The organism is Streptomyces litmocidini (genome assembly GCF_014649755.1).
In the GTDB taxonomy this organism is placed as follows: Bacteria; Actinomycetota; Actinomycetes; order Streptomycetales; family Streptomycetaceae; genus Streptomyces; species Streptomyces litmocidini.
In genome coordinates this window covers 279,941-337,611 of the sequence record NZ_BMTQ01000004.1, presented here as the reverse complement: position 1 = coordinate 337,611, position 57,671 = coordinate 279,941, and the positions used below count along the sequence as shown (strand labels likewise).

The window sequence follows — 57,671 nt, the reverse complement described above, 5'->3', positions numbered from 1 at the left end:
GCGGTCACCCTCCGCCGCCGCACCGGCGGAAGCGACGCCGGCTGGCACGTGAAGTTCCCCGTCACCGCCGGAGTCCGCGACGAGATCAGGGCCCCGCTGAGCGACACCCCGCCGGGTGAGCTCGCGGGGCTCCTGCGCTCCCGCGTCCGCGACGCCGAGATCGTCCCGGCCGTCCGCCTCCGCTCGTCGCGCGACGTCCGCCACCTCCTCGACGCCGGCGGCGCCCTCCTCGCCGAACTCTCCGTCGACACCGTCCACGCCGAACGCCTGCCCGAAGGCACGGTGGCCACCTGGACCGAGATCGAGGTCGAACTCGCGGACGACATCGACCCGGCCCTCCTCGACGCCGTCGAGAAACGCCTCCGCAAGGCCGGCGTCCACCCCTCCGCGTCACCGTCCAAGCTCGCCCGGGCCCTCGCGGAGACCGGCGCGGAGCCCCGGACGGCCCCCGCCGCAGGGAAGCCCGGCACCGCCGGCGCCGCCGTCCTCGCCTACGTGCGCGAACAGGCCGACGCGATCGTCGCGCTCGACCCCGCCGTACGCCGCGACCTGCCCGACGCCGTCCACCAGATGCGCGTCGCCTGCCGCCGGATGCGCAGCGCCTTCAAGACCTACCGCAAGGTCCTCGACCGGCATGTCACCGACCCCGTCGGCGACGAGCTGAAATGGCTCGCCGGGGAGCTCGGCGTCGCCCGCGACCAGGAGGTCCTCGACGCACGCCTGCGCGCCCGCGTCGCCGACCTGCCCCCCACCCTCGTCCTCGGCCCCGTCGAGGCCCGGCTGCGCCGCCGGGACGCCGCCCTCGCCAGGAACGCCCGGCACCAGGTCCTCACCGCCCTCGACTCCGCCCGCTACCTCACCCTCCTCGACACCCTCGACGCGCTCCTCGCCGGCCCGCCGCTGCGCAAGGCCGCCCGCCGCGACGCCCGCCCGGTCCTCTCCCGCGCCGTCCGCAAGGACCACGACCGCCTCGGCGGCCGGATCGAGCACGCCCTCTCCCTCAGCCCCGGCCACGAGCGCGACCTCGCCCTCCACGAGGCCCGCAAGGCAGCCAAACGCGCCCGCTACGCCGCCGACGCCGCCCGCCCCGCTCTCGGCAAACCCGCCAAGCGGCTCTCGAAACGCGTCAAGGCCGTCCAGTCCCTCCTCGGCGAACACCAGGACGCCGTGGTCGCCCGGGCCGCCCTGAGGGAGTTCGGGATCATGGCCCACGGCGTCGGCGAATCGGCCTTCACCTGGGGACTCCTGTACGGCCGGGAGGAGGCGGCGGCCGACGCGACCGAGCGGGAACTGCCCGGGGCCTGGGCCCGCGCCTCGGCCCCGGAGCTCACGGCGGCTCTGACCCGCTGAGCACCGGGGTACGCTTGAGAGTCGCCCCCCTGCCAGCTCACGAAGGTTCGAGATGTCTGCTGCCGAGTCTGTCTTCCCGCAGCTCGAAGCTCTGCTCCCGCACGTGCAGAAGCCGATCCAGTACGTCGGTGGAGAGCTGAACTCCACGGTCAAGCCCTGGGAGAGCGCTGACGTCCGCTGGGCGCTGATGTACCCGGACGCGTACGAGGTCGGCCTGCCCAACCAGGGCGTCATGATCCTCTACGAGGTGCTGAACGAGCGCGAGGGCGTCCTCGCCGAGCGCACCTACAGCGTGTGGCCGGACCTCGAAGAGCTGATGCGCGAGCACGGCGTGCCGCAGTTCACCGTGGACAGCCACCGCCCCGTCGGCGCGTTCGACGTCTTCGGCCTGAGCTTCTCCACGGAACTCGGCTACACGAACATGCTCACGGCCCTGGACCTGGCGGGCATCCCGCTGGAGTCGAAGGACCGGACCGTCGACCACCCGATCGTGCTCGCCGGCGGCCACGCCGCCTTCAACCCCGAGCCGATCGCGGACTTCATCGACGCGGCGATCATCGGCGACGGCGAGCAGGCCGTCCTCGACATGACCGAGATCATCCGGCAGTGGAAGGCCGAGGGCCGCCCCGGCGGCCGCGAGGAGGTCCTCCTCCGCCTCGCGAAGACCGGCGCGGTGTACATCCCCGCGTTCTACGACGTGGAGTACCTGCCGGACGGCCGCATCGGCCGCGTCGTGCCGAACCGCTCCGGCGTGCCGTGGCGCGTCTCCAAGCACACCGTCATGGACCTCGACGAGTGGCCCTACCCCAAGCAGCCCCTCGTCCCGCTCGCGGAGACCGTCCACGAGCGCATGTCCGTCGAGATCTTCCGCGGCTGCACCCGCGGCTGCCGCTTCTGCCAGGCCGGCATGATCACGCGCCCCGTGCGGGAGCGAAGCATCACCGGCATCGGCGAGATGGTCGAGAAGGGCCTCAAGGCGACGGGCTTCGAGGAGGTCGGCCTCCTCTCCCTCTCCTCCGCGGACCACACCGAGATCGCCGACATCGCGAAGGGCCTGGCGGACCGGTACGAGGACGACAAGGTCGGCCTGTCCCTCCCCTCGACCCGCGTCGACGCGTTCAACGTCGACCTGGCGAACGAGCTCACGAGGAACGGCCGCCGCTCCGGCCTCACCTTCGCCCCCGAGGGCGGCTCCGAGCGCATGCGCAAGGTCATCAACAAGATGGTCTCGGAAGAGGACCTCATCCGCACGGTCTCCACGGCCTACGGCAACGGCTGGCGCCAGGTGAAGCTGTACTTCATGTGCGGCCTGCCGACGGAGACCGACGAGGACGTGCTGCAGATCGCCGACATGGCGATGAACGTGATCGCCGAGGGCCGCAAGGTCTCCGGCCAGAACGACATCCGCTGCACCGTCTCCATCGGCGGTTTCGTGCCCAAGCCGCACACCCCCTTCCAGTGGGCCCCGCAGCTGTCGGCCGAGGAGACGGACGAGCGCCTGCGCAAGCTCCGCGACAAGATCCGCGGCGACAAGAAGTACGGCCGCTCGATCGGCTTCCGCTACCACGACGGCAAGCCCGGCATCGTCGAGGGACTCCTCTCCCGCGGCGACCGCCGCCTCGGCGCGGTCATCCGCGCGGTGTACGAGGACGGGGGCCGCTTCGACGGCTGGCGCGAGCACTTCTCGTACGACCGCTGGATGGCCTGCGCCGAGAAGACGCTCCCCGACTTCGGCGTGGACGTCGCCTGGTACACCACCCGCGAGCGCACCTACGAGGAGGTCCTGCCCTGGGACCACCTGGACTCGGGACTCGACAAGGACTGGCTCTGGGAGGACTGGCAGGACGCCCTCGACGAGACCGAGGTCGAGGACTGCCGCTGGACCCCGTGCTTCGACTGCGGCGTCTGCCCGCAGATGGACACGCACATCCAGATCGGCCCGACCGGCAAGAAGCTGCTGCCGCTGACGGTCGTCAACCAGTAACGCTTGGGTGACGGCCCGGCGAAGGGGAAACCCTTTGCCGGGCCGTCGCGTCATTTCCGGCATGAACACGGAGAACACCAGGTCGCAGCCCCCGAACGAGCCCGCGGGCTGTCTCACGGGAGTGGCGCGGGCCATCGCCCTGGTGATCGTCCTGCCCGTCCGGCTGGTCTGGGACGTCCTGGCCCACTGTCTGAAGCAGCTGTGGCGCTGGGTGCTCGCCCCGCTCGGGCGGGCCCTCGGCCGGCTGATCCACCACCTCGTCGTCGTCCCGCTGCGGTTCCTGTGGGAGTGGGTCCTCGCCCCGGTCGGCCGGGCCCTCTGGTGGGTGGTCGACCTGCTAGTCGTCACGCCCCTCAAGTGGCTCGGACGCTGGGTCCTCCTGCCCGTCGCCAAAGCCGTTCGGTGGGTCGTCGACCTGCTGCTCGTCACCCCGCTGACCTGGCTCTGGCGGTACGTGCTCGCCCCCGTCGGCCGGGGGGTCGGCGCCGCGATCGCCTGGGCCTGGCGGATCGGGGGCCTGATCTCCCGGGCCCTCGGACGCGCCGTCGGCTGGGTGCTGTGGAACGCGATCGGACGCCCCCTCGCCTGGACGTACCGGGTGGTCCTCACGCCCGTCGGCCACTGGCTGCGGACCTGGGTGTGGGCGCCCCTCGCCTCCGTCGGGCGCGCCGTCCGCGCCGCCGCCCGTGAGGTGCGCCTCGCCCTCTTCGGCGGGCCCCGCTGACCGAGTCCGGAGAACCGGAGGCGGCGGGGGCGCGTACCCTGGGCAGTACGACGAACGTCCCCGGCGCCGCGCCCGCCCCGAGATCTCCCCGCAGGACGCGGGGGTGATCCGGGCGGGCCGCCCAGGGGGCGTCCCCCGAGCTTCCGGGCGGAGCGCCACCCGCGTCCGCCCCGCACCGAGGAGAAGAACCACTGGGCAAGCGACAGCCCGAAGGCCCGCCGCCCGCACCGGCGGTGCAGCGCATCCGACTGCGCTACACCAAGCGCGGCCGCCTCCGGTTCACCAGCCACCGTGACTTCCAGCGCGCCTTCGAGCGTGCGCTGCGCCGTGCCGAGGTGCCCATGGCGTACTCGGCGGGCTTCACCCCGCACCCCAAGGTGTCGTACGCCAACGCCGCCCCGACGGGCACGGGCTCCGAGGCCGAGTACCTGGAGATCGCGCTCACCGAGCCGCGTGACCCGGAGACCCTGCGGGCCCTGCTCGACGAGTCCCTCCCGGCCGGCCTCGACATCACCGACGCCGTGGAGGCCCGGACCTCGGGCCTCGCCGACCGGCTCACCGCCTCCGTGTGGGAGCTGCGCCTGGAGGGCGTCGCCGTCGAGGACGCCGAGAAGGCCGTCGAGGCGTTTCTCGCGGCCGAGACCGTGGAAGTACAGCGCAAGACCAAGAACGGAGTCCGCACCTTCGACGCCCGTTCCGCCGTCACCGAGCTGACGGCAGCCCGTCACCAGGGCGATCCCCAGGGTGATAGGCCGCTGGACAGCGCCTGTGCGATACTGCGCCTGGTTGTTCGGCACGTGACACCTGCCGTTCGACCCGACGACGTCCTGTCCGGTCTCCGAGCTGTGGCCGACCTGGCGCCGCCGGTCCCCGCTGCGGTGACCAGGCTGGCGCAGGGGCTCTTCGACGAGGAGTCCGGCACGGTGACCGACCCGCTCGCGCCCGACCGCGAGGCAGTCACGGCCGCTTCACCCACGGCCGCCGCGACCGCCCCGGCGACGGCGCCGGGTGCCGGTACCGCGTAGGGAGCGGTCGTCGTAGCGCCGCCCTGGCACTCGGGAGCCACCTGGGTCGGGCAGCGCACTGACCAGAAGACTTTCGCCAGGCCGTCCGCACAGGGCGTACGGAACCGGCGAGCCAGACACAGAGCTCCCGTGCGGCGCCCGCGCCCCGGACGGCGGCACCGCGCCACAGGCGCGATCGTGCCGCCGGACCGGAACCAGGCGCGGCGCCCGGGAGCGTGACGGGAGAACCCCGCATGCTCGAGTCCAACGAAGACACCAACGCCCCCGGTGACAAGCTGCCGCCGCGCCGCAGGCGCCGCGCCGCTTCCCGCCCCGCCGGTCCGCCGGTGACGGGCGCGACCGCCGACGCCGAGACCACGGCGCCCGCCGAGGCCCCGGCCGTCGAGACCCCCGCCGTGGAGGCCGCCCCCGCCGAGGCCGAGGCCGCCCCCGCGCCGCGCACGCGCCGCCGGGCCACCCGCAAGGCCACCGCGCCCGCCGTGGAGACCGCGGCCGAGCCGGCCGCCGAGCCGGCCGGGACCCCCGCGGCCGAGGCCGTCGAGGAGGCCCCCGAGGCCGCCCCCGCCCGCCCGCGCCGCCGGGCCACCCGCAAGGCCACCGCGCCGGTGACCTCTCCGGCCGCCGCCGAGCCGGCCGCCGAGCCGGTCGCCGAGGCCGCCGCTCCGGTCGCCGAGGCCGTGGAGGAGGCGCCCGAGGCCGCGCCGCCGGCCCGCACCCGCCGCCGGGCCACCCGCAAGGCCACCGCTCCGGCCGGCCCCCCGGCCGCCGCCGAGGAGACCGTGGCCGCGCCCCCGGTCGCCGAGCCGGTCGCCGAGGCCGCCGCTCCGGTCGCCGAGGCCGTGGAGGAGGCGCCCGAGGCCGCGCCGCCGGCCCGCACCCGCCGCCGCGCCACCCGCAAGGCCACCTCGCCCGAGCCGGCCGCCGAGCCGGCCGCCACCGGTGAGTCGCTGCCCCAGTCCACCGTCGAGCAGATCGCCGCCGACGAGGCCGAGGTCGCCGCCGCCGAGACCGCCGCCACCCGTGGCCGCGGCCGCCGCCGCGCCACCTCGCCGCAGTTCACCTCCGAGCCGGCCCCGGCCCGCGAGCCGCGCCGCGCCGCGCGCCCCGCCGTTCCCGTCTTCCAGGCCCCGGTCTTCGCCGAGCCCATGTTCCAGACGCCGGAGACCGCCGCCGCGGCGGCCGCCGTCCACACGGAGGAGCCGGAGGAGGACGAGGCCGTCGAGACCGCTGCGACGGCCGAGGTCGCGGAGGCCGTCGAGCCCGCCGAGCGCGCCGAGACCGGTTCCCGCCGTCGCCGTCGCCGCCGCGGCGAGCCCGTCGCCGTCGAGCCCGTCCCGGCCACCGTCGCCGACGAGCCCGAGGTCGAGGCCGCCGCCGACGAGATCGAGGAGGCCGAGGAGGCCGAGGAGACGGACGAGTACGAGGACCGTCCGTCCCGCCGTCGCCGCCGTGGCGGCCGTCGCCGCCGCCGCGGCGAGCTCACCGAGGTCGAGGAGACCGAGGAGGGCGAGGAGCCGCACGCCGAGGACGAGACCGAGGAGGCCGAAGAGGGCGAGGAGGAGTCGGAGGAGGCCGAGGGCTACGCCGGCGGCTCCAGCAGCTCCCGTCGCCGTCGCCGTCGCCGCCGTCGCAGCGGGGACGCCTCCGCCGACGTCGAGCCGGCCGAGGAGGACGGCGTCCGCACGGTCGTCAAGGTCCGTGAGCCCCGCCCGGCCCGCGAGAAGGCCGAGCCGTCCGACGAGGTCCAGTCCATCAAGGGCTCGACCCGTCTGGAGGCCAAGAAGCAGCGCCGCCGCGAAGGCCGCGAGCAGGGCCGCCGCCGCGTCCCGATCATCACCGAGGCCGAGTTCCTCGCCCGCCGCGAGGCCGTCGAGCGCGTCATGGTCGTCCGCCAGAACGGCGAGCGCACCCAGATCGGCGTCCTGGAAGACAACGTGCTCGTGGAGCACTACGTCAACAAGGAGCAGGCCACCTCGTACGTCGGCAACGTCTACCTGGGCAAGGTCCAGAACGTGCTGCCGTCCATGGAGGCCGCCTTCGTCGACATCGGCAAGGGCCGCAACGCCGTCCTGTACGCCGGTGAGGTCAACTTCGAGGCGCTCGGCATGGCCAACGGGCCGCGCCGCATCGAGTCCGCCCTCAAGTCCGGCCAGTCGGTCCTCGTGCAGGTCACGAAGGACCCGATCGGTCACAAGGGCGCGCGTCTGACCAGCCAGGTCTCCCTGCCGGGCCGCTACCTCGTGTATGTCCCCGAGGGCTCGATGACCGGCATCAGCCGCAAGCTCCCGGACACCGAGCGCGCCCGTCTGAAGACCATCCTCAAGAAGATCGTCCCCGAGGACGCGGGCGTCATCGTGCGCACCGCCGCCGAGGGCGCGAGCGAGGACGAGCTGCGCCGCGACGTCGAGCGCCTGCAGGCGCAGTGGGCCGACATCCAGAAGAAGGCCGCCCAGCTCTCGACGTCCGCGCCGAGCCTGCTCTACGGCGAGCCGGACATGACCGTCCGGGTCGTCCGCGACATCTTCAACGAGGACTTCTCGAAGGTCATCGTCAGCGGCGACGACGCGTGGGAGACCATCCACGGGTACGTCTCGCACGTCGCGCCCGACCTGGCCGACCGCCTGTCCAAGTGGACCAGCGAGGTCGACGTCTTCGCGACGTACCGGATCGACGAGCAGCTGATGAAGGCGCTCGACCGCAAGGTCTGGCTGCCGAGCGGCGGCTCGCTGGTGATCGACAAGACCGAGGCGATGGTCGTCGTCGACGTCAACACCGGCAAGTTCACCGGCCAGGGCGGCAACCTCGAGGAGACCGTGACGAGGAACAACCTCGAAGCGGCCGAGGAGATCGTGCGCCAGCTGCGCCTGCGCGACCTGGGCGGCATCGTCGTCATCGACTTCATCGACATGGTCCTGGAGTCCAACCGCGACCTGGTGCTGCGCCGCCTCCTGGAGTGCCTGGGCCGGGACCGGACCAAGCACCAGGTGGCCGAGGTCACCTCGCTCGGCCTGGTCCAGATGACCCGCAAGCGGGTCGGCCAGGGCCTCCTGGAGTCCTTCTCCGAGACCTGCGTCCACTGCAACGGCCGCGGCGTCATCGTGCACATGGAGCAGCCGGCCACCGCCGGTGGCGGTGGCGGCGGCAAGCGCTCGAAGAAGCGCGGCCGCGGAGCCGAGCACGTCCACGAGCACGAGCACGCCGAGGCCGTGGAGCCGGAGACGGCGGAGGCCGAGGGCGAGACCGAGGCCGAGGTCGCCGCGGAGCTGGCCGCCCCGGTGGCCGTGCCGGTCCCGATCGCCCCGGACGAGGAGCTGTACGGCTCCGCCGCCGAGGCGGAGGCCGCCGCCACGCGCGGCCGTGGCCGCCGTCGCGCCACCCGCAGGGTGTCCGCCCCGGTCGTCTCGACGCCGGCACCGGTCGTGGAGACCGACGCCGTGGACTTCGAGCCGGCGCCCGCCGCCGAGCCCGTCGCCCCGGTCGCCGGGCCCGAGCCGGTCGTGGAGCCCGAGCCGGTGGTCGAGGAGACCGCCGCCCCGGCGCCGCGCGGCCGTCGCCGTGCCACTCGCCGGGTGACGTCCCCGGTCGTCTCGACCACGGACGCGCCCGCCGAGATCGTCGCCGAGCCCGTGGCCGCCGAGCCCGCTCCGGAGCCGGAGCCCGTCGTGGCGCCGGAGCCGGTGGCCGAGCCGGCCGCCGAGGCCGTCGCCGAGCCCGCCGTCGAGGAGGCCCCCGTGGCCGCCCCGCCGCGCGCCCGGCGCCGGGTGGTCCGCAAGGCCACCGCTCCCGCGGGTTCGCCCGCGGGCGCCGAGGAGGCGGCCGTCGTCGTGGTGACCACGGCTCCGGCCGAGCCCGCCGAGGCGCCGGCCGAGCCCGGGGCGGAGGCCGCGCCGGCCAAGAAGACGGCCGCGCGCAAGACCGCGAAGAAGGCCACGGCCAAGAAGGCCGCCACCAAGAAGACGGCGGCGACCAAGAAGACCGCGGCGAAGAAGACCACCGCCAAGAAGGCCACGGCCAAGAAGGCGGCGGAGAAGACCGCCGCCCCGGCCCAGGACTGACCGGCCGGTGCGGGCCGCCTCCCCCCTCCGCGGGGGGAGGCGGCCCGCACCGCACGGGCGAATTTGACCCCCTGTGGCAGCCGCCCGTAACCTAGACCGTCGGCGTGTCTGACGACGCGCCGCACCTCTGAGCACCTCCCTCCCGCCCGTCGGGAGAGGCCGCTCGTCCGATTCCGGAACGCCACGGGCCCCCGGGCCCGTGTGAGCGGCTGGCTTCAGAGGTTTCGATCCCGAGTGAGAGAGAGATCCGCGTGTACGCCATCGTGCGCAGCGGTGGTCGCCAGCACAAGGTTGCTGTCGGCGACATCGTTGAGGTTGACAAGATTTCCACCGCCAAGGTTGGCGACACGGTCGAGCTCTCGACCCTGCTCGTTGTCGACGGCGACGCCGTGACCAGCGACCCGTGGGTCCTGGCCGGCATCAAGGTCACGGCCGAGGTCGTGGACCACCACAAGGGCGCCAAGATCGACATCCTGCGCTACAAGAACAAGACCGGCTACCGCCGTCGCCAGGGTCACCGTCAGCAGTACACGGCGATCAAGGTCACCGGTATCCCCGCGGCTGCGAAGTAAGAGGGACTGAGACATGGCACACAAGAAGGGCGCATCGTCCACCCGGAACGGGCGCGACTCCAATGCCCAGCGGCTCGGCGTGAAGCGCTTCGGCGGTCAGGTCGTCAACGCGGGTGAGATCCTGGTCCGCCAGCGCGGCACCCACTTCCACCCGGGCGCGGGCGTCGGCCGTGGCGGCGACGACACGCTGTTCGCCCTGCAGGCCGGTTCGGTGCAGTTCGGCACCCACCGTGGCCGCAAGGTCGTGAACATCGTTCCGGTCGCCTGATCGGAACTCTTTGCGGAGGCGGACCTCACTTCCCGGAAGGGAAGAAGGTCCGCCTTTCGCGCGTTACCAGATAGACATTCCACCCGTAATTCTCTGGAGGCACAGAACCATGACCACCTTCGTGGACCGCGTCGAGCTGCACGTCGCCGCGGGTAACGGAGGCCACGGCTGCGCCTCCGTACACCGGGAGAAGTTCAAGCCGCTCGGCGGCCCCGACGGCGGCAACGGCGGCCGTGGCGGCGATGTGACCCTGGTCGTCGACCAGTCCGTCACCACCCTCCTCGAGTACCACCACTCCCCGCACCGCAAGGCCACCAACGGGCAGCCCGGCGCCGGCGACAACCGCTCCGGCAAGGACGGCCAGGACCTGGTCCTGACCGTTCCCGACGGCACCGTCGTCCTCGACAAGAAGGGCAACGTCCTCGCCGACCTGGTCGGCCAGGGCACCACCTTCGTCGCCGGACAGGGCGGCCGCGGCGGCCTCGGCAACGCCGCGCTGGCCTCGGCCCGCCGCAAGGCCCCCGGCTTCGCCCTCCTCGGCGAGCCCGGCGAGGCGCGGGACATCGTCCTGGAGCTCAAGACCGTCGCCGACGTGGCCCTCGTGGGTTACCCGAGCGCCGGCAAGTCCTCGCTCATCTCCGTCCTGTCGGCCGCCAAGCCGAAGATCGCGGACTACCCCTTCACCACGCTCGTCCCGAACCTCGGCGTGGTCACGGCCGGCTCGACCGTCTACACGATCGCCGACGTGCCGGGCCTGATCCCGGGCGCCAGCCAGGGCCGCGGCCTCGGCCTGGAGTTCCTCCGCCACGTGGAGCGCTGCTCCGTCCTCGTCCACGTCCTCGACACGGCGACGCTGGAGTCCGAGCGCGACCCGGTCACCGACCTCGACGTCATCGAGGAGGAGCTCAAGCAGTACGGCGGCCTGGAGGACCGGCCCCGGATCGTCGTCCTCAACAAGATCGACATCCCGGACGGCCAGGACCTCGCGGACATGATCCGCCCGGACCTGGAGGAGCGCGGTTACCAGGTCTTCGAGGTCTCCGCCGTGGCCCGTACGGGTCTGAAGGAGCTCTCCTTCGCCCTCGCCGGCATCGTCGCCGAGGCGCGCGCGGCCAAGCCGAAGGAGGAGGCGACCCGGATCGTCATCCGCCCGAAGGCCGTCGACGACACGGGCTTCACCGTCACGTACGACGAGCACGAAGAGGTCTACCGGGTGCGCGGCGAGAAGCCGGAGCGCTGGGTCCGCCAGACCGACTTCAACAACGACGAGGCCGTGGGCTACCTGGCCGACCGCCTCAACCGCCTCGGCGTCGAGGACGCGCTGATGAAGGCCGGTGCCCGCGCGGGCGACGGCGTCGCGATCGGCTCCGAGGACAACGCGGTCGTCTTCGACTGGGAGCCCACCATGATGGCGGGTGCCGAGATGCTCGGCCGCCGCGGTGAGGACCACCGCCTGGAGGCCCCGCGTCCGGCCGCGCAGCGCCGCCGCGACAAGCAGGCGGAGCACGACGACGCGCAGCGCGAGTACGACGAGTTCGACCCGTTCTAAGCGAGTTCGGCCCAGCGGGTCCGACCCGTTCCGGAGAGCGGGCCGACGCGGGGTCTCCCGCGCCGGCCCGTCCCTTCCGAGGGCGCGGGCCGGCCGTCCGTCGGCGGTCACCGGCCGGGCACCCCAGGGGTGCCCGGCCGGTCCCGTCCGGGTGCGGGCCCCCTGGGGTCGTCCGGGGGCCACGTAGGATTCACGGGTGAGTGAGACCCCCCGGCCGCAGGCCGCCGCGCGCGTCAGTGTCGTCGTCATCGCGTACAACGACGCGGCACACGTCGGCGACGCCGTCCGTTCCGCGCTCGCGCAGGGCGAGGCGGTCGGCGAGGTCGTCGTCGTCGACGACGCCTCCGGGGACGACACGGCCGAGGTCCTCGCCGGCTTCGCCGACGACCCGCGGGTGCGCCCGCTGGTCCGGCGGGAGAACAGCGGCGGCTGCGGCACCCCCCGCAACGACGGCATCGACGCCGCCGTCCACCCCTACGTCCTGTTCCTCGACAGCGACGACCTGCTGGTGCCCGGCGCCGTCGACGGGTTGCTCGCCGTCGCCTCCGAGCAGCGCGCCGACGTCGTCGCGGGGATCTGCGTGCGGCGCGAGCTCCCCGAGGGCCGCGAGACCGTCTGGGCCCCCTCGCTGTACGACGCCTCCCAGGGAGCCACGCTCCCCGGCACCGTCCTCGACGGCATCGAGGACCATCCGGAGTTCGTCCTCGACACCCTCTCCGTCAACAAGCTCTACCGCCGGGACTTCCTCGACCGGCATGCCATCCGCTTCCCCGACGGGGCCTTCCACTACGAGGACTTCGTCTTCAGCGCCCGGGTGCAGGCCGCCGCCCCCCGACTCGCCGTCACCGACGTGCCCGTGTACGTGTGGCACGTGCGGCGGCAGGCCGCGACCCTGTCGATCTCGCTGCGCCGCGCCTCCCTCGCCAACTGGGAGCACCGGATCGCCGCGCACGCCGCCGTCGTCGAGGTGTTCCGCGCGGCGGGACGGCCCGCGCTGGCCCGGGCCGCGCAGACGAAGTTCCTCGACTACGACCTCCCCATGTACCTGCGCGAGCTGCCGCAGCGGACCGCCGCCTACCGGGCCGACTGGTGGACGGCCACCCGCGCGCACCTGGCCGGCTTCGAGGCCGCAGCGGTCACCGCCGCCCAGGCTCCGAACCGTTGGCTGCACGCCGGGCTCGCGGCCCTCCCCGCCGTGCCCGAGGGGCCGGAGGCGGCCCGGTTCGTCGAACTGGCCGCGCCCCTGCCCCGGCTCGTTCCGCCCTACCCGCGCGCCGGGGACGGTGCTCCGGTCCTGTCCGCCGCGCCCGCCGACGTCCCCCTGGAGGGCCTCGCGGAACTCGCGCCCGCGCGGCTGCCCGTGGCGGTGGACGGTGCCGTGACCGTCGGGGCGTCGACCCGGTTGACCCTGACCGTCCACGAGCTCTACGGGCGGGTCGCCGAACTGGGGCCCACCGCCGTCCGTGTGGTGTTCACGGAGCGGGTCTCGGCGGCGGAGCTGTCGTTCGACGCGCCGCTGCTCCCCACGGAGGAGGGCTGGACGGCCACCGTCTCGCTGCCGACCGCGAAGCTGCTCCGCGCGGGCCGGCTCGCCGCCTGGTCGCTCCGTGCCGAACTGCGGTACGCGGACGGCTCGACCGGGGAGGCCGAGGTCAGGGCCCCGCAGGGGTTCGCGGGACGGCGCGGAATGGTCCTCGGGCGACTGGGCCGGGTGCTGCTCGTCCAGGTCGTGGCCTCGGCGCGCCGGGGGCTCGTCCTCCGCTTCGCGGGCGGCGCGGTCGGCGCGCGCCAGGTGGTCTCCGGCCGCTTCAAGAGGCTGTTTGCGATGCGGTGAACATCACCGAAGGCCCGGGTGGGCAGGTATGAAACAATTCCTCCTGCCGGGTAGTCTTTCCGGTCGCCGGGTGGCGCTCGTCGAACATGTGAGGGGCGACACCCTTCACCATCGAAGGCGGTACCGCGTCATCGACCATGGCGCAGGCAGCGCCGCGCCTGGCCGGAACGCGTGCCAGATCTCGCCGGCCGCATTTGTGAGAGGACTTGGATGCCGACTAGCGACGTCCCTGATGTGAGCGTCGTCATCATCGTGTACAACGATGAGGAACGGCTCCCGCGAGCGGTCCGGTCCGTGCTCGACCAGACCCTGAACAACCTCGAAGTGATCATCGCCGACGACTGTTCGACCGATGGCACCGAGCGTGTCGCGCGTTCTCTGGAAGCTGCCGACCCGCGCGTGCGCTACGTGCGGCTCGAGCAGAACAGCGGCGGCTGCAGCGCGCCCCGCAACCGCGGCATCGCGGTCGCCCGCGCCCCGCACATCATGTTCCTGGACAGCGACGACGAGCTGCCCCGCCACGCCTGCAAGAGCCTGCTCCTCGTCGCAGAGGAGACCGGGGTCGACTTCGTCACCGGTGAGGTGACCCGCCTGTTCGAGGAGTCGAACACCACCGGCCTCTGGTACCCGCACCTCTTCACCGAGAAGCGGGTCGTCAACGGCATCGCCGAGGCGCCGGAGTACTTCTTCGACCACCTGTCGACGAACAAGCTCTACCGGACCGCCTTCATCCGGGACAACGCCCTCGCCTTCCCCGAGGGCATCCACTACGAGGACCAGCTGTTCTCCGCGCAGGCCTTCACGCTCGCGGAGTCCTTCGCCGTCGTCCCGTGGTCGGTCTACACCTGGCGCCTCGCGCCGGAGAGCGTCTCCATCTCCTCCAGCCGGCACAAGATCCAGAACGTCGCGGACCGCATCGGCGTGGCCCGGCTCATCGACACCTGGTTCGAGGAGAACGGCCGCGGGGAGCTGCGCGCGGAGAAGGACTACAAGTTCCTCCGCCACGACTTCCGCCTCTACCTGGGCGACCTGCCGTTCCGTGACCTCGAATGGATCGCCGAGTTCGCCGACGTGGTGAACCCGTACCTGGACGAGATCTCCGACGAGACCTACGCCCGGCTCTCCCGCGAGGAGCGCATCTGCATCCACCTGCTGCGCACCGGCCGCCTGGAGGAACTCCCCGTCGCCGCCCGCCAGCTGGGCCGGCCGCAGCTCGCCCCGCGCTTCGTGACGGACGAGGACGACGCCACCTACTGGGGCGCCGTCGCCCCCGCCGACGACGTGAGCCGCCGCGAGCTGGACATCAGCGAGTGGTACATGCGCGAGCAGGTGCTCGCCACCGGCCGCATCCGGCACGAGCTGACGTCCGTGTCGATGCGGGGACCGGTCCTGCACCTGGAGATCCACACGTACGACCCGGCCGGCCTGATCACCGAGGACACCAAGGCCTCGGTCAAGCTCGCCGCGCACAAGACGCCGCTCACGGTGCCGCTGGACCTCCGCCCCCAGGGCGAGGGGCAGTACGTCTCCAAGGCCGCGCTCGACTTCCGCAAGGTGCCCGTCGGCAAGGTCGGCGTGGCGACCCGCCGCCACCCGGTGGTCGCCCTGGAGCGCGACGGCGCCCGCCGCACGGACATCCTGCTGGCCGAGCACGACCAGCCGGACTTCCGCGCCACCGTCACGTACCACAGGTTCGGCATCCACCACCTCCGCGTCAAGGCGGAGCAGAAGGGTGCCGGACGCCTCGAGGTGACCTGGCAGCGGTCCGGCGTCCTGAAGTCCCTCGAACCCCTCGGCCCCGTCGCCCGCAAGGCCAAGGGCAAGGTCGGCAAGGTCAGGAAGATCCTCGTCGGCAACGAGGGCAAGGCCAGCGCGTACGACGCCGTGTCCAAGCTCCCGCGCCGCAAGCGTCCGCTCGCCGTGTTCGAGGCGCTGGAGGGCCGCGGCTACGCGGACAGCCCGCGCTACGTCTACGAGGAGCTCAAGCGCCGCAACCTCCCGATCGACGTGGTCTGGTCGTACTCCGGCGACCGCTCGTCCTTCCCGGAGGACGTCACCCTCGTCAAGCGCGGAAGCTTCGCCTACGGGCGTGCGCTGGCCCGTGCCACCTACTGGGTCGACTCGCACAACCTGCCGTACCTGTACCCGAAGCCGAAGGGCACCCGGTACCTCCAGACCTGGCACGGCCAGACCTTCAAGGCGATGGGCTTCGACGTGCCCTCGCTGCGCGGCGCGTCGGAGATCGAGAAGGGGCGCTTCCGCGCCGCCGTCGGCCGCTGGGACGCCCTCGTCTGCCCCAGCGCCGAGTTCGAGCGGACCTTCGTCCCGGCCTTCGAGGTCTCGGCCGACCTGATCCGCTCCGGCTACCCGCGCAACGACGTGCTGGTGCGCTGGGCCGAGCCCGAGCAGCAGGCCAGGGCCGCCGCCGTCCGCGAGGCCCTGGACATCCCGGCCGACAAGAAGGTCCTGCTCTACGCCCCGACGTTCCGGGACGCGGCCCGCCGCACCGGACAGTCGGTGCGGGTGGACCTGGAGGCGCTGGCCCCGCTCCTGTCCGACCAGTGGATCGTCGTCGTGCGGACCCACCCGTACGACCGGTTCAAGATCGCTCCGGAGCTGGGCCACTTCCTGCGCGACGGCTCCTCCTACGCCGACATCAACGACGTGATGCTGGCCTCGGACGCGGTCCTCACGGACTACTCGTCGCTGATGTTCGACTACGCCAACACCGGCCGTCCGATCCTGCTCTACACGGACGACTACGAGGTGTACAAGGGCGGCGACCGCGGCACGTACTACGACCTCGAAGAGATCGCGCCCGGCCCGATGCTGACGACCACCGAGGACCTCGCCGCCGCCGTGCGGGACCTGGAGGGCACCCAGGAGCGCCACGCCGAGCGGTACGCGCGCTTCCAGGAAATGTTCTGCTCGTACGAGACCGGCCACGCCAGCAAGATGGTGGTCGATGCTTTTTTCGAAGGCGGCACCCATGACTGAGGCCTCCCCCGTCCGCAACGTGTTCTTCGTCGGCATCGACGTCGACTCGATGGGCGGATCCCAGCGGGTGCTGCACACCCTCGCCCAGGGCATGGGGGAGCGCGGTCACCGCGTCGAGCTGATCGGCATCCGGCCGAGCCCCGAGCCGTTCCCGTACAACGCCACGCGCGCGTACCGGCACTCGACGCTCTACCCGGCCCCCTCCGAGCCCAAGCCGCCCGTGCGCACGGTCGGCGACCGGATGAGCCTGGCGCGGCGCGCCGAGGCCCGCCGCGCCCGGGCCGACCGCGACAACGCGCGGGCGGAGTTCGAGCGGAAGCTGGCCCAGGTCGAGGACGGCTACATCGTCTTCGGCTCGCCGTGGGCGGTCGACTGGGTCATGCCGCTGAAGTGGCGTCACCTCAAGGGCATCGGGCAGTACCACGAGTCCTTCGCGCAGGCGAAGCGGAGCGCCAACCTGGGCCTGATCCGCCGTCACTACCCGGCGCTCGAGCAGACCCTGGTGCTCTCCGAGGGCGACGCGGTCGAGTTCGTCAACCAGCGCGTGCCGAACGTGCGGGTCATGCCGAACCCGCTGCCGTTCTTCCCGGACGAGCTGGCCCCGCTCGACACCCGCAAGATCGGCGCGGTCGGCCGGCTCGACCCGATCAAGCGGTACGACCGCATGATCGAGGCCTTCGCGCAGGCCCACAAGGGCCGCGAGGGCTGGGAGCTGCACCTCTTCGGCGAGGGCCCCCTGGAGGGCGAGCTCCGGATGCGGGCCGAGGACCTCGGCGTCGCCGACCAGGTCGTCTTCCGCGGCACGGCGCAGGACATGGCCGCCGCCTACCGCGAGCTGTCCGTCGTCGCGATCAGCAGTGAGCGCGAGGGCCGGCCGATGGCGCTGGCCGAGGCCGCCGCCTGCGGCGTGCCGTGCGTGAGCTTCGACGTCTCCGGCGGAGTCCGGGAGCTCGTCGCGGACGGCGTCTCCGGCACCCTGGTGCCGCCGGCCGACGTGCCGGGGCTCGCCGCCGCGCTCGGCGAGCTGATGGACGACGACGAGATGCGCCTGCGGTACGGCAGGGCCGGCCGCGAGCACGTCGCGCACCTGGCGCTGCCGCACGTCCTCGACCAGTGGGAGGCGGCGTTCGAGGAGATCGAGCGCTAGGGTCCGCCCGGCCGTCCCCGCCGGGTCCCGACCCGGACCCGCGGCACGCCCGAAGCCCCGTCCGAACCTCTGTCCGGACGGGGCTTCCGGCGTGTTCAGGGCCACTTCGGGAGCCTCCGGGAGGCCCGGAGGCTGTGGCTACACTGTCGGAATGACCTGGCTCATCACCGGCGGTGCCGGTTACATCGGTTCCCACGTCGTCAAAGCAATGACCGAGGGCGGTGAGCGCGTCGTCGTGGTCGACGACCTCAGCACCGGCAACCCGGCGAGGGTCCCCGAGGGCATCGTCCTGGAGCAGGGCACGGTCCTGGACCGCGCGTTCCTCGACCGGGTGCTGCGCGAGCACCGGATCACGGGCATCGTCCACCTGGCCGGCAAGAAGCAGGTCGGCGAGTCCGTCGAGAAGCCGCTGTTCTACTACCACGAGAACGTGACGGGTCTGCAGACGATCCTCGACGCGGCGGTCTCGGCCGGTGTGAAGAGCTTCCTCTTCTCCTCCTCCGCCTCCGTCTACGGCATGCCCGACGTCGACCTCGTCACCGAGGACACCGAGTGCCTGCCGCTCAGCCCGTACGGCGAGACGAAGCTCGTCGGCGAGTGGATGGCCCGCGCCGTCGGCCAGGCCCACGGCCTGTCCACGGCCTGCCTGCGGTACTTCAACGTGGCGGGCGCGGCGGCCCCGGAGCTCGCCGACACCGGCGTCTTCAACCTGGTGCCGATGGTCTTCGAGCGCCTCGACGCCGGCGAGTCCCCGCGCATCTTCGGCGACGACTACCCGACGCCGGACGGCACCTGCATCCGCGACTACATCCACGTCGCCGACATCGCGAGCGCCCACCTCGCCGCGGCCCGCTCGCTCGCCGCGGCGGCCGAGCGCGGCGAGACGGCCACGCTGACCCTGAACATCGGGCGCGGCGAGGGCGTGTCGGTGCGCGAGATGGTGAACCTCATCAACGAGGTCACCGGTCACAGCGTCGAGCCCGTCGTCACCCCGCGCCGACCGGGCGACCCGGCCCGCGTGGTCGCCTCGGCCGAGCGCATCGAGACGGAGCTCGGCTGGAAGGCGCAGCACGACGTCCGCTCCATGATCAGCTCCGCCTGGGAGGGCTGGGGCGCCAACCGCGCGGTCCGCGTGACCGTCTGACACCGGCGTTTCGAGGAGGAGGGGTGCCCCGGGCCGGGGCACCCCTCCTCGCGCGTGCCCGGATCTTCCCCGGGCTCGGGAGGCGTGCCGGGGCCGGGCGGGCGAAGCGGGCCCACGGGGGCGGGCCTCAGGGCCGGTGGATGCGGTTCACGCCGTAGTACGTGGCCGTGCACCGCGCCGCCCAGTCCCGCTCGTACGAGGACGCGAAGAGGGGTTCGGTGAGGCCGCCGATGAGGAGCGGCCCGTACGCGACCTCACGGGCACCCGCCGCCACCTCGCCCCGGATACGGGAGTCCTGAGCGTCCCAGGCGACGGAGCGCGCCACCGTGCTCGTGGTCAGCGCGCGCACCGGCTGCACCAGGGCGGCCGTGCTGCCGACGGCGACCGTGCCGACCGCCACGAGCACGGCCGCGCGTGCGGCGGGGCGCAGGGGCGACGCCAGGCGCCGCCCCAGGAGCCGGCCGCCCCACGCCCCGTACGCGCAGAGGGTGATCAGCAGCGGGAGCAGGAAGCTCGTCCAGGTGCGGCCGTAGGTCCAGCCGGTGTCCCCGTAGCCGCTGCGCAGCCCGAAGACGACGCCCAGCGAGGCCAGGCCGATCAGCGGCAGCGGCAGGAGCACCGCCACGCGGAACAGCGCGCGCGGGGGGAGCCCCGGGACTGCCGGGCCGCCCCGGCGGGCACCGCCGCTCTCCTGCCGGGCGCCCCCGCTGTCCTGCCGGGCGGCGAGGGCCAGGCCGAGCAGCACGCCGACGGCGAGGGCGCCCAGATACGCCCACTGGCCGCCGACCGTCTGCCAGAGGCGCCACCAGTCGCGGAAGGTCTCTCCGACGCTCGCGGCCGACAGCGGCTCCGGCGGGTGCTGGGCCCGCCGCCAGCGCGCTCCGGGTGAGGTGTAGAGGAGGACGAGGCCCGCGAGGAGCCCGAGGCAGGCCGCCGCGCACCAGGTGGACGCGTACCGGTCCCGGGTCCAGCCGAACCGGGGCAGACAGAGGACGGCCACGGTGGCCGAGAACACCCCGGCCACCAGGGTGAACGGCTCGCTCAGCATGCCGAGCGCCACCCCGACCAGGAGCGCCGCCCCCACCGCCGCGGCCCTGGCCCACCGCACGCCGCTGCGCGCCGCACGGACCGCGCCGAGCACGGTCCAGATGCCGATCACGCTCGGCAGGGTGTGGGAGATCGTCGCGGGCGCCCAGAGCAGCACCTGGTACGAGCGGGTGCCGGCGAAGAACAGCAGCGCGGTGACGAGCGCCGCCGCGGCCACGAGGGGCACGAGGGGCGGCTCGGCGGGCCGACGCGGTGGGCGCAGGGCGGTGCGGGCCAGGAGGAACAGCCCGGTGCCCAGTGTGAGGATCAGGAAGGCGGGCAGCAGCTTGGGACCCCGCATGTCGTCGGAGTAGAGGAGGCCGGTGAGGAAGGCGTTGGTGACGCGCCCGTTCTGGGTGCGGTAGAAGTCCGAGGTGATCCCCAGGACCCCCATGTCGCGGGCCTTCCACAGGGCGCACCAGTCGTCCGACGTGGGACGGACGTAGACGCCCAGGAAGGCGCCGACCGAGAGCAGCGCTCCGGCCCCGGCGGCGACGAGCAGCGCGATCCAGGGCAGTACCTGCCGCAGACCCTCCCGGCGTCCGACGGCGTCTCCCGTCTCCTCCGCGCCGCCGGTGTCCTGTCCGGGGTCTCCGTCGTTGCCGTTCTGCTCGTCGTGCGGCATCCGCGCGTCACCGGGCTCCGAGGTGGTGGTCCTGCTCAACGGTCATCGCTCCAGCCGGCCGAGGTCCGTGACATGTCGCCCCTATGAGTGACGAACGGGTGAAAATGCCACGTATACCAATATCTTCCCCACATGCTTTGCTTCATGGACGACATGCCGACCAGGGGCCGTCACCCGGACGCCGTCGGGCGGCCACCGCCCCGCCGTACCGTGGCCGCGCTGCTCGAAGGAGAGTCCGGTGGCGGTCCTTCCAGTCCTTCAGGACGTACTCTCGCCCATCCCTCTGGAGTGACCGTTCCATGACCAGGCTTTCCGTCGTCGTCCCCTGCTTCAACGAGGAGGACGTCATCGAGCGCTTCGACACGCGGATGCGACAGGTGCTCGACGCACTCCCGGTCGGATACGAGATCTGCTATATCGACGACGGAAGCTCCGACGGAACGCTGGGAAGGCTGCGCGAGATCGCCGCCCGCCACCCGCAGCACACCCAGTACGCCTCCTTCAGCCGCAACTTCGGCAAGGAGGCCGCCATGCTCGCCGGCCTGCGCAAATCCACCGGTGACGCCGTCGTCATCATGGACGCGGACCTCCAGCACCCGCCCGAGCTGCTCGGACGCATGCTCGACCTCTACCACCAGGGCCACGACCAGGTGATGGCGCGGCGCACCCGCGAGGGCGACAAGAAGGTCCGTACGGCGCTCAGCCGTGTGTACTACCGGGCCGTGAACCGATGGGTGGACGTCGAACTCACGGACGGCGTCGGCGACTTCCGACTGCTCTCCCGGCCCGCCGTCGACGCCCTGCTGGCGCTGCCCGAGTACAACCGCTTCTCCAAGGGCCTCTTCTCCTGGATCGGCTTCGACACCGTCACCTTCGACTACCGGAACGCCGCGCGCGAGGGCGGCGAGACGAAGTGGAAGTTCAGCTCCCTGCTCAACTACGGCATGGACGGGCTGATCTCCTTCAACAACCGTCCGCTGCGCATCGCCCTCTGGCTCGGCCTGATGCTCACCGGCCTCGCCGCCCTCTACGCCGTCTGGGTGGCCGTCACCGCGATCACCCAGGGCGTCACCGCCCCCGGCTACGTCACCCTGGTCGCGATCATCGTGGGGCTCGGGGGCGTGCAGATGGTGATGCTGGGACTGATCGGCGAGTACATCGGCCGCATCTACTACGAGACGAAGCGCCGCCCGCACTTCCTCGTGAAGGAGACCCACCGCTCCTTCGGCCGCGCCGCCGCCGAACGCGCCGCCGCCGAACGGATCCGCGTGGTGACCACCGAGCGGGAGCGCTGATGGGGTCGACGCGCCCCGGCGGTGCGCGGGACGCACGACGGGCCCGGCTCGCGGAGATCTTCCGCTTCGCGCTGGTCGGCGGCGTCAACACCGGTACCTTCTTCGGCTGTTACCTGCTCCTGCACCCCTGGATGCCGTACTTCGCCGCGTACTCCCTGGCCTTCCTCCTCAGCATGATCGGTTCCTTCTTCCTCAACACCTACTTCACCTACCGCACCCGGCCGACGTGGAAGAAGTTCGCCCTCTTCCCGCTCACCAACGTCACCAACTACCTGGTCCAGAGCGTCGGCCTCTACGTCCTCGTCACCTGGGCCGGAATGGACGACAGGATCGCGCCACTCGTCGCGGCCGTCGTCGCGATCCCGTTCACCTACCTGATCTCCCAGCGGATCCTGGTGCCCCGCGGCAGCGGCCGACCCGGCGCCGACTCCGGTCCAGGGAGCGAAACGGACGAGCGGCAGACCTCCCGGCTCGCGTAGATTGCCTGGCAGCCGCGGCCCGGAGCGCGCGGCGCGTGGGACAGCCGAGTGAGGACGACGCAGGTGGCGACGCAGGTGACGGGACAGACGGACGTGGCAAGGCAGTACGTGACGGAGGCCCGCAGGATCGTCGTCAAGGTCGGCTCCTCCTCGCTCACCACCGCCTCCGGAGGCCTCGACGCCGACCGCGTCGACGCCCTCGTCGACGTCCTCGCCAAGGTCCGCAGCGGCGGCGAGAAGGAGATCGTCCTCGTCTCCTCCGGCGCCATCGCCGCGGGACTCGCACCGCTCGGCCTCACCCGCCGCCCCAAGGACCTCGCCCGCCAGCAGGCCGCCGCCAGTGTCGGCCAGGGCCTCCTCGTCGCCCGCTACACCGCCTCCTTCGCCCGCTACGGCGTCCGCGTCGGCCAGGTCCTCCTCACCACCGACGACACCAGCCGGCGCGCCCACTACCGCAACGCGTACCGGACCCTGGACCAGCTCCTCGCCATGGGCGCGCTCCCCGTCGTCAACGAGAACGACACCGTCGCCACGGACGAGATCCGCTTCGGCGACAACGACCGGCTCGCCGCCCTCGTCGCCCACCTCGTCCGCGCCGACCTGCTCGTGCTGCTCTCCGACGTCGACGGGCTGTACGACGGCGACCCCTCCAAGCCCGGGACCTCGCGGATCGCGCAGGTCACCGGCCCGTCGGACATCGCCCACGTCGAGATCGGCTCGGCCGGCAAGGCGGGCGTCGGCACCGGCGGCATGGTCACCAAGGTCGAGGCCGCCCGGATCGCCGCCGCCGCCGGCATCCCGGTGGTCCTCACCTCCGCGAGCCGCGCCGCCGACGCCCTCACCGGACGGGACACCGGCACGTACTTCCACCGCACCGGCCGCCGCTCCGCCGACCGGCTGCTCTGGCTCGCCCACGCCTCCACCCCGCAGGGCTCCCTCAGCCTCGACGACGGAGCCGTACGGGCCGTCGTCGAAGGCAAGAAGTCCCTTCTCGCGGCCGGTGTCGCGGCCGTCGAGGGCGACTTCGTGGCCGGTGACCCCGTCGAGCTCCGCGACGCCTCCGGACGGGCCGTCGCCCGTGGCCTCGTCAACTTCGACGCCAAGGAGCTGCCCCGGATGCTCGGCCGCTCCACCCGTGAACTCGCCAAGGACCTCGGACCCGAGTACGAACGCGAGGTCGTCCACCGCGACGACCTGGTCGTCATCCGCTGACGGGGCCGACGCCGAAACGGCTGAAAGTCTGGCCATCCGGAAGGGACGTTCACCAAAACCGCCCCAAGTACCGCCTCGGACTGGTCAACTTTGTCTCGGGGGTAAGACAAGGCGGGGTACAGCACCACACGCATCACACAGGAGGCCGCCGGTGAGACGAGCGCGCCCAGGGGCACCGCCCCGCGGGACTGCCGAACGCGCCCTGACCAGTGTCGAGGCCGGAGCCGACTTCGACGAGGCACGGCACAGGTCCACGGACAGGAAGACCGAGACCACCACCGAGACACGTGAGGAACGGCCGGTGTCCAAGCTCTGGCACATCACCCTCAGTGTGTCGGGCGTGGAGTCACCGCTGAAGGAGGTGCGACGCGGGCTCGAACAGCTGGCCCATGACCACCCCTTCCTGCTGACCAGCCGCTACGCCAACGACCACGCCGAGATCCGGTACTGGGAAGAGGCCCGCGACCTGCACGACGCGGCGGCCGTCGCCCTGCGCCTGTGGGGTGAGCACCGGCAGACCGCCAAGCTGCCGCCCTGGGAGATCGTGGGACTCGAGGTCATCGACCGCGAGACCTACCACCAGCGGATCGCGGAGGGCTACGGCCCGCCACCCGCCGCCCCGGTCGGCGTCCACCCCTACTGAGGGGCGCACCCCCACCGGTGGACGGGCTCTCACCGGTGGGCGGACCCCCGTCGGCGGACAGGTTCTCACCGGTGGGCGGCCCCCCGCCGGCGGACAGGCTCTCATCGGTGGGCGGGCCCCCGCCGGCGGACAGGCTCTCGTCGGTGGGCGGGCCCCGCCCACCGACGGAGTCACGCCATCGCGACGGGGGCACGTCTCGGAGTGCGGGATACGGGGGCAATACGTGAGGGATGTCCACAGCGGTGCCAGTACCCTGCGAACATGACCTCGCTCACGCCCCTCGACAACCTCTCCCCGGTCACCCGGGCCGCCTACCGGGCCCGGGGCGCCGCCGCCGAAATCGCGCCACTCCCGCGCGCGGCCAAGGACGACGCGCTCCTCGCGATCGCGGACGCCCTCGAAGTCCGTACCGCCGAGATCGTCGAAGCCAACGCCGTGGACATCGCCAAGGCCCGCGAAGCCGGGACCAGCGAGGCCATCATCGACCGCCTGACCCTCACCCCGGAGCGCGTCCGGGCCATCGCCGCCGACGTCCGCGACGTCGCCGCGCTGCCCGACCCCGTCGGCGAGGTCGTCCGCGGCTCGACCCTCCCCAACGGCATCGACCTCCGCCAGATCCGCGTCCCCCTCGGCGTCGTCGGCATCATCTACGAGGCCCGCCCCAACGTCACCGTCGACGCCGCCGCCCTCTGCCTCAAGTCCGGCAACGCCGTCCTGCTCCGAGGCTCCTCCTCCGCGTACGCCTCCAACACCGCCCTGGTGACCGTCCTGCGCGACGCCATCGGCGGCGCCGGGCTCCCCGCCGACGCGATCCAGCTCGTCCCCGGCGAGTCCCGCGAGTCGGTCCACGAGCTGATGCGCGCCCGCGGCCTCGTCGACGTCCTCATCCCGCGCGGCGGAGCCTCCCTCATCCGCACCGTCGTCGAGGAGTCCACCGTCCCGGTCATCGAGACCGGCACCGGAAACTGCCACGTCTACGTCGACGCCCAGACCGACCTCGACATGGCCGTCGACATCCTGATCAACTCCAAGGCCCAGCGGGTCAGCGTCTGCAACGCCGCCGAGACCCTCCTCGTCCACCAGGACGTCGCCGAGGCCTTCGTGCCCAAGGCCCTCGCGGCCCTCGCCGAGGCCGGCGTCACCGTCCACGCCGACGAGCGGTTCCTCGCCCTCGCCGAGGGCTCCAAGGCCACCGTCGTCCCGGCCACACCCGAGGACTGGGAGACCGAGTACCTCTCGTACGACATCTCCGCCGCCGTCGTCGACTCCCTCGACAAGGCCGTCGAGCACATCCGGATGTGGTCCTCCGGCCACACCGAGGCCATCGTCACCACCTCGCAGGCCGCGGCCCGCCGCTTCACCCAGCTGGTCGACTCGACCACGGTCGCCGTGAACGCCTCCACCCGCTTCACGGACGGCGGCCAGTTCGGCTTCGGCGCCGAGATCGGCATCTCCACCCAGAAGCTGCACGCCCGGGGCCCCATGGGCCTTCCGGAGCTGACCTCGACCAAGTACATCGTCACCGGTGACGGTCACGTGCGGTAACACCTCCTTTCGGTACGGGGAGGGACGGGCGGGGAGGCTTCGCGCTCTCCCTGCCCAAAAGCCCCTTCCGGGTCTACTCTGAATCCGTGCCGGACGACGTGGGGGGCAGGCCGTTCCAGGACGGCGGAGACCCCGAGGACGCTGTCGACCGCGGAGGCGCCGACGAGGTCTGGGCCGACGTGGTCTTCGACGAGGACTTCGTCAGGTCCGCCACCATCCACGAGCCCACCGCGGTCGAGCGGCTCCTCGCCGCCGCCCAGGCCCGTGCCGAGGCCGAGGCGGCCCGCGCCCGCGCGGGCGGCGGAGCCGTCGAGGACGACCCCTACGAGGACGGCCACGACCCCGTCGGCCTCACCTACGAGCCCGACGACATCGGCGACGACGCCAGCCCCTACGGCCGCCACGGCGGGGCCCTGCGCCCCTACCGGGGCCGCGCCCGCTGGCTCCGGCCCGTCGCCTGGGTCCTCGCCCTCGTCATGGGCGTCGGCATGGTCGCCCTCGCCTTCAGCGCCGTCTACCGGGGCGCCGCCGCCAACCGCGAGGACCAGGTCCCGCCGCCGGCCACCACCGGCGTCGACACGCCGAACCCGAACCCGGCCCCACCGGCCGCCCAGGCCCCCGCCCGGTCTGCCGCGCCCCGCTAGGCACCCCGCCACCCGGTCGGCCCCGGCCCGCCGGTCATCCCACCGTCCTGTGGGCCTCACTGCGGGCCTCACCCCGCCGGTCATCCCGCCACCCGGTCGGCCCCGGTAGGCCGGGCGCCCCGCGGTCCCGGTACGCCCCGACGGCGCAATTCTTCCGAACTTGTCGTGTACCTGGGCGTTTATCGAAGCCCGCGCGGACCTACCCTGAAGGTATGGCAGGGCGTGGCGACCCGCCTGAGGGGACGCCCGAGGGGTTCCCCGGCGGTGGTGAGGACGAATACCGATCCGTCGTCTTCGACGAGGCGTTCATCCGGGCTGCCCACCTCCAGGAGCTCTCCGCGCAGGAGCGGATGGGCGAGTACGCCCAGGCCGTCCGGAGCCGCTCCTCCTGGGAGAGCCGGGGCGGCTCCCGCCAGGCGGTCCTGCTCGTCCTGCTGATCCTCCTCGCCTTCGGCACCGCCATCTACCTGGGCGTCCGCAACCCCTACCTGCCCCCCGTCGACCAGCGGGCCGAGCCCCTGCGGACCACCGTGGTCCCGCTCGCCCCCCGGGGCCCCGTCCCGGGCGGCACGCCCGCCCAGCTCTTCGCCCACAGCCCGGCCGCCGAGTACCGCACCGGGGCCGCCGGCATCAACCTGCCCGTCGCCGGGCGGACCTCCCACTTCTCCGAGAGCCAGGTCGTCACCGGCCTCAGCATCGCCAAGGACTACCTGGTGGCCTCCGCCCTGGAGCCGGACGTCCTGTCCGGGGCGACCGTCCGGCCCGCGCGCCTGCTGCTCGACCCCGACCAGCTGGAACAGTTCGACCGGAGCGTCGAGTCCCCCGCCGACGACGGGCGGCACGCCCTCGCGGCCTGGCTGATCCGCTTCGACCCCCGGCAGGTGGCCCTCGCGGAGCCCGCTGCCCGCGTGCAGGGCACCCTCCGCTTCGAGGAGACCGGCCCCGACACGCTGGACGTCACCGCCGACCACACGTACACCTACGCGCTCCGCCCGGCCGTCCGGGGCACGGGGCCGGCCGCCGCGGCGTCCCTCTTCACGGTCCACCGCGTGGTGCACTTCCGCTTCGACGGCGAGGACCTGCGGATGCACCGCGCCGAGCTGCTGACCAGCACGGTCGAGGCCGGCCCGCAGGCGTGCGGCGCCGACACCACGGGCTCCCTGAAGCCGCTCCTGGCGGGGGAGCGGGCCTCGGACGCCGGCGGCCCGGCGGTCACCGATCCGTACGCCACCGCCCGGCCCGCCGCCCCCGCGCTGTGCGGAGTTCTGGCGCCGAGCGCTCAGCCCTCGCTCTGACCGCTTCCGGCCCCGTCGCCCGTCGTCCCGTTCCCGGCCTCGCCCCCGGTGCCCCTGCCGTCCTGGGCGGGGCCGCCGTCCGCCTTCTGGCCCGGGCCGCCGCCGAACCGGTTGCGCAGCCGTCCGCCCAGATCGCCCGCCAGGTCACCGGCTCCACCGGCTATGTCCCCGACCAGCTTCATCAGGGGATCCTTGCTGGTCCGCACCGTGTCGGCGTAGTGGCCGGCCGACTCGCGGAAGGAGTCCGTGACCGAGGTGTCCTTGTCCTCTGAGCGCTTCGGGTAGTGCCCGTCCATGATCCGCTGGAAGTCGCGGCTCTCCGACCACTTCTTCAGCTCCGACGCCCGGACGGTGGTGAAGGGGTGCGAGCGCGGCAGCACGTTGAGGATCTTCAGGACCGAGTCCCGCAGGTCCCCGGACTTCTCGTACTCGTCGGCCTGGGCGAGGAACGCGTCCACGTTCATCTCGTGCAGGTGGTTGCCGCCGGCGATCTTCATCAGACCGCGCATCGAGGCCCGCACGTCCTGGCCGACGAGGAGGCCGGCCCGGTCGGCGGAGAGCTCCGACTTGCGGAACCACTCGCGCAGCGCCGTCACGATCGCGGTGATCGCGACCGTCCCCAGCGGGATCCAGGCGATCTTGAGCGCAAGGCTGGTGAGGAAGAGCAGGACCGTGCGGTACACGGCGTGCCCGGAGAGCGCGTGTCCGACCTCGTGACCGACGACCGCCCGCATCTCCTCCTCGTCGAGGAGCTCCACCAGACCGGTGGTGACCACGATGATCGGCTCGTCCAGGCCGATGCACATGGCGTTGGGCTTCGGGTCCTGGGTGACGTACATCGGCGGGACCTTCTCCAGGTCCAGGATGTAACAGGCGTCCCTCAGCATGTCGTTGAGGTGGCTGAACTGCGCGTCGCTCACCCGGACGGAGTCCGAGAGGTAGAGGAGTCGCAGGCTGCGCTCCGGCAGCAGTCCGCTGAGCGCCTTGAAGGCCGTGTCGAAGCCGCTGAGCTTCCGCAGCGCCACGAGGGCCGACCGGTCGGCCGGGTGCTCGTAGGCCCGCGAGGAGATGCCGGGGAACCGCTTCCGCTGCCTGCTCGGCACGTTCCCCTGGTCGTTCTCGGTCATGGATGCCCCCTGTTCGTACGAGTCGGTGCTCGTCCCCCTGACTGAACCCAGCGTAGGCGGTGGCGCTACCGTGTGCCGGAGCCTGTGGATAACCAGGACACCGAGGACGACCGAAGGGCACGACCGACATGCCGGACACCGCAGACGCCGCAGCCGCCCTGCTCGCGGCCGCCGCCGCACCGCAGGGGCTGGGCGACACGCTCCGGATCGTCCTGCTCGTCTCGCTCGTGGGCGGAGTCCTGCTCGCCTGGTTCCTGCTGCGCGGGTATCGCACCGACGACACCGGCGACGACGACGGCGCGGACCGCGACGCCAACACCTGAGTCGGCGTGAGCGCGCCGCGACCGCCCGCATACGATGTGCGCGAAGTCTCCGCTCCCACCCCCGATCGATAGGTCTGCCGAAGATGAGCCTCCACAGCACCGCCGCCCACCTGGTCACCCTCGCCGAGGGCGCCGAGCACGGCGGCAACCACGAAAGCCTCAGCCCCTACCTCACCGGCTTCGGTGCCTTCGGCACCCTGCTTCTGCTGCTGTGGATCACCACCCGCTTCAACCGCGACCGCTGAACCGGAGACCGCTGATCCGGCGTCCGCCGCCGTGCCAGTAGGCTCTGCACGCATGGGAGAGCAGGAAGTGCCTACTGGCGGGCGCGGCAAGCGCCGACTCGGCGTGATGGGCGGAACCTTCGACCCGATCCACCACGGACACCTGGTGGCGGCCAGCGAGGTCGCCGCCCTGTTCCACCTGGACGAGGTGGTGTTCGTACCGACCGGGGAGCCGTGGCAGAAGAGCCACAAGGCCGTCTCCGCGGCCGAGGACCGCTATCTGATGACGGTCATCGCCACGGCGTCCAACCCGCAGTTCTCCGTGAGCCGGATCGACATCGACCGCGGGGGCGCGACCTACACCATCGACACCCTGCGGGACCTGCGGTCGCTCAACAGCGACTCGGACCTGTTCTTCATCACCGGGGCCGACGCGCTGTCGCAGATCCTCACCTGGCGCGACGCCGAGGAGCTCTTCTCGCTCGCCCACTTCATCGGCGTCACCCGACCGGGCCATGACCTCACCGACGACGGACTGCCCAAGGGCGGGGTCTCGCTCGTCGAGATCCCCGCGCTCGCCATCTCCTCCACCGACTGCCGGGTGAGGGTCGCGCAGGGCGATCCCGTCTGGTACCTGGTGCCGGACGGCGTGGTGCGCTACATCGACAAGCGCCAGCTGTACCGCGGCGAGTGAGCTTCGGGGAGGGGCACCGGTGAACGATCAGCAACACCCGTACGACCCGTACTATCCGCAGCCGCAGATCATCGGCTACGACGAGTACGGGCAGCCGGTGTACCAGCAGCCGCAGACGCATCAGCAGCAGCCCGCCCAGCACTACGACCCGTACGCCGGGCAGCAGCAGTCGCAGCAGGCGTACGGCTACGACCCGTACGCCCAGCAGCAGCCCGCTCAGGAGCCGGGCCCGGCCCCGCAGTACGACCCCTACGGGCAGCAGGGCTACGCCTACCCGTCCTACGACACCGGACAGCAGTGGGCCGCCCAGCCCGAGCCCGCGCAGACTCCCGCCCCCGCGCCCGTCCAGGCGGCCCCCGCGCCCGCCGCCCCCGTCGCGGCCCCGGCCGGAGTACCCGGCCAGCGCCCCGCCTCCGAGCGGTCCGCCCCGCCGCGACGGGACGAGGACGACCGCGCGTACCGCACGGAACAGTTCTCGTTCATCGAGGAGCCCGACGAGGACTCCGAGGACGTCATCGACTGGCTCAAGTTCACCGAGAGCCGCTCGGAGCGGCGGGAGGAAGCCAGACGGCGCGGCCGCAACCGGATCGTCGCGCTCGTCGTCGTCCTCGTGCTCGCCGTCGCGGGCGGCGTCGGCTACCTCTGGTCGGCGGGCCTGTTCCCCGGCTCGTCCGAACCGGGGAGCAAGGGCGGGGACGCCGCGACCGGCCCGCAGCAGCGCGACACGATCGTCGTCCACCTCCACGACCTCAAGCACGGCACCACCTCCACCGCCCTGCTCGTGGACAACACCACCACCCGCCAGGGCACCACGGTCCTCCTCCCCAACTCCGTCGTCGTCGCCGACGCCGAGGGCGCCGGGACCACCCTCGGGAAATCCGTCGAGGACGACGGCTCCAGCGGCACCCGGGAGGCGATCGGCAACCTGCTCGGGACGGAGATCACCGGCACCTGGCGGCTGGACACCCCCTACCTGGAGAACCTCGTCGAGTCCGTCAGCGGCATCGAGATCGACACCGACACGGACGTCCCCGACACCAAGAAGGGCGCCGAACCGCTGGTCCGGAAGGGCGAGAAGCAGACCCTCAACGGCCGCGCCGCCGTCGCCTACGCCACCTACCGCGCGCCCGGCGAGGCCGAGGCCAAGCAGCTCCAGCGCTTCGGCGGGGTCATGTACGGGGTGCTGCGCAAGTTCTCCAGCGACCCCGAGGCGGCCACGGTCACCATCGAGACCCTCCAGCAGATCCTCGACCCCTCGCTCCCGGAGAAGGACCTCGCCGCCTCCCTCGCCAGACTCGCCGAGCACGCCAAGATCGGCGACTACAAGACGGCCCTGCTCCCGGTGGGACAGGACGGCGCGCTGACCGAGGGCGCGAGCGACAGCGTGGTGAAGGACATCCTGGGCGGCAAGGTCACCGCCCCCGAGGCGGGCGAGGTCCCCCGGGTCTCGGTGCGGGACGGCTCCGGCAAGAAGGCGGCCGAGGCGGCCCGGATCGTCCTGATCAACGGCGGCTTCACCTTCGTGGGCGGCGCCGACGCGGAGACCCGGGAGGAATCGCAGGTCCTCTACGGCGACGACGCCCAGAAGGCGACGGCCGTCGAGGTGGCCAAGACGCTGGGGCTGCCCGCCTCCTCCGTCGGGAAGGGCAAGCCCTCGGGAACGATCGCGGTCACCGTGGTCCTGGGCCGGGACTACAAGGTTCCGGGGCCCCGGTAAGGGCGCCCCGGAAAACACCGACGGGGTCGTCGGCGGTCCGTGAGACCCTGGAGGGGTACTGGACCGCCGACGAAAGCCTGCTTGTGACCGCTACGGACCGTTCCATCGAGCTCGTCAAGACCGCCGCCCAGGCGGCCGCCGACCGGCTCGCGCACGACATCATCGCGTACGACGTCAGCGACGTGCTGTCGATCACCGACGCCTTCCTGCTCGCCTCCGCGCCCAACGACCGCCAGGTCAAGTCGATCGTCGACGAGATCGAGGAGCGGCTGCTCAAGGAGCTCGGCGCCAAGCCGGTCCGCCGTGAGGGCGACCGCGACGCGCGCTGGATCCTCCTGGACTACGTCGACATCGTCGTCCACGTGCAGCACAGCGAGGAGCGGGTCTTCTACGCCCTGGAGCGGCTGTGGAAGGACTGCCCCGAGCTCGACCTGCCCGAGGACGCCGTGAACACCCGCGGCAAGGCCGCCGAGCACGCCGCCCTGACCGGCGCCGACATCGAGGCCGGCTCCGGCCTTCCCGAGGGACCGGACGGTGAGCTGAGCTGAGCGCCACCAAGGGCGGCAGCGGCCGCCGCATCGTCCTCTGGCGCCACGGCCAGACCTCCTGGAACCTGGAGCGCCGCTTCCAGGGCTCGACCGACATCGAGCTGACGGAGACCGGCGTCGCCCAGGCACGCCGGGCCGCACGGCTGCTCGCCGCGCTCAAGCCGGACGCCATCGTGGCCTCCGACCTGAAGCGGGCGGCGGCCACCGCCGCGGAGCTCGCGTCGATCACCGGCCACACCGTCGCCCACGACTCCGCCCTGCGCGAGACGTACGCGGGGGAGTGGCAGGGACTGACCCACGACGAGATCGTCGCGCGGTACGGCGAGCAGTACGCCGCCTGGAAGCGCGGGGAGCCCGTGCGCCGGGGCGGCGGCGAGCTCGAGACCGAGGTGGCCGACCGGGCCGCCCCGGTGGTCCTGGAGCACGCGGACAAGCTCCCCGAGGACGGCACGCTCGTCGTGGTCAGCCACGGCGGCACCATCCGCACCACCATCGGCCGGCTCCTGGGCCTGGAGGCCGGCCACTGGGAGAGCCTGGGCGGGCTCTCCAACTGCTGCTGGTCGGTCCTCGGCGAGGGCGCGCGCGGCTGGCGCCTGATGGAGCACAACGCCGGCACGCTGCCCGAGCCGGTCCTCGGCGACGACGACTGAGCCCATGACCGGCCTGCCGGACCCGGATTTCACTTTCCGGCAGGTCACAGGCTAGAGTTCTTCTTGTTCGGAGCGCGCGGCGCGAAGAACACGAAGAACACAAGGGGCTATAGCTCAGTTGGTAGAGCGCCTGCATGGCATGCAGGAGGTCAGGAGTTCAATTCTCCTTAGCTCCACAGTCACCGGATCCCGTCCCCGTCAGGGGGCGGGATCCGTCGTTCTGCCACCTTTCGCCCCACGCAGGATCTCGATCCCCCGACGGCTCTCCTCGTCGCTCGGCGTGTACGTCACGATCCGGCACTCCGGCATCCCGTTGACCGAGAGGGAGACCGAGGTCAGCCGGATCTCGCCCGTCAGATCGTGCCGGAAGACCTTCACCCGCGTCCCGGGCGGGACCACGTCACCGCTGCGCCAGAGCCGGGCGAACTCGGGGCTGGCCTCCGTGAGGCGCCGTACGAACTCCTCCCAGGCGGGCTCGCCCACGTGGCGGCCGTACGCGCCCCGCAGCTGGGCCACCATCAGCGGCAGCTCCCGCTGCCGGTCGACCATCGGGCACTTGGGCCCCGGCACGGTGAAGAGCGCCCAGAGCACGTTGCGTATGCCGAACGGGCCGGTGTCCAGGCCTGGTCCGTCCTGCATCAGGAGCCGCTCGTACAAGAAGTTGGTCGCCAGCACGTCGTACCGCGCGTTGTAGAGCACCGCCGGGAGCGGGTCCAGGGCGTCGAGGATCCCCTGGATCTCCGGGCTCACCTCCGGGATGTCGGGGACCGGCCGGTCCGGGGCGTACGGCACTTCGGCGAGGTGGTAGAGATGCTCGCGCTCCGGCCGGTCGAGCCGGAGGGTGCGGGCCACCGCGTCGAGGACCTGCGCGGAGGCGTTGATCGGCCGGCCCTGCTCCAGCCAGGTGTACCAGGTGACGCCGACGCCGGAGAGCTGGGCGACCTCCTCGCGGCGCAGCCCCGGGGTGCGCCGGCGGAGCCCCGGCGGCATGCCCACGTCCTCCGGGGTCACCCTGGCCCGGCGGCTGCGCAGGAACGCGGCCAGTTCCGGTCGCCGTCGGCGCTGTGTCGGTAGCGCTGCCACGATCGTCACACCCCCATGGTCGAGTCCCCGTGCCGCCGCTGCCAGGTGGTGTCGGTACCAGCATCGGCGGGCTCTCGTCACCCGTATCCGATCACGGCCACGCTCTTCGCATGACCTCGACCGCGATACGTCCCGCACCCAGTAAAGACCGTGCCACCGACAACCGCCCCGGCCTGCTGCTCGGAGCGGTGCTCGCCGCCCAGTTCATGGCGCTCCTCGACGTCTTCATCGTCAACGTCGCCGCCCCCACCATCCGGACCGAGCTCTCCGCGTCCGGAGGGGCGCTCCAGCTCGTCATCGCCGGATACACCGTCACCTACGCGGTGTTGCTGATCACCGGGGCCCGCCTCGGAGACCTGATCGGCCACCGGCGGGCGTACCTCGGCGGCCTCGCCCTGTTCACCGCCGCCTCGCTCGCCTGCGGACTCGCCGCGGACACCGGACAGTTGATCGCCTTCCGGCTGGCGCAGGGCGCGGGATCGGCCCTGATGATCCCTCAGGTGCTGAGCCTCATCCAGCGCACCTTCACGGGCGAGCGCCGGGTCCGGGCCCTCAGCGCCTACTCCGCGGTCCTGGCCACCGGCGCGGCCGCCGGTCAGGTCGCCGGCGGCGTCCTGGTCAGCGCCGACCTCTTCGGCACCGGTTGGCGGCCGGTCTTCCTGGTCAACGTCCCCCTCGGGATCGCCCTGCTCGTCCTCGGCGCCCGGGTGCTGCCCCGCGACGCCCGCGCCGGGTCCACGCGTGCGCGTGCCCTCGATCTGCCGGGTCTGCTCCTGCTCGCCGCCGCCGTGTCCCTGCTGACCGTCCCCCTGGTCCTCGGCCAGGAGCAGGACTGGCCGCTGTGGTCCCGGCTCTCCCTCGGCGGTTCGCTGCTGCTCGCCGTCGTCTTCGGCGCCTACGAGTCCCGGCTCGCCCGGCGCGGCGGCACACCGCTGATCGCCCCGCGCGTGCTGCGCGCCCCCGGGATGGGGCGGGCCGTCCTCCGGATCTCCGTGGCCATGGGCGTCAACGCCGGCTTCCTCTTCACCCTGACCCTGCACCTGCAGGGCGGCCTCGGCCACAGCGCCCTGCGCGCCGGGCTCACCTTCGGACCCGCCGCCGTCGTCTTCGGTGCCGTCGGCCTGACCTGGCGGCGCTGGCCCGCCCGGCTGCACCGCGGGCTGGTGCCGGCGGGCTTCCTGCTCGCGGCCGCGGCGCTCCTCGCCGTCGGAGGGCTGCTCGCGGGCGGCGGCACCGGCGGCTGGGGGCTCTACCCGGTCCTGGGCGCGCTCGGCGCGGGGATCTCGCTGGCCTTCGGTCCTGCCCTGACCGGGGCGCTGGCCACCGTACGTCCCGAGGACGCGGCCGACGCCAGCGGACTGCTCGCCACCGTCACCCAGCTCGGTCAGCTCGTGGGCGTCGCCACGTTCGGCACCCTCTTCCTCGGCCGGTACGCGGACACCGGAGCTCAGGACTCCGCCGACGCGCTGTGGGCGACCGCCCTCGCCCTGGCCGCCACCTCCGTCGTGGGTGCCGTCGCGGGGCTGCCGCGACGATCACGCTGACCCTCTTGCGGGGCCATGGCAGAATCGGACGGCCGGAGGGGGACGAGGATCCGGACGGGAGGGTGACCCAAGTGCTCGGCGACAACGGCAGGGTGTCCTATGGGTGCACGACCTGCGGCCACAGCTGGAGCTGATTGATGGGTGCACACAGGCGGAAGTGCGACTGGTGCGGCAGCGGCACGCCCATCGTGCGCGACATGGACCCCGTCAATCCCGAATTCCAGTACTGGTGCGAGGAGTGCGCGCGGGCGCTGATCATAAAAGGCGACCCCATCGAGACCTACCGCGAGCTGGAGGGGGAGCCGATCTACGGCCGGCTCCTCGACGAGCACTGCACCCTCAAGCGCTTCTACTCCTTCGCGACGGCCTGACGCCGCAGCGTCAGCGCGTATCCCACGAGCAGCGCCGTCGTCGTCAGCGGATAGACCGCCGACAGCAGCATCTGTCCGGCGTTCTGGTCCAGTTCGGGTCGGCCCGGGTCGTGCGGGACCCACCACAGCGCGAACGAGGCGAAGGCCAGTGCCACCGCCCCCGTCACCGGCCACGCGCGCGTGGCGCGGTCCGCGAGCAGGATCAGCAGGGGCACGCACCAGACCCAGTGGTGGGACCACGAGATCGGGCTGATCATCAGCGCCGTGAACGCGCAGACGACCACGGCCACCGCCTTGTCGCCGCGCACCGCCGCCCGTACCGCGAGCACCATCGCCGCGCCGCCCAGGACGGCCGCCGTCACCGCCCACCACATGCCCGGGTCGTCCGTGTGCATCAGCCGGGCCAGGACCCCGCGGATCGACTGGTTGGCGGTCTCCTCGGCGAAGCCGACCCGGCCGGTCTCGAACAGGGTCTCGGTCCAGAACCGCTTCGAGTCCGCGGGCAGGGCGAGCGCCACGGCCAGCGTCGTCCCGAGGAACACCCCGGTCGCCGTCAGCGCCGTGCGCAGCCATTGGTTCACGTCCCGGTCCCGGCGCCACAGCAGCAGGCCGGCGGCGAGCAGGAGGACCACGAAGAGCCCCGGGGTGAGCTTCACCGCCGTCGCCAGGCCGATGCCCAGGCCGGCCCGGCGGCTGCCCTCGCGGCGGGTGAGGTCCCACAGCACCGCCACCGCTATGAGCAGGTTGATCTGGCCGTACCGCAGGGTCGTCCACACCGGCTCGCACCAGACCACGACGGCGGCGACCCACAGCGTCGTGCGCCACAGGTCCGCACGCGACAGCGAGGGGCGGACCAGCTGGAGCGACAGCTGCACCAGGGCGACCACCAGGAGCAGGTTCCCCGCCGTGGTGAGCGTCCGCATCAGCGGGACGCCCACCAGGGTGAGCGGGACGAACAGAAGCGCCGCGAAGGGCGGGTAGGTCATGCCGAGGTTCGCCGAGGTGGCGCGCATCGCGTACAGGTCGCCGCCGGCCCGGACCGTCTCCCCCTCGGCCCGGTAGACCATCACGTCGAGCATGTTCACGTGGGCGAGGCGTTGCGCCACCCAGAAGGCCGCGAACGAGAGCAGACAGACCGCCGCGGCGGTGGCCAGGGGCCACGGCCGGGCGCGGGTTCGGGAGAGCGCGGAGACGGACACAGTCGGCGACCCTACCCGGGCCCCCCGAGGGGCCGGAGAAACGGATTTGGCGATCTGCCGGGCGGGCCGTTAGTGTTCTGTCCGTCGCCGCGAGGAACATGGAAGCGGGGACGACGGAACAAGGGGCTATAGCTCAGTTGGTAGAGCGCCTGCATGGCATGCAGGAGGTCAGGAGTTCAATTCTCCTTAGCTCCACAGAACGGAAGCTGGCCATCCGGATCGGATGGCCAGTACCGGTTCTGCGGTAATCTGAAATTCCCGCACGCGGGGCTATAGCTCAGTTGGTAGAGCGCCTGCATGGCATGCAGGAGGTCAGGAGTTCAATTCTCCTTAGCTCCACAGATGAGAAAGCGGGCCACCCGGATCGGGTGGCCCGCTTCTTCGTGTACGGCTCCTCCGCCGCCCTCCGCCGCCGCTCCGTGGAACGTCGGTGCGGCCCGCTCGGGCCCTGCGGTACCCTGGCGCCATGCGTGCCGTACGCCTCCTGCTTACCGAGCCGCGCTGACCAGTCCCGACGGGTGGAAGACACCCCGTCGGAGTCGGCGCGGCATCCCCTCCTGTGCGAGGGGATTTTTCATTTCGGGCAGTTCGTGGCAGTGGGCAGAGACGATCGATGGAGCATCAAGGACCATGACCGAGATCACGACGGCCGCCGAGACGGCGGCCCCTCATCGCTACACGGCGGCCATGGCCGCCGACATCGAGGCACGCTGGCAGGACTTCTGGGACGCTGAGGGAACCTACGAGGCGCCGAACCCCACCGGTGACCTGGCGGGCGACCCCGCCGTCGCCGCCCTGCCCAAGAAGTTCATCATGGACATGTTCCCGTACCCCTCGGGTGCGGGACTGCACGTCGGCCACCCGCTGGGCTACATCGCCACGGACGTCTTCGCCCGCCACGCGCGCATGACCGGCCACAACGTGCTGCACACCCTGGGCTTCGACGCCTTCGGCCTGCCGGCCGAGCAGTACGCCGTGCAGACGGGCACGCACCCGCGTGTGTCCACCGAGGCCAACATGGAGAACATGAAGGTCCAGCTGCGCCGGCTGGGCCTAGGCCACGACAAGCGCCGGTCGTTCGCCACGATCGACCCGGAGTACTACAAGTGGACCCAGTGGATCTTCCTGCAGATCTTCAACTCCTGGTACGACGACGAGGCCGAGAAGGCCCGGCCGATCGCCGAACTGATCGAGCAGTTCGAGAACGGCACGCGTGAGGTCCCCGGCACGCGCGCGTGGAGCGAGCTGAGCGCCGCCGAGCGCTCCGACGTCCTGGGCGAGTACCGCCTGGCGTACGCCTCCGACGCCCCGGTCAACTGGTGCCCCGGCCTGGGCACCGTCCTGGCCAACGAGGAGGTCACCGCCGACGGCCGTTCCGAGCGCGGCAACTTCCCCGTCTTCAAGGCCAAGCTGCGCCAGTGGAACATGCGGATCACCGCCTACGCGGACCGCCTGCTGGACGACCTGGACGCGCTGGACTGGCCCGAGGCCATCAAGCTCCAGCAGCGGAACTGGATCGGCCGCTCCGAAGGCGCCCGCGTCGACTTCCAGGTCGGCGACGCCGGAGCCATCACCGTCTTCACCACCCGCCAGGACACCCTGTTCGGCGCCACCTACATGGTCCTGGCGCCCGAGCACGACCTGGTCGAGAAGATCGTCCCGGCCGCCTGGCCCGAAGGCACCCACGAGGTGTGGACCGGCGGTCACGCCACCCCCTCCGAGGCCGTCGACGCCTACCGCAAGCAGGCCGCCTCGAAGTCCGACGTCGAGCGCCAGGCCGAGGCCAAGGACAAGACCGGCGTCTTCACCGGCGCGTACGCGACCAACCCGGTCAGCGGTCAGCAGGTGCCGGTCTTCATCGCCGACTACGTCCTGATGGGCTACGGCACCGGCGCGATCATGGCCGTCCCGGCGCACGACAGCCGTGACTTCGCCTTCGCGCGCGCCTTCGAGCTGCCGATGCGCTGCGTCGTGGAGCCGAGCGACGACCGCGGCACCGACCCGTCGACCTGGGAGGACGCCTTCTCCTCGTACGAGGCGAAGCTGGTCGACTCGGCCAACGACGAGATCTCCCTGGACGGCCTGGGCGTCGTCGACGCCAAGGCGAAGATCACCGCCTGGCTGGCCGACCGCGGCATCGGCGAGGGCACCGTCAACTTCCGTCTGCGCGACTGGCTGTTCAGCCGCCAGCGGTACTGGGGCGAGCCCTTCCCGATCGTCTACGACGAGGACGGCGTCGCCCACTCGCTGCCCGAGTCGATGCTGCCCCTGGAGCTGCCGGAGGTCGAGGACTACTCGCCGCGCACCTTCGACCCCGACGACGCGGACACCCAGCCGGAGACCCCGCTGTCCCGCAACGAGGACTGGGTCAACGTCACCCTGGACCTGGGCGACGGCCGCGGCCCGCGCCGCTACCGGCGCGAGACCAACACCATGCCCAACTGGGCCGGCTCCTGCTGGTACGAGCTGCGCTACCTGGACCCGCACAACTCCGAGAAGCTGGTCGACCCCGCCGTCGAGCAGTACTGGATGGGCCCGCGCGAGGGCATGCCGACCGGCGGCGTCGACCTGTACGTCGGCGGTGCCGAGCACGCCGTGCTGCACCTGCTGTACGCGCGCTTCTGGTCCAAGATCCTGTTCGACCTGGGGCACATCTCCTCGGCCGAGCCGTTCCACAAGCTCTACAACCAGGGCATGATCCAGGCCTTCGTGTACCGGGACGCGCGCGGGATCGCCGTGCCGGCGGCCGAGGTCGAGGAGCGGGACGGCGCGTTCCACTACCAGGGCGAGAAGGTCAGCCGCGTCCTGGGCAAGATGGGCAAGTCCCTGAAGAACGCGGTCACGCCGGACGAGATCTGCTCCGAGTACGGCGCCGACACCCTGCGCCTGTACGAGATGGCCATGGGCCCGCTGGACGTGTCGCGTCCCTGGGACACGCGCGCGGTGGTCGGCCAGTACCGGCTGCTGCAGCGCCTGTGGCGCAACGTCGTCGACGAGGCGACCGGCGAGGTCACGGTCGTCGACACCGCGCCCGACGAGGACACGCTGCGCGCCCTGCACAAGGCGATCGACGGCGTCTCGCAGGACATGGCCGCGATGCGCTTCAACACCGCCATCGCCAAGATCACCGAGCTGAACAACCACCTGACCAAGTCCGGTGGCGCGGTCTCCCGGTCGGTCGCCGAGCGGCTGGTCCTGCTGGTCGCCCCGCTGGCCCCGCACATCGCCGAGGAGCTGTGGCGCAAGCTGGGCCACACCGACTCGGTCGTCCACCAGGACTTCCCGGTCGCCGACCCGGCGTACGTCGTGGACGAGACCGTCACCTGCGTCGTGCAGATCAAGGGCAAGGTCAAGGCGCGCCTGGAGGTCTCCCCGTCGATCACGGACGCGGAGCTGGAGGCGCTGGCCCTGGCCGACCCGCACGTGGTCGCGGCGCTGGGCGGCGCCCAGATCCGCAAGGTGATCGTGCGCGCGCCGAAGCTGGTCAACATCGTCGCCGGTTAGCGGCACATAGGGGTTTCCCCTACGGGCAGGTTGGGGGTTCCGATGGAACCCCCAACCTGCCCGTTCCGTTTAACGTGGAGGAACCACAGCCGTGGGGAATCGACGGACGCCGGAGGGGCGCACATGGAAGCCACGATTATCACGATCATGGCGCTGCTCTTCTTGTCCTTCGTGGCGCTCGGGGTGTACGTCACCGTGAAGGTCGCGAAGGCCGCCAAGCGCGGGGTCGACCGCACCATCGACCAGGCCCGGCGCACGGTCGAGGACACCACACTCCGCGCCAAGAGCTTCGGACAGGCCGGGGCCGCGAGCGAGCTCGCCCGGCTCCGGCTCTCGCTGCGCACCTCGATGCGCGCCACCCAGGAGGCGCTGCAGGACGGGGTCGGCGAGGACGCCTCGCTGAAGGAGTCGCTCGAACTGTTCCACCGCCTCAGCGCCCATGGACTCGAGCTGGACGCGGACCTGAAGCGACTGGAGCGGGAGCCCGACCGGGCGTGGGTGGCCGGCCAGCTGCCCGAACTCGCCGCCCGGACCGAGCGGATCACGGGCTCGGCCGACGCGCTGCGCCGCGCCGCCCGGGAGCGGGCCCTGAAGTTCGCCGAGGACGACCTGTCGTCGCTCAGCGCCCAGATCGACGTCGAGGCGGGCGCCCTGCGCCACTGGACGAGCCCGGACGCCGTGCCGGGGACGTCGGCCGGTGCCGGGGCGGCGGACGCGGCGACGACCGGCGGGTGGGGGCAGTCCGCCCGTCCCGCCCGCGAGACGGGCCCGACGGCCGACGGAGAGCCGTCCGCGATCACGGCGCCCGATCCCCGCCGGGCTGCCCACCCCTGGGAGAAGTCGGCCCGCCCGGAGACCACCACCTGACGACACGGCCCGGGGCGGTGCCGTGCCGGACGCGGGCGGTCAGGGAGGGGGGCCGGGCTGCCGTGGGGGAGCCTCGGCGGGTAACCTCCCGCTCATGTCCCGGCATGTCGCGATCGTCACCGATTCCACGGCCTACCTGCCACGCCAGACGAGGGAGCGGCACGCCATCACCACGGTCCCGCTGACCGTCGTCATCGGCGACCGCGCCCTTGAGGAGGGCACCGAGATCTCGGCGAAGGCACTGGCCGAGGCCTTGCAGAAGCGCAGGTCCGTCACCACCTCGCGGCCGAGCCCCGAGGTCTTCGCGAAGGCCTACCGGGAGGCCGCCGAGGCGGGTGCGAAGGGCATCGTCTCGCTCCATCTGTCCGCCGAGGTCTCCGGGACCTACGACGCCGCCGTGCTCGCGGCCAAGAACGCCCCCGTTCCCGTACGCGTGTTGGACACCCGCATGGTCGGCATGGCGCTGGGCTTCTGCGCCCTCGCGGCGGCGCAGGTCGTGGAGGCCGGCGGTTCCCTCGACGAGGCGGTCGCGGCGGCCGAGAAGCGCGCCGCGGGAACGTCCGCCTACTTCTACGTCGACACCCTGGACTACCTGCGCAGGGGCGGCCGCATCGGCACCGCGCAGGCCCTGCTGGGCTCGGCGCTCGCGGTGAAGCCGCTCCTCGAACTCGACGGCGGGCGGATCGAACTGCGGGAGAAGGTGCGGACGGCGTCGAAGGCCATCGCGCGCCTGGAGGAGATCGCCGTGGAGCAGGCCGGCTCCGGTGCCGTCGACATCGCCGTGCACCACCTCTCCGCACCGGAGCGCGCCGCCGCGCTCGCGGACCGGCTCGAGGAGCGCCTGCCGGGGATCGAGGAACTCCAGGTCAGCGAGGTGGGAGCGGTCATCGGAGCCCACACGGGCCCCGGTCTCCTCGCGGTCGTCGTCTCGCCGCGCTGAGGCCGCCCGGCTCGACGCGTCGCCATCGGCCGCCCCGACGGTCGGGTTCCGTTCGTCCCTCGCGGGGGTGACGGAGTTTTCCACAGCGAAGTACCTGTCCACGGAAGACGGCCGATCTCCGCACGGGCCGGTCGTGATCCCTACCGTCACGGACATGACTCTTCGTACACACATCGCATCGACCGCTTCCAGGACCTCGGGCTCGGCGGGCGCCCCGACGAGCGGGCCCGGACGGGCGCCCGGTTCGGACGGGCGCAGTCGCCCCGGAGGGCGGGGTTCGCCTGCCGGGCGGGCCCGGAGGCGCGCCCGGGCCGGGCAGGCCGCCGCAGCGCCCGGGGGAGCCGTGCGGCGGCGGGCGGACGCCCTGTTCCCGACGGTGACACCGCCGGCGCCGGAAGCGTGGGAGGTGCCGGAAGCGCCGCCAGCGCCGGAGGCTCCGGAGCGCGGTTCCCCGCCGGGAGTGCGGGAGCGGGTGGTCGCGCTGCTCCGTGACCGGACCCCGGTGTGGGTGCAGACCAGGTGCGGGCTCGAACCGAGGGCGCTGGCCGCGCTGACGGTGGTGTTGCTCGTGGCCGCCGGTCTCGCGGGCGGGTACTTCTGGACCGGGCGGCCGGAGCCGGTACGCGCTCCCGCACTCGTCCACGCCGCCGCTCCCGCGGCCGCCGTGCCCGTGCCGAGGAGCGGCCCGGGGGCGGCGGCGGGGGCGGGGCCGGGAGCGGCGCGGGAGGCCGGGGCCGGGGCCGCCGGAGCGCGGGTCGTCGTCGACATCGGCGGCAAGGTGCGCAGGCCCGGGGTGCTGACCCTGCCGGCCGGCTCGCGGGTGGCGGACGCCCTGCGGGCGGCGGGCGGGGCGGAGCCCGACGCGGATCTCACCGGGGTCAACCGGGCTCGCGTCCTGTTCGACGGCGAGCAGATCCTGGTCGGTCTGCCGGGGACGCCGGCGGCCGGCTCCGGTCCGGCCGGCCCCGGCCGGGGCGGCCCCGGACCGGGCGGTGGTGCCGGGGGCGGTGCGCCGGGGGCGCCGTTGAGCCTCAACACGGCCACGGCGGAACAACTCGACGGCCTCCCGGGCGTGGGACCCGTGCTCGCCCGGCACATCGTCGACCACCGGACGGAGCACGGCGGCTTCCGCTCGGTCGCGGAGCTGCGGGAGGTCAACGGCATCGGGGAGCGCCGTTTCGCCGACCTCGAGCCGCTGGTGCGGCCATGAAGCCGGACCAGGGGATCGACGGGGAGCGTGGCGCGGGGCGGTCGTCGTGCCGGGAGGGACCGACCGATCTCCGCCTCGTTCCCCTCGCGGCGGCCGCCTGGGCGGCGGCGGCCTGGGCCGTGGGCGCCACCGGTCGGTGGACCGCGGCCGGTGTCACCGTCTGCCTGGCGGGAGCCCTGACCCTGCTGGTGCGGGGGCAGGTCCGGCGGCGGCGCGGGGACCCGGGCGGTGTTCGTGAGGCCGCCGCACGGGGGACCACGGCGGGGAGGCGATTACGGGCGACCGCATGGGCCGGGGTGCTGCTCTGCGCGGCGGCCGGAGCGGCCTCGGCAGGGCTGCACGCGGCGGATCTGCGGCGGGGCCCCGTGCCGGAGCTGGCGCGGGAGCACGCGCGGGCGCGGCTGGAGGTGACGGTGACCTCCGACCCACGGCTCACCCGGCCCAAGGTCCGGGGCAACGCGATGGCGCCGGTCTCGATCCTCCTGGACGGCGAGGTGACCCGGGTCGATCGGTCGGACGGCTCGGTCCACCGGACCCGGACGCCGGTCCTGCTGGTCGTGCCCTCGGGGAAGGGGCGGGAGGGATGGCTGCGCCTCCTTCCCACCACCCGGCTGCGGGTCGGTGCCCGGCTCGCGCCGCCGCTGCGACCTGGTGAGCCCTTCGCCGCCGTGCTCAAGGTCGACGGGGCCGGCCCTCCACGGATCGTCGGCCCGCCGAACGCCCTGCAGCGGACGGCGGGAAGCCTGCGCGCCGGACTGCGGGAGGCGACGGAGAAGCTCGCCCCGGACGCCAGGGCCCTGCTGCCCGGGCTCGTCGTGGGGGACACCTCCAGGATCGGCCCCGAGCTGCGGGACGCGTTCGAGGCGACCGACCTCACCCACCTCCTGGCGGTCTCCGGCAGCAACCTCACGGTGGTGTTGCTCCTGCTCATCGGGCGGCCCGGGCGGGCACAACAGGTGGAGCGGGGCGGGCTCGCGCCGCGGATCGGACTGTCGCTGCGGGTCACGGCGCTGGCCGGGGGAGGGCTGACGCTCGCGTTCGTGGTGGTCTGCCGACCGGAACCGAGCGTGCTGCGCGCCGCGGCCTGCGGGCTGGTCGCGCTGCTCGCGATCGGTACCGGACGGCGGAGATCGCTGATCCCCGCGCTGGCCGCCGCCGTCCTCGTCCTGGTGCTCTACGACCCCTGGCTCGCCCGGAGCTACGGCTTCCTGCTCTCGGTCCTGGCGACCGGGGCGCTGCTGACGATCGCCCCGCGCTGGAGCGAGGCGCTGCGCCGGCGCGGGGTGCCCGGGCGGGCGGCGGAGGCGCTGGGCGCGGCCCTGGCGGCACAGGCGGTGTGCGCGCCGGTCGTGGCGGTGTTCGCCGCCCGGGTGAGTCCGGTCGCCGTCCCGGCGAACCTCTTCGCCGAGCTGGCGGTGGCGCCGGCGACGGTGTGCGGGTTCGCCACGCTCGCCCTGGCGACGGTCTGGATGCCTGCGGCGGAGGGGCTGGCGTGGGTGGCGGGATGGCCGGCCGGGTGGCTGGCGCGGGTGGCCCGTACGGGCGCCGCACTGCCGGGGGCCGAGCTGTCCTGGCCCGGCGGGTGGTGGGGCGGCCTCGCGCTGGCGCTGCTCACGGCGCTGGTGGTGCTCGGGGTGCGGAGACTGCCGTACCGGGGTGTGGTCGGCGCGCTCGTCGCCGGGCTGCTCCTGCTCGTGGTGGTGCGGCCGGCGCCGCTGGCCCGGTGGGTCACGGGATGGCCGCCGCCGGGCTGGGCGTTCGCCATGTGCCAGGTGGGGCAGGGGGACGCGACGGTGCTCGCGGCGGGCGGGGACTCCGCCGTCGTGGTGGACGCGGGCCCCGACCCCCTGCCGGTCGACCGCTGTCTGCGTGAACTCGGGGTGCGGAGGGTGCCGTTGGTGGTGCTCACCCACTTCCATGCCGACCACGTGGCCGGGCTTCCCGGCGTGCTGCGGGGGAGGGCGGTGGGCGCGATCCAGACCACGGGGCTCGAAGAGCCGCCCGGTCAGGCGGCGTTCGTGCGGCGGACCGCTGCCGCGGCAGGGGTGCCGATGATCCGTGCGGAGCCGGGCGAGCGGCGGAGGGTCGGTGCCCTGGAGTGGCGGGTGCTCTGGCCGTGGACCGGTGCCGGAGGGGGCGGTGCCTTCGGGTCGTCCGTCGAGGGGCCCAACGACGCCAGTGTCACGCTGCTCGTCCGTACCGCCGCAGGACTGAGCCTGCTGCTGCTCGGGGATCTCGAACCGCCGGCCCAGCGGGCGCTGATGGGGTTGCATCCGGGGCTGGGGCCGGTGGACGTGCTCAAGGTCGCCCATCACGGTTCCGCGCACCAGGACCCGGGCCTGATGCGGGCGGTGAGGCCGAGGCTCGCGCTCGTGTCGGCGGGACGCGACAATCCGTACGGCCATCCTTCGCCCCGGACGCTGGAGGCGCTGGGGGCGGGCGGTGCCCGGGTGCTGCGGACCGACCGGGACGGGGCCGTCGCGGTGGTGGGGGCGGGAGGAGACCTGGTGGCCGTGCCGGGAGGAGGCCCCTCACCGCCACCCGGGCTGCCGGGCCGACCCGCGAGTCCGTGACCGGCTGCTGCCCTCGCCGCTGCCGCGGATGCGGTAACCGTCCGCGAAGGAAGGGGAATCGGTGACTGCCGGACGGAGGAGCGGATCATCGAGCGGAGTGATCATCGAGCGGGCAGACTGCCGGTGTGACGACATCCGAACCTCCCACGAGCGAACCCGTCGGGGCTGAGCCTTTCGCCGCCGACGCGACCACCGTCGAGGCCTATCTGCGTCGTATCGGCGCGCGGCGGCCGGAGCGTGCGGACGCCGCCGCTCTGCGCGAGCTGCACCTGCTCCATCTGCGGGCCGTGCCCTTCGAGAACCTCTCGATCCATCTCGGCGAGCCCGTCGTCCTGGAGGAGAAGGCGTTGCTCGACAAGGTGGTCGGCGCCCGCAGGGGAGGGTTCTGCTACGAGGTCAACACGGCGTTCGCCGTCCTGCTGAGAGGACTCGGGTACGAAGTCGCGCTGCTCCAGGGGCGGGTCATCGGGCCGCACGGGAAGCCGGGCATTCCGTACGACCACATGGCGCTGCTCGTGGAGACGGCGGAGGGGGAGCGGTGGCTGGCGGACGTCGGGTTCGGCGACCACAGCCACTTTCCGCTGGCCTTCGACGCGCGTGACGACCAGGAGGATCCGGGCGGGGTCTTCCGGATCGCGGAGACCGCGGACGGGGATCTCGACGTGTCGCGGGACGGCAAGCCGCAGTACCGGCTGGAGCCGCGGCCGCGGGAGCTCGCCGACTTCGCTGCAGGCGCCTGGTACCACCAGACCTCGCCCGACTCGCACTTTCCGCGGTCCCTCATCTGCTCCCGGCTCACCGAGGAGGGCCGGATCACCCTCAGCGCCCCGAAGTTGATCATCCGGGTTCACGGCGAGCGTGAGGAGCGGGTCCTCGACGGTGACGACGAGGTGAGGAAGGCGTACCGGGAGCTCTTCGGCATCGAACTCGACGTGCTGCCGGCCGTACGAAGCGGAATCCTCAATTCGGACCCTGAGTAACACTTGCCTGCACTCGCCCCGTTTGCCTCGAACGCCTCAATGGTGATCGAATGCGACTTCGTTGCATAGTGAATGAGTCGCACGGGGGTGCGTGAAGAATGTTCGATCGTCTCTTCGGGAAGCGGGCGGCGGGGGCCTCGCGCGGCGGCCCGCTCGCCGGTCTCTCCGTCCCCTCCTCGGCGGGCGTGCTCAGCTGCCGGGTGCTCGACCCCGTGCACGAACCCGTCCGGCAGGCCGAGTTCGTCGTCAGCGACACGGCGGGCCGCAAGGTCCTGGCCGGCGAGACCGACCCGTACGGCACGGTCCTCGCGACCGTACCGGCGGGCGAGTACCGGGTCGCCGTCACCTCCGAGGGCTACACCCCCTACCACGGCGGCGCCGTCGTCGCCGAGGGCCGGCACCAGGGCCTCGGCGACGTCCTGCTCCAGGTCGCGCCCCAGCCCCAGCTCCCGGAGCCCGGAGACTGGGAGATCGACCCCGCGCACTCGCAGATCGGCTTCACGGCGCGCCACATCGGCCTCGCCCGGATCCACGGCCGGTTCAACGGCTTCGCGGGCGCGGTCCGGATCGCCGAACGCATGGAGCGCTCCGCGATGCACGTCGTCATCGACGCGGCCTCCATCGACACCGGCGTGCGGATGCGCGACGACCACCTGCGCTCCGGCGACTTCCTCGACGTCGGCGCCTACCCGACGGTGGAGTTCTTCAGCGAGCGCTTCGTCCACCGGGGCGGCAGCCGCTGGGCCGTCACCGGGGCCCTCACCCTCCACGGAGTGAGCCGTACGGTCACCCTGGACACCCAGTACCTGGGCCTCGGGAACGGCCTGGAGGGCGAGACCCGGGGCGCCTGCCGGGCCACCACCGAACTGCACCGGGAGGACTTCACCCTCACCTGGCAGACGCTGCTCGCGCGGGGCATCGCGGCCGTAGGGTCCAGCATCAGCATCGAGCTCGACGTCCAGATCGTCCCCAAGAAGGGCTGACGGGCTGACGGGCTGACGGGCGGATCCGGGGCCGGGCGGTGGCGGGTTCGGCGGACCGGCGCCCTGGCGGAGGCGCGGGACCGGGGCCCGGGCGGCCCCGCGACCCTACGGGGCTTCCAGCCAGCCCTCGTACTCGGCGGCCAGGGCGTCCAGCGCCGTCGGGTCGAGGCGGGCGTCCGGATCCTCGACGACCACCAGCCACTGCGCGTCCTCGGCGTCGTCCTCCCCGGCCAGGGCGTCCCGTACGAGCTGCGGTTCCTCGGCCACCCCGAAACGGTCGGGGAGCTCCCCGGCGACCTCCTCGGCGGCGTCGCGGTCGGGCAGTACCAGTACGTGTCGTTCGCTCACCCCGCCATTCTCGTCCCCTTCCCGGGCGTCGGTGTCAGTGGCCCGTGGGATGCTGGTTCGCGATGGCCACCAGAAAGACTTCCCCCGACGACCTCCTCGGCCCCGTGACGCTCGCCGTGGGACAGGAGGACCTGCTCCTCGACCGCGCCGTCCAGGAGGTGGTGGCGGCCGCGCGGGCCGCCGACGCCGACACGGACGTGCGCGACCTCACCCCCGACCAGCTCCAGCCCGGGGCGCTGGTCGAGCTCACCAGCCCCTCGCTCTTCGCCGAGCGCAAGGTGCTGATCGTGCGGAACGCGCAGGACCTCTCCGCCGAGGTGATCAAGGACGTCAAGGCGTACCTGGGCGACCCCGTCGAGGACATCTCGCTCGTCCTGCTCCACGCCGGTGGCGCCAAGGGCAAGGGGCTGCTCGACGCGGTGCGCAAGGCGGGGGCCCGGGAGGTCGCCTGCCCGAGGACGACGAAGCCGGCGGAACGGCTGACGTTCGTGCGGCAGGAGTTCCGGGCGCTGGGTCGTTCGGCCACGCCCGAAGCCTGCCAGGCGCTCGTGGACTCGATCGGCAGCGATCTGCGGGAGCTCGCGTCCGCGGTCGCGCAGCTCACGTCCGACGTGGACGGGACGATCGACGAGGCCGTCGTCGGGCGGTACTACACGGGCCGCGCCGAGGCCTCCTCCTTCAACGTCGCGGACCGTGCCGTCGAGGGGCGGGCGGCCGAGGCACTGGAGGCCCTGCGCTGGTCCCTCTCGACCGGGGTCGCTCCCGTGCTCCTCACCAGCGCGCTGGCCCAGGGGGTACGGGCGATCGGCAAGCTCTCCTCGGCGCGGGGCGGCCGGCCGGCCGACCTGGCGCGGGAGCTGGGCATGCCGCCCTGGAAGATCGACCGCGTGCGGCAGCAGATGCGCGGCTGGACCCCGGACGGGGTGTCGCTGGCCCTGCGGGCGATCGCGGAGGCGGACGCGGGGGTGAAGGGCGGGGGCGACGACCCGGAGTACGCCCTGGAGAAGGCGGTGGTCGCGGTGGCGCGGGCGGCGAGGATGCGGCGGGGCTGAGGCCCGGCGGCCGGGGCCTCAGCGGCCGGCGGTGCGGGGTGGGCCGGGGTGGCCTTGTGGTGCGGGGCGGTTCGTGGCTGGGGTTCGATCGGGTCCCCCACCCCACCCCTCCCCGAAACCCTGCCGGGGCCGGCGGGGGTCGAGGTTCTTGCCCGGGGGCTCCGTCCCCGGCCCCGCCGGGCCCCATGGCCGGGCGGCAGCTTCGCGCCGCGACCTCCGGCCCCCGGCCCGTGCCGTTCGGCTGTTCCGGGCTCGCGCCTCCGGCTCCGGCTCAGGCCCCCGGCTCGTGCCGTTCGGCTGTTCCAGGGCCGGGCTCGTTCCGCTGGGTCCGGTCCCCGGCTCGCGCCGTCCGGCCGTTCCGTCCCCGGCTCATGCCCCCGCCTCCGGCCCCCCGGCTCGCGCCGTCCGGCCGTTCCGTCTCCGGCTCATGCCCCCGCCTCCGGCCCCCGGCTCATGCCGTTCGACTGTTCCGTGCCTCTGTGGCACGCGCTGCCCGCAGCCCCGGGGCAGCTTCGTGGTGCCGAGTGCCGAGTGCCGAGTGCCAGGTGTCGTGGTTGGCCGTGCCGTGGCGTGGCCGTGGGTCAGGCGGCCCTTCTCCCCACCAGGTCCCTGTCCCGGCCTGGTCCCCGGTCCCGTCTCGGACGCGTCCTGGTCCCCGCATCCCGACCCGCCCCGGGGTACGCCGAAGGCCCCGGCGCTCCTGGGGAAGGAGGCGGCGGGGCCTTCGGCGTTGGTGCTGGTGGGCTCGCACACGCGTGGCGAACGCGTCCGCGTGCGAGTCCTGGGTGGCCGGGCGGGAGCGTGGTAGAGGGCCCGCTGGTTCCCGTACGGCCGATCACATCAGAGCTCAGCCCTGGAGGGAGGCAACCTTGATCGCCAGCGCCGACTTCTTGTTGGCGGCGGCGTTCTTGTGGATGACACCCTTCGAGACAGCCTTGTCGAGCTGACGCGAGGCGGCGCGAGTGGCAACGGTGGCCTTCTCGAGGTCGCCGGCGGCGACAGCCTCACGGGCCTTGCGGATCGCGGTCTTGAGCGAGGACTTGACGGCCTTGTTGCGCAGGCGCGCCTTCTCGTTCGTCTTGTTCCGCTTGATCTGGGACTTGATGTTCGCCACGAAAAGAGCCTTTACAGGTTCGGTGTTCCTTCTGGACGCGTCTCACAGCTGAGAGGGCATGCGAGACACAGCTGTCCACGATATCAGCCGCCCTCGGGGCCGCCCAAACCGGGCGCCGGGCGCCGGGCATGGGACCATGGTGTCTACGTATCCGTTCTGAACATCGCCCGAGACGAGATCCCTGCGTGCCCGCGACTCCTACCCACGTGCCCGAGCCGAGCCGTACCGACCCGGCTCTGATCCGCAACTTCTGCATCATCGCGCACATCGACCACGGCAAGTCCACGCTTGCCGACCGGATGCTCCAGCTGACCGGTGTGGTCGACCAGCGGCAGATGCGTGCCCAATATCTCGACCGCATGGACATCGAGCGGGAGCGCGGCATCACGATCAAGTCCCAGGCGGTCCGGCTGCCGTGGGCGCCGACCGAGGGGCCGGCTCAGGGCAGTACGCACATCCTGAACATGATCGACACCCCCGGACACGTCGACTTCACCTACGAGGTCTCGCGCTCGCTCGCCGCCTGCGAGGGCACGATCCTCCTCGTGGACGCCGCGCAGGGCATCGAGGCGCAGACCCTCGCGAACCTGTACCTCGCGATGGAGAACGACCTCACGATCGTTCCCGTCCTCAACAAGATCGACCTGCCGGCCGCCCAGCCGGAGAAGTTCTCCGAGGAGCTCGCCAACCTCATCGGGTGCCAGCCGGAGGACGTCCTCAAGGTCTCCGCGAAGACCGGCATGGGCGTCGAGGCGCTGCTCGACCGGGTGGTCCGGGACGTTCCGGCGCCGGTCGGCGTCGCCGACGCGCCCGCCCGCGCGATGATCTTCGACTCCGTGTACGACTCGTACCGGGGCGTCGTGACCTATGTGCGTGTCGTCGACGGGCAGCTCAACAAGCGCGAGCGCATCCGGATGATGTCGACCGGCGCCACCCACGAGCTGCTGGAGATCGGTGTCTCGTCGCCCGAGATGACCTCCTCCGACGGTCTCGGCGTCGGCGAGGTGGGCTACATCATCACCGGTGTGAAGGACGTCCGGCAGTCCAAGGTCGGTGACACGATCACCTCCCTGAACCAGGGCGCCACCGAGCCGCTCGGCGGCTACAAGGACCCGAAGCCGATGGTCTTCTCGGGCCTCTACCCGCTGGACGGCTCGGAGTACCCGGACCTCCGCGAGGCCCTCGACAAGCTGCAGCTCAACGACGCCGCGCTGGTCTACGAGCCGGAGACCTCCGCCGCGCTCGGCTTCGGCTTCCGCGTCGGCTTCCTCGGCCTCCTCCACCTCGACGTGATCCGCGAGCGTCTGGAGCGCGAGTTCGGGCTCGACCTGATCGCCACCGCCCCCAACGTGGTCTACCGCGTGGTCATGGAGGACGGCAGCGAGCACACGGTCACGAACCCGAGCGAGTTCCCCGAGGGCAAGATCAGCGACGTGTTCGAGCCCGTCGTGCGCGCCACGATCCTCGCCCCGAGCGAGTTCATCGGCGCGATCATGGAGCTCTGCCAGACCCGTCGCGGCACGCTCATCGGCATGGACTACCTCTCCGAGGACCGGGTCGAGATCCGCTACACCCTGCCCCTCGCCGAGATCGTCTTCGACTTCTTCGACCAGCTGAAGTCCAAGACGCGCGGTTACGCCTCCCTCGACTACGAGCCCACCGGAGAGCAGGCCTCCAGCCTGGTCAAGGTCGACATCCTGCTGCACGGCGACAAGGTGGACGCCTTCTCGGCCGTCACCCACAAGGACGCCGCGTACGCCTACGGTGTCCGGCTCGTCGCCAAGCTGCGCGAGCTCATCCCGCGGCAGGCCTTCGAGGTGCCCATCCAGGCCGCCATCGGCTCCCGGGTCATCGCCCGTGAGACCATCCGCGCCATCCGGAAGGACGTCCTCGCCAAGTGCTACGGCGGTGACATCTCCCGTAAGCGGAAGCTGCTGGAGAAGCAGAAGGAAGGCAAGAAGCGCATGAAGATGGTCGGCTCGGTGGAGGTGCCGCAGGAGGCCTTCATCGCCGTCCTGTCCAGCGACGAGTCCTCCGGCAAGAAGAAGTAGCCCGGGGCGCTCGAAGTAGCTGCCCTGTGCAACCAACGGGTCCACGTGCCGCGTGCGCGTGGGCCCGTTCGTTATGAAGCGACGCCCTGCAAGGCCTTACGCGCCGGTCCTCGGGCCTTTACTCTGATCCCGGCTCGAAGGTTACTCGCCAGTTAGTTACGAACCACCAGCAGGCACCGCCGCCGCCCGGAGGACGTCGTGAGCGACACACAGACCCAGATCGAGAACCGGCCGCCCTCCGTGGCGACCCTCTTCCTTGAGCGCGTCGAGCGGACCCCGGACGCGGAGGCCTACCGCTACCCGGTCCCCGCCGCCTCCGGCGCCGGCCCGGACGACTGGAAGTCGCTCAGCTGGGGACAGGCCGCCGAGCGGGTCTACGCGATCGCCGCCGGCCTCGTCGACCTCGGCGTCCAGGCCGAGGAGCGCGTCGCCCTCGCCTCCTCCACCCGGGTGGAGTGGATCCTCGCCGACCTCGGCGTGATGTGCGCGGGTGCCGCGACCACCACGGTCTATCCGCAGACCAACGCCGACGAGTCGGCGTTCATCCTCTCCGACTCCGAGTCGAGGGTCCTCATCGCCGAGGACGCGGCCCAGCTGGCCAAGGCCGTCGAGCGCCGCGCCGAGCTGCCGAACCTCCGCCACGTGGTCGTCATCGACGCCACCGGGGTGGAGAGCGACGGCGAGTTCGTCCTCTCCCTCGCGGAGCTGGAGGAACGCGGCAAGACCCATCTGGTCGAGCACCCCGAGGCGGTCAAGGAGCGGGTCGCGGCGATCACCCCCACGCAGCTCGCCACTCTCATCTACACCTCCGGCACCACCGGCCGCCCCAAGGGCGTCCGCCTCCCGCACGACAACTGGTCGTACATGGCCAGGGCCATCGCCGCCACCGGCCTGCTCACCCCGGACGACGTGTCCTACCTGTGGCTGCCGCTCGCCCACGTCTTCGGCAAGGTCCTCACCTCCGGCCAGATCGAGGTCGGCCACGTCTCCGCCGTCGACGGCCGCGTCGACAAGATCATCGAGAACCTGCCGGTCGTCCAGCCGACCTACATGGCGGCCGTGCCCCGCATCTTCGAGAAGGTCTACAACGGGGTCGCCGCCAAGGCCCGCGCGGGCGGCGGCGCCAAGTACAAGATCTTCCAGTGGGCGGTCGGCGTCGCCCGCGAGTACGCCAGGACCACCCAGGACAACTTCCGCCGCACCGGCTCCGCCTCCGCGCCCTTCGGCCTCTCCGCGAAGCACAAGGTCGCCGACGCGCTCGTCTACGCCAAGATCCGCGAGGCCTTCGGCGGCAACCTGCGCGCCTGCGTCTCCGGCTCCGCCGCCCTCGCCCCCGAGATCGGCTACTTCTTCGCCGGCGCGGGCATCCACATCCTGGAGGGGTACGGCCTCACCGAGTCCTCCGCGGCCTCCTTCGTCAACCCGGGCGAGGCCTACCGCACCGGCACCGTCGGCAAGCCGCTCCCCGGCACCGAGGTCCGCATCGCCGACGACGGCGAGATCCTGCTGCGCGGCCCCGGCATCATGGAGGGCTACCACGGCCTGCCGGAGAAGACCTCCGAGGTCCTGGAGCCCGACGGCTGGTTCCACACCGGCGACATCGGCGAGCTGTCCGCCGACGGCTACCTCCGGATCACCGACCGGAAGAAGGACCTGATCAAGACGTCCGGCGGCAAGTACATCGCGCCGGCCGAGGTCGAGGGCCAGTTCAAGGCCGTCTGCCCGTTCGTCTCGAACGTCCTCGTCCACGGCGCCGACCGGAACTTCTGCACCGCGCTCATCGCCCTCGACGAGCCCGCCCTCCTCGGCTGGGCCGCCGAGCACGACCTCGGCGGCACGTCGTACGCGGAGCTCGTCGCCGACCCGCGGACCGAGAAGCTGATCCAGGGCTACGTCGACCGCCTCAACGAGGGCCTCCAGCGCTGGCAGACGATCAAGAAGTTCCGCCTCCTGCCGCGCGACCTCGACATCGAGCACGGCGAGCTCACCCCGTCCCTGAAGCTGAAGCGGCCGGTCGTCGAGCGGGAGTACAAGGACCTCATCGAGGAGATGTACGCGGGTTCCCGCGAGGCCTGAGCGGCCGCGCAGGACCCCCACCCCGGGCAGTACGGGACAATGGGACCCATGCCTTCCGTACTGCCCGATGGTGAGTCCGTTCCCGACGACGGGGCACTGCCCCCGCACGCCCTCGAAGGGGCCGGGGAGCGGCCGCTCGGGTTCTACCTGCACGTGCCGTACTGCGCGACGCGCTGCGGCTACTGCGACTTCAACACGTACACGGCGAGCGAGCTGCGCGGTACGGGCGGCGTGCTCGCCTCCCGCGACAACTACGCCGAGCAGGTCGTCGAGGAGATCCGCCTCGCCCGCAAGGTCCTCGGCGACGACCCCCGGCCCGTGCGGACCGTGTTCGTCGGCGGCGGCACCCCGACGCTCCTCGCCGCCGCAGACCTGGTGCGGATGCTCGGCGCCGTCCGGGACGAGTTCGGGCTCGCGGACGACGCCGAGGTGACGACGGAGGCCAACCCGGACTCCGTCGACCCCGCCTACCTCGCCGAGCTGCGCGCCGGAGGCTTCAACCGGATCTCCTTCGGCATGCAGAGCGCCCGGCAGCACGTCCTGAAGGTCCTCGACCGCACCCACACCCCGGGGCGGCCCGAGGCGTGCGTCGGCGAGGCGCGGGCCGCCGGATTCGAGCACGTCAACCTCGATCTCATCTACGGCACGCCCGGCGAGTCCGACGAGGACTGGCGGGCCTCGCTGGAAGCGGCGATCGGCGCCGGACCGGACCACGTCAGCGCCTACGCGCTGATCGTCGAGGAGGGCACCCAGCTCGCCCGGCGCATCCGGCGCGGCGAGGTGCCCATGACCGACGACGACGTCCACGCCGACCGCTACCTGATCGCGGAGGACGTGCTGTCCCGGGCCGGTTTCGCGTGGTACGAGGTCTCCAACTGGGCCACCTCCGAGGCGGGCCGCTGCCTCCACAACGAGCTGTACTGGCGCGGCGCCGACTGGTGGGGCGCCGGGCCCGGCGCCCACTCGCACGTGGGCGGCGTCCGCTGGTGGAACGTGAAGCATCCCGGCGCGTACGCGGCGGCGCTCGCGGACGGGCGGTCGCCGGGGGCCGGGCGGGAGCTGCTGTCGGACGAGGACCGGCGGGTGGAGCGCGTCCTCCTGGAGCTGCGGCTGCGGGAGGGGGTCGAACTGTCGATCCTCAGGCCGGCGGGGCTGGCCGCGTCCCGGAAGGCCCTGGAGGACGGGCTCCTCGCGCCCGGGCCCTACGCGGGCGGGCGGGCCGTGCTGACGCTGCGGGGGCGGTTGCTGGCGGACGCGGTGGTGCGGGACCTGGTGGACTGAGGCGCTGCCGGGGCGGTGCCCGTCGCCGCCCCGACACGGGCTGCCGTCCCGCCGGGGCTGCCGCGCCCGGACCCGCACCCCGTTGTGCGCCGCGCGCGGGATGCGGGTCCGGGCGCGGAACGCGGAGGCGCCGCTGAAGGGCGCCGTCCCGTGTGCCCACCCGTCCCGCCCCAGCGGGACGACTGCCCACACGGCGGGCGGACGGAGGCACCGTCCGCACGGGTCGGGGGCCGTCCTGCGGGGCGCGGGGCGCTACGGTGCCGTCACGAAGTCGATCAGTTCCTCCACCCGGCCCAGCAGCTCCGGCTCCAGGTCCTTGTAGGAGTGGACGCGCTTGAGGATCGCCTGCCAGACCGCGCCCGTGTTGTCCGAGGGCCAGCCGAGGGCCCGGCAGACGCCCGTCTTCCAGTCCTGGCCGCGGGGGACCGCCGGCCAGGCCGGGATGCCCAGGGCGGACGGCTTCACCGCCTCCCAGACGTCGATGTACGGGTGGCCGACGACCAGGACGTCCGGGGAGGTCACCTGCGCGGCGATCCTCGACTCCTTCGAGCCCGGGACCAGGTGGTCCACCAGGACGCCGAGCCGGGCGTCCGGTCCCGGGGCGAACTCCGCGACGATCGCCGGCAGGTCGTCGACGCCCTCCAGGTACTCCACGACCACGCCCTCGATCCGCAGGTCGTCGCCCCAGACCCGCTCCACGAGCTCCGCGTCGTGGCGGCCCTCGACGTAGATCCGGCCCGCCCGCGCCACGCGCGCGCGTGCGCCCGGGACCGCGATCGAGCCGGAGGCCGTACGGGCGGGGCGCACCGGCCCGTCGGACGCGGGGCGGACCAGGGTCACGACCTTGCCCTCCAGGAGGAAGCCGCGCGGCTCCAGCGGGAAGACCCGGTGCTTGCCGAAGCGGTCCTCCAGGGTCACCGTGCCCGCCTCGCAGCGGATCACCGCCCCGCAGAAGCCCGTGGCGACCTCCTCGACGACCAGGTCGCGCTCCGCCGGGACCTCCGGGACGGGCGCCGGCTTCTTCCAGGGCGGCGTCAGGTCGGGGTTGTAGCTACGCATGGGCTCCGTTCCGTCCGGGGCGCGGCGACAGGGGGTCTCCTCCGTGGACGCGCGGCCGGGGCGGCGTCAGGTCCGGTGCACGGCCGCGCATTCGGGCGACGTTATGCCACGCCGAAGCGGCGTGCCAGTTCACCGCGCTGCGCCCGGACGAACGCGGCGTCCACCACGGCCCCGTGCCCCGGTACGTACGCCGCGTCCTCGCCCCCCAGGGCGAGCAGCCGGTCCAGGGCGTCCGGCCAGCGGGACGGGATCGCGTCCGGGCCCGCCTGCGGCTCCCCCGACTCCTCCACCAGGTCCCCGCAGAAGACGACCTCGCGCGAGCCCGGGACGCAGAGCGCCAGGTCGTGGCCCGTGTGGCCGGGGCCCACGTTCGCCAGGAGGACCTGGCGGCCGCCCAGGTCGAGCGTCCACTCGCCCGTGACCACGTGCCGGGGGGCCACCAGGGCGTCCGTCGCCTCCGCCGCCGCCCGCGGATCGACCCCCTGGCGCACCGCGTCCCCGTACAGCTCCTTCCGGGCCCTGGCCCCGTTCATGAGGTCGTCCGAGCCCACCGCGCCGAAGACCTCCGCCCCGGCGAAGGCCGCCGTGCCGAGGACGTGGTCGAAGTGGGGGTGGCTGAGTGCGACGTGCGTCACCTTTCGGCCTCCCGTGAGCGCGGCCACCTGCTCCCGCAGCTCGGC

At 72.7% G+C, this 57,671-nt stretch carries 46 protein-coding genes and 3 tRNA genes (2 of these 49 running past the window's edge); 41 read left to right on the top strand and 8 right to left on the bottom strand.

Features of this window, described 5'->3' with window-relative positions; all coding sequences use genetic code 11:
• The 12 genes from IE180_RS11140 to galE form a co-directional block, all read left to right on the top strand.
• On the top strand, nt 1-1,350 hold the 3' portion of the coding sequence (locus tag IE180_RS11140; RefSeq protein WP_190156648.1) for a CYTH and CHAD domain-containing protein. Its footprint begins 165 nt before the window's first position; only the last 1,350 of its 1,515 coding nucleotides appear in the window; its start codon lies beyond the left edge, outside the window; it ends in the stop codon at nt 1,348-1,350.
• Between the two features lie 52 nt (nt 1,351-1,402).
• Nucleotides 1,403-3,334 carry a TIGR03960 family B12-binding radical SAM protein gene (locus IE180_RS11135; RefSeq protein WP_190156647.1) on the top strand — a complete coding sequence of 644 codons (1,932 nt, stop codon included), beginning with the start codon at nt 1,403-1,405 and terminating at the stop codon, nt 3,332-3,334.
• Between the two features lie 61 nt (nt 3,335-3,395).
• Nucleotides 3,396-4,058, top strand: coding sequence for a hypothetical protein (locus IE180_RS11130; protein ID WP_190156646.1), 663 nt, complete (start codon nt 3,396-3,398; stop codon nt 4,056-4,058).
• Between the two features lie 233 nt (nt 4,059-4,291).
• Nucleotides 4,292-5,083: a TIGR03936 family radical SAM-associated protein gene (locus tag IE180_RS11125; RefSeq protein ID WP_190156645.1), complete on the top strand. Its 792-nt coding sequence runs from the start codon at nt 4,292-4,294 to the stop codon at nt 5,081-5,083.
• Nucleotides 5,084-5,316: 233 nt separating this feature from the next.
• Nucleotides 5,317-9,138 carry an Rne/Rng family ribonuclease gene (locus IE180_RS11120; protein WP_190156644.1) on the top strand — a complete coding sequence of 1,274 codons (3,822 nt, stop codon included), beginning with the start codon at nt 5,317-5,319 and terminating at the stop codon, nt 9,136-9,138.
• A gap of 251 nt (nt 9,139-9,389) precedes the next feature.
• The gene (rplU, locus tag IE180_RS11115; RefSeq protein ID WP_015033583.1) at nt 9,390-9,710 is read left to right on the top strand and encodes a 50S ribosomal protein L21; all 321 of its coding nucleotides are present in this window, start codon (nt 9,390-9,392) and stop codon (nt 9,708-9,710) included.
• A gap of 13 nt (nt 9,711-9,723) precedes the next feature.
• Nucleotides 9,724-9,978, top strand: coding sequence for a 50S ribosomal protein L27 (gene rpmA, locus IE180_RS11110; protein ID WP_010041940.1), 255 nt, complete (start codon nt 9,724-9,726; stop codon nt 9,976-9,978).
• Between the two features lie 109 nt (nt 9,979-10,087).
• Nucleotides 10,088-11,527 carry a GTPase ObgE gene (gene obgE / locus IE180_RS11105; RefSeq protein ID WP_190156643.1) on the top strand — a complete coding sequence of 480 codons (1,440 nt, stop codon included), beginning with the start codon at nt 10,088-10,090 and terminating at the stop codon, nt 11,525-11,527.
• Between the two features lie 196 nt (nt 11,528-11,723).
• The gene (locus tag IE180_RS37155) at nt 11,724-13,361 is read left to right on the top strand and encodes a glycosyltransferase family 2 protein (RefSeq protein ID WP_190156642.1); all 1,638 of its coding nucleotides are present in this window, start codon (nt 11,724-11,726) and stop codon (nt 13,359-13,361) included.
• A gap of 210 nt (nt 13,362-13,571) precedes the next feature.
• Entirely contained in the window at nt 13,572-16,358 is a 2,787-nt protein-coding gene (locus IE180_RS37150; protein WP_190156641.1) for a bifunctional glycosyltransferase/CDP-glycerol:glycerophosphate glycerophosphotransferase, read from the top strand.
• Nucleotides 16,351-17,505 (top strand): glycosyltransferase, encoded by a 1,155-nt coding sequence (locus IE180_RS11090; protein WP_190156640.1) that lies wholly within the window; start codon nt 16,351-16,353, stop codon nt 17,503-17,505. The genes IE180_RS37150 and IE180_RS11090 overlap by 8 nt, the downstream gene beginning before the upstream one ends.
• Before the next feature lie 151 nt (nt 17,506-17,656).
• On the top strand, nt 17,657-18,649 hold the full coding sequence (gene galE, locus IE180_RS11085; RefSeq protein ID WP_190156639.1) for a UDP-glucose 4-epimerase GalE: 993 nt from the start codon (nt 17,657-17,659) through the stop codon (nt 18,647-18,649).
• 127 nt (nt 18,650-18,776) lie between these two features.
• On the opposite strand, the gene IE180_RS11080 is transcribed toward galE, so the two are convergent.
• Nucleotides 18,777-20,399: a hypothetical protein gene (locus IE180_RS11080; protein ID WP_190156638.1), complete on the bottom strand. Its 1,623-nt coding sequence runs from the start codon at nt 20,397-20,399 to the stop codon at nt 18,777-18,779.
• A 260-nt stretch (nt 20,400-20,659) separates the two neighbouring features.
• Between IE180_RS11080 and IE180_RS11075 the strand changes: the two genes are divergently transcribed.
• The 7 genes from IE180_RS11075 to IE180_RS11045 all read left to right on the top strand — a co-directional run bounded on the left by IE180_RS11075 (nt 20,660) and on the right by IE180_RS11045 (nt 27,473).
• Nucleotides 20,660-21,655 (top strand): glycosyltransferase family 2 protein, encoded by a 996-nt coding sequence (locus IE180_RS11075; RefSeq protein WP_190156637.1) that lies wholly within the window; start codon nt 20,660-20,662, stop codon nt 21,653-21,655.
• Nucleotides 21,655-22,134, top strand: coding sequence for a GtrA family protein (locus IE180_RS11070; RefSeq protein ID WP_190156636.1), 480 nt, complete (start codon nt 21,655-21,657; stop codon nt 22,132-22,134). The genes IE180_RS11075 and IE180_RS11070 overlap by 1 nt, the downstream gene beginning before the upstream one ends.
• Before the next feature lie 108 nt (nt 22,135-22,242).
• Nucleotides 22,243-23,346 (top strand): glutamate 5-kinase, encoded by a 1,104-nt coding sequence (gene proB / locus IE180_RS11065; RefSeq protein ID WP_190156859.1) that lies wholly within the window; start codon nt 22,243-22,245, stop codon nt 23,344-23,346.
• 151 nt (nt 23,347-23,497) lie between these two features.
• Entirely contained in the window at nt 23,498-23,989 is a 492-nt protein-coding gene (locus IE180_RS11060) for a DUF8830 family protein (protein WP_093876131.1), read from the top strand.
• Nucleotides 23,990-24,250: 261 nt separating this feature from the next.
• Nucleotides 24,251-25,534, top strand: coding sequence for a glutamate-5-semialdehyde dehydrogenase (locus IE180_RS11055; RefSeq protein WP_190156635.1), 1,284 nt, complete (start codon nt 24,251-24,253; stop codon nt 25,532-25,534).
• A gap of 86 nt (nt 25,535-25,620) precedes the next feature.
• A complete protein-coding gene (locus tag IE180_RS11050; RefSeq protein ID WP_190156634.1) occupies nt 25,621-26,178 on the top strand; it encodes an SCO2584 family spore wall biosynthesis protein in 558 nt (185 codons plus the stop codon).
• Between the two features lie 212 nt (nt 26,179-26,390).
• Nucleotides 26,391-27,473, top strand: coding sequence for an SCO2583 family membrane protein (locus IE180_RS11045; protein ID WP_190156633.1), 1,083 nt, complete (start codon nt 26,391-26,393; stop codon nt 27,471-27,473).
• Here the strand turns inward: IE180_RS11045 and IE180_RS11040 are convergent.
• Nucleotides 27,458-28,600: a M48 family metallopeptidase gene (locus IE180_RS11040; RefSeq protein WP_190156632.1), complete on the bottom strand. Its 1,143-nt coding sequence runs from the start codon at nt 28,598-28,600 to the stop codon at nt 27,458-27,460. The two genes, IE180_RS11045 and IE180_RS11040, sit on opposite strands and share 16 nt — an antisense overlap.
• Nucleotides 28,601-28,728: 128 nt before the next feature.
• On the opposite strand from IE180_RS11040, the gene IE180_RS11035 reads away from it, so the two are divergent.
• The 7 genes from IE180_RS11035 (at nt 28,729) to IE180_RS11005 (ending at nt 32,932) form a co-directional block, all read left to right on the top strand.
• A complete protein-coding gene (locus IE180_RS11035; RefSeq protein WP_190156631.1) occupies nt 28,729-28,923 on the top strand; it encodes a hypothetical protein in 195 nt (64 codons plus the stop codon).
• Between the two features lie 83 nt (nt 28,924-29,006).
• Entirely contained in the window at nt 29,007-29,168 is a 162-nt protein-coding gene (locus IE180_RS11030; RefSeq protein WP_030684916.1) for a hypothetical protein, read from the top strand.
• 52 nt (nt 29,169-29,220) lie between these two features.
• Nucleotides 29,221-29,841 (top strand): nicotinate-nucleotide adenylyltransferase, encoded by a 621-nt coding sequence (nadD, locus tag IE180_RS11025; RefSeq protein ID WP_093876137.1) that lies wholly within the window; start codon nt 29,221-29,223, stop codon nt 29,839-29,841.
• 19 nt (nt 29,842-29,860) lie between these two features.
• Nucleotides 29,861-31,558: an LCP family protein gene (locus tag IE180_RS11020; protein WP_190156630.1), complete on the top strand. Its 1,698-nt coding sequence runs from the start codon at nt 29,861-29,863 to the stop codon at nt 31,556-31,558.
• Nucleotides 31,559-31,641: 83 nt separating this feature from the next.
• Nucleotides 31,642-32,106 (top strand): ribosome silencing factor, encoded by a 465-nt coding sequence (rsfS, locus tag IE180_RS11015; RefSeq protein ID WP_030684910.1) that lies wholly within the window; start codon nt 31,642-31,644, stop codon nt 32,104-32,106.
• On the top strand, nt 32,103-32,756 hold the full coding sequence (locus IE180_RS11010; protein WP_190156858.1) for a histidine phosphatase family protein: 654 nt from the start codon (nt 32,103-32,105) through the stop codon (nt 32,754-32,756). The genes rsfS and IE180_RS11010 overlap by 4 nt, the downstream gene beginning before the upstream one ends.
• Nucleotides 32,757-32,859: 103 nt before the next feature.
• A tRNA-Ala gene (locus tag IE180_RS11005) sits at nt 32,860-32,932 on the top strand.
• Nucleotides 32,933-32,954: 22 nt separating this feature from the next.
• Here IE180_RS11005 and IE180_RS11000 read toward each other — a convergent pair.
• Nucleotides 32,955-33,848: a helix-turn-helix transcriptional regulator gene (locus tag IE180_RS11000; protein WP_190156629.1), complete on the bottom strand. Its 894-nt coding sequence runs from the start codon at nt 33,846-33,848 to the stop codon at nt 32,955-32,957.
• Between the two features lie 101 nt (nt 33,849-33,949).
• On the opposite strand from IE180_RS11000, the gene IE180_RS10995 reads away from it, so the two are divergent.
• Both IE180_RS10995 and IE180_RS10990 read left to right on the top strand, forming a co-directional pair.
• Nucleotides 33,950-35,383 (top strand): MFS transporter, encoded by a 1,434-nt coding sequence (locus IE180_RS10995; protein ID WP_190156628.1) that lies wholly within the window; start codon nt 33,950-33,952, stop codon nt 35,381-35,383.
• Nucleotides 35,384-35,520: 137 nt separating this feature from the next.
• Entirely contained in the window at nt 35,521-35,754 is a 234-nt protein-coding gene (locus IE180_RS10990) for a hypothetical protein (RefSeq protein WP_005317760.1), read from the top strand.
• Here IE180_RS10990 and IE180_RS10985 read toward each other — a convergent pair.
• A complete protein-coding gene (locus IE180_RS10985; protein ID WP_190156627.1) occupies nt 35,733-36,953 on the bottom strand; it encodes a glycosyltransferase 87 family protein in 1,221 nt (406 codons plus the stop codon). The two genes, IE180_RS10990 and IE180_RS10985, sit on opposite strands and share 22 nt — an antisense overlap.
• A gap of 122 nt (nt 36,954-37,075) precedes the next feature.
• Between IE180_RS10985 and IE180_RS10980 the strand changes: the two genes are divergently transcribed.
• From IE180_RS10980 to IE180_RS10940, 9 genes are all read left to right on the top strand, one after another.
• A tRNA-Ala gene (locus IE180_RS10980) sits at nt 37,076-37,148 on the top strand.
• Between the two features lie 71 nt (nt 37,149-37,219).
• Nucleotides 37,220-37,292: transfer RNA gene (locus IE180_RS10975), tRNA-Ala, on the top strand.
• Nucleotides 37,293-37,583: 291 nt separating this feature from the next.
• Nucleotides 37,584-40,457, top strand: coding sequence for a leucine--tRNA ligase (gene leuS, locus IE180_RS10970; RefSeq protein WP_190156626.1), 2,874 nt, complete (start codon nt 37,584-37,586; stop codon nt 40,455-40,457).
• Nucleotides 40,458-40,580: 123 nt separating this feature from the next.
• On the top strand, nt 40,581-41,324 hold the full coding sequence (locus tag IE180_RS10965) for a hypothetical protein (RefSeq protein ID WP_190156625.1): 744 nt from the start codon (nt 40,581-40,583) through the stop codon (nt 41,322-41,324).
• Between the two features lie 94 nt (nt 41,325-41,418).
• Nucleotides 41,419-42,264: a DegV family protein gene (locus IE180_RS10960; RefSeq protein ID WP_190156624.1), complete on the top strand. Its 846-nt coding sequence runs from the start codon at nt 41,419-41,421 to the stop codon at nt 42,262-42,264.
• A 154-nt stretch (nt 42,265-42,418) separates the two neighbouring features.
• Nucleotides 42,419-43,474 (top strand): ComEA family DNA-binding protein, encoded by a 1,056-nt coding sequence (locus IE180_RS10955; protein ID WP_190156623.1) that lies wholly within the window; start codon nt 42,419-42,421, stop codon nt 43,472-43,474.
• A complete protein-coding gene (locus IE180_RS10950; protein WP_190156622.1) occupies nt 43,471-46,047 on the top strand; it encodes a ComEC/Rec2 family competence protein in 2,577 nt (858 codons plus the stop codon). Before IE180_RS10955 ends, IE180_RS10950 begins: the two co-directional genes overlap by 4 nt.
• Nucleotides 46,048-46,172: 125 nt before the next feature.
• A complete protein-coding gene (locus IE180_RS10945) occupies nt 46,173-47,027 on the top strand; it encodes an arylamine N-acetyltransferase family protein (RefSeq protein ID WP_190156621.1) in 855 nt (284 codons plus the stop codon).
• 98 nt (nt 47,028-47,125) lie between these two features.
• Nucleotides 47,126-48,010, top strand: a complete 885-nt coding sequence (locus tag IE180_RS10940) for a YceI family protein (RefSeq protein ID WP_190156620.1) — start codon at nt 47,126-47,128, stop codon at nt 48,008-48,010.
• 105 nt (nt 48,011-48,115) lie between these two features.
• Here the strand turns inward: IE180_RS10940 and IE180_RS10935 are convergent, their stop codons facing one another.
• Nucleotides 48,116-48,358, bottom strand: a complete 243-nt coding sequence (locus IE180_RS10935) for a hypothetical protein (protein ID WP_190156619.1) — start codon at nt 48,356-48,358, stop codon at nt 48,116-48,118.
• A 62-nt stretch (nt 48,359-48,420) separates the two neighbouring features.
• Between IE180_RS10935 and holA the strand changes: the two genes are divergently transcribed.
• A complete protein-coding gene (gene holA / locus IE180_RS10930; protein WP_190156618.1) occupies nt 48,421-49,410 on the top strand; it encodes a DNA polymerase III subunit delta in 990 nt (329 codons plus the stop codon).
• 847 nt (nt 49,411-50,257) lie between these two features.
• Here holA and rpsT read toward each other — a convergent pair.
• Complete coding sequence (rpsT, locus tag IE180_RS10925; RefSeq protein ID WP_093876150.1) at nt 50,258-50,524, bottom strand: 30S ribosomal protein S20; 267 nt, start codon at nt 50,522-50,524, stop codon at nt 50,258-50,260.
• 185 nt (nt 50,525-50,709) lie between these two features.
• Between rpsT and lepA the strand changes: the two genes are divergently transcribed.
• The 3 genes from lepA (at nt 50,710) to hemW (ending at nt 55,932) form a co-directional block, all read left to right on the top strand.
• Nucleotides 50,710-52,575 carry a translation elongation factor 4 gene (lepA, locus tag IE180_RS10920; RefSeq protein WP_093876151.1) on the top strand — a complete coding sequence of 622 codons (1,866 nt, stop codon included), beginning with the start codon at nt 50,710-50,712 and terminating at the stop codon, nt 52,573-52,575.
• A 198-nt stretch (nt 52,576-52,773) separates the two neighbouring features.
• The gene (locus IE180_RS10915; RefSeq protein WP_190156617.1) at nt 52,774-54,651 is read left to right on the top strand and encodes an AMP-dependent synthetase/ligase; all 1,878 of its coding nucleotides are present in this window, start codon (nt 52,774-52,776) and stop codon (nt 54,649-54,651) included.
• Nucleotides 54,652-54,690: 39 nt separating this feature from the next.
• Nucleotides 54,691-55,932, top strand: coding sequence for a radical SAM family heme chaperone HemW (gene hemW / locus IE180_RS10910; RefSeq protein ID WP_190156616.1), 1,242 nt, complete (start codon nt 54,691-54,693; stop codon nt 55,930-55,932).
• Between the two features lie 252 nt (nt 55,933-56,184).
• On the opposite strand, the gene IE180_RS10905 is transcribed toward hemW, so the two are convergent.
• Together IE180_RS10905 and IE180_RS10900 are read right to left on the bottom strand one after the other, a co-directional pair.
• Complete coding sequence (locus IE180_RS10905) at nt 56,185-56,991, bottom strand: DUF3097 domain-containing protein (RefSeq protein WP_190156615.1); 807 nt, start codon at nt 56,989-56,991, stop codon at nt 56,185-56,187.
• Nucleotides 56,992-57,092: 101 nt separating this feature from the next.
• Nucleotides 57,093-57,671: the 3' portion of an MBL fold metallo-hydrolase gene (locus tag IE180_RS10900; protein WP_190156614.1), read on the bottom strand. It continues 150 nt past the right edge of the window; the window shows 579 of its 729 coding nt (coding positions 151-729); its start codon lies beyond the right edge, outside the window; the stop codon is at nt 57,093-57,095.

Bases quoted from the DNA above. Each gene is read 5' to 3' on its own strand.
- rpmA (WP_010041940.1), top strand. From the start codon at position 9,724: ATGGCACACAAGAAGGGCGCATCGTCCACCCGGAACGGGCGCGACTCC.
- IE180_RS11030 (WP_030684916.1), top strand. From the start codon at position 29,007: ATGAGCCTCCACAGCACCGCCGCCCACCTGGTCACCCTCGCCGAGGGC.
- obgE (WP_190156643.1), top strand. From the start codon at position 10,088: ATGACCACCTTCGTGGACCGCGTCGAGCTGCACGTCGCCGCGGGTAAC.
- IE180_RS10950 (WP_190156622.1), top strand. From the start codon at position 43,471: ATGAAGCCGGACCAGGGGATCGACGGGGAGCGTGGCGCGGGGCGGTCG.
- IE180_RS11040 (WP_190156632.1), bottom strand. From the start codon at position 28,600: ATGACCGAGAACGACCAGGGGAACGTGCCGAGCAGGCAGCGGAAGCGG.
- IE180_RS10990 (WP_005317760.1), top strand. From the start codon at position 35,521: ATGGGTGCACACAGGCGGAAGTGCGACTGGTGCGGCAGCGGCACGCCC.
- IE180_RS11090 (WP_190156640.1), top strand. From the start codon at position 16,351: ATGACTGAGGCCTCCCCCGTCCGCAACGTGTTCTTCGTCGGCATCGAC.
- IE180_RS11075 (WP_190156637.1), top strand. From the start codon at position 20,660: ATGACCAGGCTTTCCGTCGTCGTCCCCTGCTTCAACGAGGAGGACGTC.
- IE180_RS37150 (WP_190156641.1), top strand. From the start codon at position 13,572: ATGCCGACTAGCGACGTCCCTGATGTGAGCGTCGTCATCATCGTGTAC.
- IE180_RS10960 (WP_190156624.1), top strand. From the start codon at position 41,419: ATGTCCCGGCATGTCGCGATCGTCACCGATTCCACGGCCTACCTGCCA.
- IE180_RS11055 (WP_190156635.1), top strand. From the start codon at position 24,251: ATGACCTCGCTCACGCCCCTCGACAACCTCTCCCCGGTCACCCGGGCC.
- holA (WP_190156618.1), top strand. From the start codon at position 48,421: ATGGCCACCAGAAAGACTTCCCCCGACGACCTCCTCGGCCCCGTGACG.
- hemW (WP_190156616.1), top strand. From the start codon at position 54,691: ATGGGACCCATGCCTTCCGTACTGCCCGATGGTGAGTCCGTTCCCGAC.
- IE180_RS10905 (WP_190156615.1), bottom strand. From the start codon at position 56,991: ATGCGTAGCTACAACCCCGACCTGACGCCGCCCTGGAAGAAGCCGGCG.
- IE180_RS10955 (WP_190156623.1), top strand. From the start codon at position 42,419: ATGACTCTTCGTACACACATCGCATCGACCGCTTCCAGGACCTCGGGC.
- nadD (WP_093876137.1), top strand. From the start codon at position 29,221: ATGGGAGAGCAGGAAGTGCCTACTGGCGGGCGCGGCAAGCGCCGACTC.
- IE180_RS10965 (WP_190156625.1), top strand. From the start codon at position 40,581: ATGGAAGCCACGATTATCACGATCATGGCGCTGCTCTTCTTGTCCTTC.
- IE180_RS11135 (WP_190156647.1), top strand. From the start codon at position 1,403: ATGTCTGCTGCCGAGTCTGTCTTCCCGCAGCTCGAAGCTCTGCTCCCG.
- IE180_RS11070 (WP_190156636.1), top strand. From the start codon at position 21,655: ATGGGGTCGACGCGCCCCGGCGGTGCGCGGGACGCACGACGGGCCCGG.
- IE180_RS10995 (WP_190156628.1), top strand. From the start codon at position 33,950: ATGACCTCGACCGCGATACGTCCCGCACCCAGTAAAGACCGTGCCACC.
- galE (WP_190156639.1), top strand. From the start codon at position 17,657: ATGACCTGGCTCATCACCGGCGGTGCCGGTTACATCGGTTCCCACGTC.
- IE180_RS11035 (WP_190156631.1), top strand. From the start codon at position 28,729: ATGCCGGACACCGCAGACGCCGCAGCCGCCCTGCTCGCGGCCGCCGCC.
- IE180_RS10940 (WP_190156620.1), top strand. From the start codon at position 47,126: ATGTTCGATCGTCTCTTCGGGAAGCGGGCGGCGGGGGCCTCGCGCGGC.
- IE180_RS11130 (WP_190156646.1), top strand. From the start codon at position 3,396: ATGAACACGGAGAACACCAGGTCGCAGCCCCCGAACGAGCCCGCGGGC.
- IE180_RS11045 (WP_190156633.1), top strand. From the start codon at position 26,391: ATGGCAGGGCGTGGCGACCCGCCTGAGGGGACGCCCGAGGGGTTCCCC.
- IE180_RS11120 (WP_190156644.1), top strand. From the start codon at position 5,317: ATGCTCGAGTCCAACGAAGACACCAACGCCCCCGGTGACAAGCTGCCG.
- leuS (WP_190156626.1), top strand. From the start codon at position 37,584: ATGACCGAGATCACGACGGCCGCCGAGACGGCGGCCCCTCATCGCTAC.